This is a genomic window from Acetomicrobium hydrogeniformans ATCC BAA-1850 (genome assembly GCF_000160455.2).
Classification (GTDB): Bacteria; Synergistota; Synergistia; order Synergistales; family Acetomicrobiaceae; genus Acetomicrobium; species Acetomicrobium thermoterrenum.
In genome coordinates, this window is the sequence record NZ_ACJX03000001.1 from 557,501 (window position 1) to 615,171 (window position 57,671).

Below are 57,671 nucleotides of genomic sequence, written 5' to 3' on the forward strand. Positions count from 1 at the left end.
ATCCCAATCTCTCTCAAATATGGCCACTTTTTCCGCTCCGGCTTCTTTGGCTCCTACGCCGGCCGCTATCCCGGCAGGACCTGCACCAATAACAGCTACGTCAACGATAATATCGCTCATCACATACCCTCCCTAAACCAATACCCCTTGGTCTTGCCTACCAGCATTCGAGAATGACCTCCGTGCCTGGTGACTTCCTCCATGGGAATGTTAAGCTCCCTAGACAAGATTTCGATGACCCTTGGCCCGCAAAATCCTCCCTGACATCTGCCAGCTCCCGCACGCGTCCAAATTTTCACCGCAGCTACTGTTCTGGCACCCCTTCTTATAGCCTCTACTACCTGGCCTTCCGTAACGCTTTCACACCTGCAGACTATTTGTGCATATCTGGGATCTTTTTTTGCCAGGGCAGATCTTTCTTCCATGGAAAGATACGCGAATCGAGGAATATGTTTTCGTTCCGGAACAAAATTTTTGTCAGGTTTGAAATCCACCAAGTCCTTTAGCTCGTCTTTCATTCTCTCGACAATATGCTGGGCAATAGCGGGAGCAGAGGTAAAACCGGGAGATTTGATACCTGCCACGTTAACAAATCCATGGGGCCTTTTTAAGATGTCTATTACAAAATCTCCTGTGTCAGGATCAGCTCTTAGCCCTGCAAATGTCGTTATCGCCATATTCATAGGAATGGACGGTATAAGCCTTCTCGCACCTTCTATGACCTGTTCCAATCCCTCTCTGGTAGTTGCCGTTTTGTCCCGATCGAGTTGAAATATAGATGTGGGCCCCATCAAAAGATTGTGATCAGCGGTAGGTGCCACCGTTATCCCCTTTCCCGCTTGGGAAGGACAGGGGAAGAAAAAACTTTTTACGAGATTCCCCACATATTTGTCGGTGATGAAGTAATCCCCCCTCCTTGGATGGATCACGAAGCTTTCGTCGCCTACCTTTTTTGCTATCTCATCGGAATGAACTCCTGCTGCGTTGATAACAATAGGAGAAAGGAAAAGCCCTTTATTCGTATTAATTCCAACGACCTGCCCTTTATCCTGAGACAGAAGGACATCCGAAACTTCCGTCTCCAAAAAGAGCTCCACCCCGTTTTGTTGCGCGTTATCCATAAAAGCTAAAACCGCTTCGAAGTTATTTATGATGCAACCTGTTGGAGCCCACAGGGCAGCGATAATATCTTTTGATGCATTCGGCTCACGAGATCTCAATTCGTCCCCGCTTATAATCTCCAGCGAAGGTACGCCGTTTTTTTTGCCCTGCTCTAAAAGCAAATTAAGATGGGATATTTCATTTTCGGCTAAGGCGCAAACATAGGATCCTACTTTGTTGAGAGTGAAATCGAGCTCTTCATAGAGATTCCTGTACATCTCATTGCCCTTTGGGCAAAAATGGGCTTTGACGGTTCCTGGTTTATCGTCGTAGCCCGCATGAACCATACCGCTATTTGCCTTAGAAGCTCCGGATGGCAATTCTGCGGCTTTATCAAGCACGGCTACCCTAACATCGTAACGGGACAGTTCCCGTGCGATCGTAGATCCCACTATCCCTCCGCCAATTACAATAATGTCGTAATATCGCGTACTCACAAAAACACCTCCTGAGGTTCTAATTACATTCCTCAAAAAATTAAAGAGGGAGAAAGGCACATTCTTATGTGCACCTCTCTCCCTCTCATGCACCATCTCCAAATTTACCTAATCATTTCAAGTTGGTCGAAGATAGTTAAATTAGTCAATCCATCCCTTAGCTTTCTCTATCGCCTTTTTCCAGCCTCCGTACATTTCCTCTCTTTTTTCTGCACTCATAACAGGCTCAAATTTCTTGTCCACCTTCCAGTGTTTTCTAAGCTCATCCAGGCTCGTCCAGAATCCTGTAGCCAGTCCGGCAGCATAAGCAGCCCCCAATGCTGTCGTTTCATTGACCTTTGGCCTGACGACGGGAACGCCCAAAAGATCTGCTTGCAACTGCATTAAAAGATTGTTACGCACAGCACCACCGTCTACCTTAAGTTCCGTTAGAGGAACGCCGGAATCGGCCTCCATCGCCTTTTGCACGTCCAATGTTTGATAGCATATAGATTCTAGGGTTGCTCTGATTATATGTTCCTTACGAATATATCGGGTCAATCCGACGATACACCCTCTTGCTCTCATATCCCAGTAAGGAGCGAAAAGGCCAGAGAAGGCAGGAACAAAGTATATACCACCTGTATCCTTAACTTTGCTGGCAAACCATTCGGAGTCCGCTGCATCGTCAAACAGCCTCAAATTATCACGCAACCATTGAATGGCAGCTCCGGTAATGGCCATTGAGCCCTCTAAAGCGTAAATCGCTTCTCCTTCCTTGAGGCTATAAGCAACAGTCGTAAGCAATCCGCTTTTAGAAAGAGTGGGCGTTTTCCCTATGTTCAGCAACATAAAGTTTCCCGTGCCGTAAGTATTCTTTGCTTCCCCGACATCGTAACATACCTGTCCAAAGACAGCTCCCTGCTGGTCACCTAAATCTCCTGCTACAGGAATGCTCGCATTAAAAGCCCCGTTTGGAGTGGTATTTCCGTATACGCAGCTGCTTGGCTTAATTTGCGGCAACATTGATTTGGGAATTCCAAGAAAATCCAGCATTTCGTCGTCCCATTGCAATGTCTTGATATTCATAAGCATAGTCCTTGACGCATTAGTCATATCCGTAACGTGGACACCGCCATTAGGACCGCCGGTCAAATTCCATATTAACCAAGTATCGATATTACCAAACAGAAGTTCACCCCTCTGGGCTTTCTCTTTAGCACCTGGTACATTGTCCAGAATCCATTTGATCTTCGGTCCGGAGAAATAGGTGCTTATAACAAGACCCGTCTTTTGGTTGACTTTCTCGTTAGCACCTGCCTCTTTTTCCCACTCTAGACAGAAGTCCTGAGTCCTCATACACTGCCACACTATAGCGTTATAAATGGGCTTGCCGGTGTTTTTGTCCCACACCACAGTTGTTTCCCTTTGGTTTGTGATGCCGACAGCTGCTATTTCCTTAGGATCGATATTGCCCTTCTCCAAGGCCCCTCTAATAACGTCCTGAGTACGAGACCAAATTTCCATAGCATCGTGTTCAACCCAGCCGGGTTGCGGATATATCTGCTCGTGCTCCATCTGGCTACTCGATACAGGATTGCCCTCCTGATCGAATATCATACACCTCGTGCTGGTAGTCCCCTGATCGATAGCGGCCACATACTTCTTAGTCATCCCGATCTCCTCCTTTTGTTTTTATTGCTCTTTTAAACCCTTAATTTTTTTAATGAATGGGCCTCTTCGGCAACCTGCTTGACCTTCTCCAAAGAAGAACCTGTACTCGCCTCCACAACAGCCATTACAGCGCCCTCTAAAACAGGGGCATCGGCAATCAATACCCTGCCTTTTTGTTCCTCCTCTAAGAAATCTAACGCTGCCTTAGTAGATAAAACGGCGCTCCCCAAATCAGGCAGGACGACAATGCCATCGCATTCGTTCAAAAGGTCAAGGAGTGCTTCGTATATCCTTCCTGTGGAAGTACCGATACCCCCTTCCTCATTGCCTCCAACTCCCACTACTCTTGCCTTTTCTCCAGCCATTTGAAGAGCTGTTTCCGCAATCCCGCTAGAGGCTTTAAAGCTATGACAAACGACGAGAATGCCAATCATATACTAATCCTCCAGAGCATCGCAAAAGGCCTTTAATATCAAATAACTCGACGTAGCTCCCGGGTCCTGGTGTCCGGCTGACCTTTCGCCCAAATAGCTTGCTCGCCCCTTTCTGGCGACCATCGGTATCGTGTCCTTCATGCCTTTTTCTGCCATTGCCAGGGCTTTTTCCAATCCCTGTTTTAACGACAATCCGTCCTTCGCAGCGGATTCCAACGCTTCTACGGCTGGAGTAAGGGCATCCACCATGGTCTTGTCGGCAAGTTGAGCTTTGCCCAAGGACACTACACCCTGCAAACCCTCTCGAAAGGCCTGTGCCAACAACGGTAGATCCGCTTCCTTTTGGCCGGCAAGTTTCATCGACGCCTTCATAAAAAATGTGCCATAAAGGGGCCCTGCCGCTCCTCCTACGGTACTCATCAGTGTCATGGCCACGTCCTTAAATACCGAGCCTATATCGTTATATTCGTTGCTTTTTACTTTCTCCAGAGCTTTAGCAAAGCCTCTGCTCATGTTTATACCATGGTCGGCATCACCTATCGCCGAATCAAGTTCTGTCAGGTATTCCTTATTGACGTCTACGATATCTTTTATTCTTTTTACCGTCTCTATAGCCTTTGTTACGTCAAGTTTCCCGTTATCCAACTTCTTACATCCCCCATCTGAGCCCTGGCGTACAAACGGGAGCGTCCCACAGTCTTTTCATTTCCTCGTCAAGACGTAATAGGGTTATTGAGCACCCTTGCATTTCAAGGCTTGTTATATAATTTCCCACCAAATTTCTCACTATTTTGATGCCCTTCTTTTCAAGAAAATCACTTAAATCGTTATAGACTATATAAAGCTCCGAAAGAGGAGTACCACCCATGCCATTTACAAAGGCTAAAACTTCGTCTCCGGCTTTGAAGGGCAAATCCTCAACTACTGTAGTAGCAAGCATTTCCACTATTTCTCTGGCAGTCTTTACTTTCATGCGCTGCCTGCCGGGCTCGCCATGAATGCCAATACCTATTTCCATCTCGTCCGGACCAAGTTCAAATGTTGGCTTGCCCGCAGCAGGAACTGTACATGATGTCAAAGCCATTCCCATGGAACGTACATTGGCATTGACCCTTTCGCACAACTTTTTCACTTCTTCCAGAGAAGCACCTTCCTCTGCTTTTGCGCCAACAATTTTCTCGGCCAGAACCGTTCCGCCCACGCCACGTCTGCCAGCAGTATACAAAGAATCCTCTACGGCTACATCATCGTTAATGATAACCTGCTCTACCGGTATTCCTTCACCGGCAAGCATGTCGGCAGCCATTTGAAAATTCATTATATCTCCGCTGTAATTTTTGACGATATACAGCACACCCTTTCCTCCATTTACTGCTTTGGCAGCCTCATACATCTGATCTGGAGTCGGAGAAGTAAAGATCTCTCCCGGACAGGCCGCGTCGAGCATGCCAAATCCTACAAATCCTGTGTGCATCGGCTCATGTCCGCTGCCGCCGCCAGATATTACAGCCACTTTTTCTTTGGGAGAGTCAACCCTCAAAACCGCCCTGACGGAAGGATGCAGCTTGACCAAATCTGGATGAGCTTTCGCCAAGCCTTGAAGAGATTCCTCTACAACTTTCTCAACTTCATTAATTAATTTTTTCATAAGCTACTACACCTCCTTTATATTTGTAATAATATAAAAAATACCAACACTTGGGCATAACAAAAGAGAAAGCGCACAATAAAAAATCCATTTTACTGGGGCTTTCTCTTTTATCCTCTGGCCCAGGAAATACCGAAGAAATGATTTGTCTGCAAACCTCATTGCCACAAACTTTTTTCGCTCGTCGAAACCGCCAAAACTCCCCTCGATAATATTTTATTGACCTGCTCCTTCGTCTTTATTAATCCGCCGGCAATTAAAGGAAAGGGTATTTCCTTTAAAATAGCCTCCTCCACCGAAATGACCGAAATACCCGGAAGAATTTCGACGAAGTCAGGATTCATGCTGTAAGCCAAATGCTTGCCCTTTTTAAAAGCCTGGGAATCGAGCAAAAATATGCGTAGTATGGTTAAAATATTTAAATCCCTTGCAATTTCCAGAACATTTTTATGTGTGCTTATAATGCCATCGGGGCTTATATGACGCACTAAAAATTTAATGCCCGACGGATCGGTTTTCAATCCCTCCACTAAATCGGCGTGAACAAATACAAAATGCCCCTTTGTCCTCAATCTATCAACTACATCCTTTAACGAATCTATAGAAGATTCGAGGATAAACACACATCTAGGCGATGCGTTTAAAATGACATCGATATCCTGATACGACCTCAACGCCGGTATCATGGGATGTTTTTGCATCAAACTTCTCAAGTCGCCAAGCCTTGACATCAACATATATAACCCCTTTTTATCTTTTATGGTAAACGTATCATGTACAATCTATTCTACCAAGCAAAACAATGGTGTGCAACTAAAAAGCAGGTCAATTTCAGAATTGAATTGTCATTGAGTGATTACAATTAAATTTCCCATCTCTCGGGCACTTTTGCCATAAAGCATCATTTCATCCGTTGCTTCAACTGCTTCTCGAAATCCCCAGCAAGCCAGGAGGACTTCGGATAACGAAAGCAGGCATTTAGTTCGAAGATCTTCCCAAAGAGGCATGTTCAGAATAAGCCATGTATACAGAGGTTGAGCTTCAAAGACATCCTTAAAACGATAAATATATCGCAGAAGGTACATATCTGAACCCTTAATGACTGTGGGATTGCTGTCGCTAAGCTCGAAGTGCCTGAGTTGGTCTGCTACGAAGCCGTTCTCTTCCCATTCGCGCAATACCTGGTCGTCGGGAAGTTTGGAAAGAGAAAACCACATTGGGGGAGGAGACAAAAAAGAAGGGTCTAAAACATCTATAGCTCGGGATAGCCAGATTTTCATGCGCGTCAACGATTCCGACAAGTTCCAGTGCAAAGCCCATCTTAATCCCCAATAGGCCGTCTCTACCGTCACATCTTTAACGTTTCCTTCCAGATTATTGCCGTAGGGCCTCAAAAGAACGCTCTTTTTTTCGCTCCCAGCCGTTCGTTTCCGCATGATGCTCTGTAATACAGAAATGGTAGTCTCGTGATCGCCAATGGGCTCGAGAAGCTCGAGCAGGCCTTTGCGCAATGCATTTACGGATTCCTTGGTCAGAAACACTTTTCCAAGCAACCCTAAATCAAAGACCTTTGGTTCATTACGACAAAACGCTACTTCGCTCCATTGAGCACTGCCAATCTTACCCCAACGCCACACTTCATAGCTTTCTCGAAAAGAACTACCGATTAAAACTCTGTTGAAAGGCATCAAAAGTGCAACGAGGGGGGAAAACTCCAAAGGAATGCCCGGCAACACATCGCTGTCCGGCAACCTGACTATCTCTCCAGAAGACATAAGCTCAAATAGGCGCATGGGCTAATCACCCCCTCTATATGCCCAATATAAGTTTACATTTATATTGGCTTTAGAACAAGTCTTGGGGCAAAATAAAACAATTTACATTATGAAAAATTTCACGCCCTCCAACGCCTGTGAAACCATAACCATTGTTCAGGATGTAATTTTATAAAGCCCTCTAGTATCTCGTTAAATCTTTGTGTCATTTTCATGATAGCATCATCTCGTGGCATTGTTGCATATGGTTCTATAGGAGGCAAAACCAATACCTCATGTTTGAAGGGGGCCACCCTGTAGGAGGTTATGGGCACGACAGGCACTCCGGCAATTAAGCTCAAAGCAGCAGGACCGCCAACAGTGCTCGCCTCTTTTCCCATAAAGGATAGTTTTAACCCCTCCTTTCCTCCGTCCTGATCGGCTAACACGCCTATAAATTTGCCTTGCCTCAATAATTTAACGCCCTTTAATAAGATCTTTTTTTTTGGTATGGTATCGACGCCCAATTTCTTTCGGTAACTTGATAGCAATTCGGAAACATGGACATCATTTGGATTCCTAACGCCCGCTACCAACGGATACCCCCTATGGGCCAACCAAGCTGCCAAAAGCTCCCAATTGCCAATGTGGCCCGTAAGGAGTACGAGGCCCCTCCCCTTTTTTGCTATATCTGTTAAATATTCTTCTCCCTCCACCCTCGTTACGCACTTTGCTACTAAAGAAGGATTTTTAGTCAAAGAGAGAAATTCTACGATCGATAAGGAAAGATGAAAATATAGTTTTTTTAAAATCTCCTTTCTCCAACGATCATCCTTGTCCGGATAGGCAATTTTCAAATTCATCAAGGCAACGTTTTTCCGCACCCTAATAGATCGTGCTGTAATATACAGCATATAACTTAGGGTATCTGCCACTATGCCCGGATTTACCACAAAATGGACACCCTTTATTACATTAGCCGTTAAACTCATCTATTATTTCTCCCTGCCTAAGGTTCTTAATATTTTAATATTACTATAAAAATAAGGCGGTATTAATACCGCCTTATTTTTATATTTGAGATCTCGCGAAACATCAATTGTTTATTTTTCAGTCCGTAGCTATCATTACCTCCGATGCCTTGATCACAGCATAGGCATCTACGCCTTCCTTGAGGCCCAACCTTTCGGCTGAAGCTTTAGTGATGATCGATACTATTTGCTGGCCTCCCGGTAACTCCAAAGTAATTTCCGAATTGACGGCTCCATGGATTACTTTGACTACCTTACCCTTTAATACATTTCTTGCGCTTATCTTCATCGCCCATCGCCCCCCTTTATTTAAATTTATCCGCGCTCAACCAAATAATATCTCTTCTTCCCAAGTTTTAACAACATGTATTTTCCATACAAGAAGTTGTCGCTGTCAACTTCGTAATTTTCCTCATCCACTCTCTCGCCATTCAGCGACACGCCGCCACTGCGAATCAGTCGACGAGCCTCGCTTTTACTAGCACAGGCTCCGACGTGGACTAAGACATCCACCAAGCTCGAAGGTATCACCTTTGCATTGCCGCTTGGCACTTCCTGGCGTATTTCTTCAAGCAACTCAAGGGTAAGATCTTCGAGGGTATAGGCCTCTCCAAATAGAATCTCGCTAACTTTTTTTACTCTCTTCGCAGCATTATCGCCATGAACTACCCTTGTAATTTCGCCAGCCAAGATCTTCTGCGCCTCCCGACGCTCCGGATGCCTGGCGTGATTTGACATGACTTCCTTGATATCATCGATGGGAAGGAAGGTAAAGAGCTTCAGGAACTTCTCCACATCTCTGTCATCGGCGTTTATCCAAAATTGATAAAATTTATATGGCGTTGTGCGCACAGGCGACAACCAAACCGTTCCCTCTTCAGTCTTGCCAAACTTTTGTCCCGATGCCGTCAAAAGCAATGGATAGGTCAAGCCATATGCCTTTGCTCCCAATTTCTTACGGATTAGATCTATGCCTGCTATTATATTAACCTGTTGGTCATTTCCTCCCATTTGCAGGGCGCAGTTCTCGTGCTGATATAGGTGATAAAAATCATAGGCTTGAAGAAGTATGTAAGAAAACTCCGTATATGTAATGGACTTTTCAGGATCTTCTATCCTACTTCTTACATAATCGCGAGCTATCATGAAATTTACGGTAAAATATTTTCCAAAATCCCTCAAAAACTCAATAAGCCCTAATTTAGAGAGCCAAGAATAATTATTTACTATTTTAGCTGAAGAAGCACCACAATCGAAATCCAAAAAATGCTCTATCTGTTTCTTTATTTCAGACAAATTGCGTTCTACCTGCTCCAATGTTAGAAGCTGTCTTTCCTTAGTTTTGCCTGAAGGGTCTCCAATTAGCCCTGTGCCTCCTCCGGCTACAGCAATTGGCTGATGTCCGGCACGTTGCAACCATGCCAACCCCATAATGGGGACAAGATGCCCAACGTGAAGGCTGTCGGCTGTTGGATCAAAACCTATATATCCTGAGGTAACTCTGGATTGAAAAACTTGGGATAACTCATCAGGATCACTGCACCACTCTACAAATCCTCGTTCTTGAAGTATCTTTAAAACATTCTCCGGCATCGATCTTCCTCCCGAAATGTATTTGATATTTTATCATAGTAGCATAATGTAATAATGTTATTGTGAAATATAATTCTCAAGCTCCCAAATTAGTTCTCCATGGTATATATCATTAAGTCCCACGAACAATCGCCCGGCATTTCTCAAATTATTTACAAATTCGTATAATTTGTCGTATTTTTGCTTAAAAGCCTCCTCGGTAGGAACGCTTACGTCGAAGAAATGTTCCATCGACAAAACTTGTTTAAGATCATCAAAAGTAGAAGCAAAGTTTATATCGACCCACATAAGATACTCGCGATCCACAACATTTGGAAAGGCATCTTTTAAAGAAATCCCGCTAAGAAGGCTGTCGGAAGAAATGAATCCCACAATGGCCATTTGATCATTGGCCACCGCGATAATTGTCGCCGGAATATTTATCGCTCCTCCGCTCTCGTAGCCTGCGACAGAATTGCTGTTGATCCTCAAACTTGCTAATTTATTTTGCCAAATTCCGCTTATTATAGTTTTTCCCATATCCCCTCTATCCGGAAATTGAAAGAGCACTCCAGGCATAGGGATGGAAAATATATTTGCCCTGCCGCCAACAGTTAAAACCATCTGCCCCTTTAAAAACTCCAATATACTCTCCGAACTTTGACCAAGCGCATCTGCCAACATCGAAACTCCCCTGGCCAATTCCGGGGTATCTAGAATCGTCATACCCAACGTGATAGAACGTTGTTCTGGCAAAAGATAGTTACCGCTCCACTTTTGAGGAGTCAGCAAGGCCAATTCCTCATCCGAAAAGACCCTTTCTATTCCTTCCAATCTCCATTTGGCCTGCAATTTGCCACTCTCAAACAACCAAGCCAACTCTACATCGAAAGGCACATCGCCAAAGCTGTCAAAGGGTATAAGATTTGTCGGTATATGACACCACAGGTGTCCGGGCCATTCTTCATACATAGACCACTTAATGCTAAAGGAATCGTCTTTAACTTTATCTCTTTTATCGAAGTTTTGTTCCATGAGGATTAAATCTTCTTCCGATGAGGAAACAAGCAAGACCTTTCCCCGCAGAGACATCCACATACTCCTTTTATCGCTGGGATATATAACCATACGATCGCCATTTAACTCAAACTTTAAATCGGGATAATCCTCTTTCCATTTCAAAGGCAATCTATTCAGTTCAATAGAAGACGCAACCACTTCATCGGGTTCTATAGCCAGGTAGAGCTTTCCCTCCGCAGGGTACATCATTAATGCGGCGCTATTCGAATCTTTCAAGAGGGTTAATGCCAGTGTTGCTAGTTTAACATCTGCTTCCCTGAGATTTAGATTTGAAAGAAAGCTTTTACCGAAGGCAACGTAATCTGCAAGATGCGACAGAGTAGAATTTTGATCTATGTATACTATATACAACGAATTTTTGTCCGGGCTTGGAAGGGCGGAGGTGAGGTCCACCTTTGCTACGGGTTTGCCCAAAAAAACCAAACCGGATATCAATATTCCTAAAGCGACAAAACAAGAGAGCCAAAAAACTATCGCGCGTTTTACTCTAGAACCACCCAAGGAAATCCCTCCAGATTAACTAAGTTTGTTATGATACAACCTGTTCAAGCAGAAACAATAAGGAATACAATAAATTAGAAAAAATTATGCTTGCTAGAGTTAACGAAATTTACAATAATAAATACAGCAAGACGCAAAATCCCTTACAATAACTTAATATAATATATCATCTTGCCTGCATTATAACTACCATATCTTTAAAACATAGGGAGCGATAAATTGTGACTACCATCTTGGGTCTATTTTTCATCTTTTTCGCACGGATAGCCGATGTCTCGATAGGAACTATGCGCATTCTGTTGTTAGTCCGCGGCATGAGGTTAAAAGCGGCTATGATTGGTTTCTGCGAAGTGTGCATATATATGATTGCCCTGTCGATAGTTCTGGGAGGCGGACAATTGAGCATGATCGAGCTCGTCTTCTATGCTGGGGGTTTTGCCGCCGGTAACTATATAGGATCTATGTTGGAAGAGAAAATGCTCTCCGGATATGCACTGGTCGAAGTTATAGCTGAAAGCAGTCCCCTGATTGCCGAGAAGGTAGAAAACCTGAGGGAGGCCGGATATGGAACAACAGTGCTTCAGGGGGAAGGAAAATACGGTAAAAGAATGATTCTTAAAATAGTCTGCGAGAGAAAAAAAATCAACATCGTCTTGAATATGGTCAAAGGGTTGGGTTTCATATACATATCAGACGTCAAAAGCGTCACTGGAGGCTTCTTCGCCAACAAAGGGAAGTGAGACCGTACAAACTACCTTCGTGCCCTTGCCGCGCGAGGTAGTGATATCTATACTGCCTCCAACCAGGCGCATTCTCTCTATCATATTCGCAATCCCTCTGTGCCCTTTCACCCTTAAGGCTTCTGTATCCCCTTCAAAATCAAAACCGCATCCGTCGTCTTCAATACAAAGAATTAAGGATTTACCCTCATAAAAGAGCTTTATCCAGACATTATCTGCATGACCGTGTTTGACTGCATTGTTGATTGCCTCTTGAGTTATCCTGAAGAAAGCAAGAATTGTATCTGTATCCACTTCCGGAAGCTCAGAAGTCTCTATATGTATCTTAACTCCGTAAACTCGCTCTAGTCGATCGGTAAGCTCCGTCAATGCCTGCGACAATCCCAAGTCCAACCACGGAGGCGAGAGACTATCGCATAATCCCCTCAACTCTTTAACTGCCTCTGTCGCACTCTCCTCGGCTATTTCTATGTACTTTTTAGCCTTATCACTCCAATTTTCACGCTTCAAAAGCAATATCCTTTGTAATAATGCTGTGACATCCTGGAGTGGACCGTCATGTATTTCCCTCGCAAGCTTGGTCCTTTCCTCCTCCTGAACCCTTACCAAATCAGATACATATCTTTGAGTAAGCTCTTCCCTTTCCCTTGCCGTCTGGGCCAGCTGATACAACACTTTTCTGAGCCTTCGGATCTCCTTGACTGCAACTGGATCGTCTTTTTTGGGAAGGTCCTTCCCCCATTTCAAGGAACTAACCTCGGATTCGAGAGAAAGCAAAGGCATTATCAACCATCTCCAGAAAGCCCATGCCGCACACACCCCAGCAATAGCCAGCAATCCCACGGCTACCGGCCAGAGGTGAGAAAAGCGAACCATTGGCCCTAAAAGCTGAGACCATGCCACAGCTGCAATCACATACCACCCCTGAGAAGTGGGAATGGCTGCTATAGTGTAATTATCTCCAAAAGGTCCCTTGACAAGTATTGCCCTGCCAACTGGTATCCCCCCCTGCCACAGCTGAGGCAGCACATCCTGCGCCCGAGAAGATGCCGCCAATAAATTGCCGTTTTCATCCACTAAGGCTACCCAACCGGGCAAAGATATATCCAACGCAAAGGATTCAAGAGATCGCGATATCATTAAATTACGGCGCATGAAGCGGGGCCTGTCCACCTGCACAGCGACCGATTGTGCTAAATCCAAAACATATGACTCGGCAATGTTTTTCATTGCCTTTTCATGCTCAACAACACCCCAACCGGTTACGACTAAGATGGCTACAGAGGGAATTAATATCAACAAAGTTAGGATCAAGAGCAGGTGCTTTTTCATTATTCCAACAGTTCCTCCAAGGTAACAACGCCATATTTCAAGGCCAACAACAAAGCTTCGGTTTTATTACGCGCACCAAGTTTGTCGTATATTGAGGCCAAGTGGGTCTGAACCGTTCGTTCACTTATATATAGTTTTGAGGCTATTTCTTTACTGGATTCACCTCTGCCAGCCAGCAGCAAAACTTCCCTCTCCCTGGGAGAAAGCGATTCCGGAGTAAAACCGGGTTCTTCGACGGCAGCAGCCACCTCTTTATCCAGATAAACCCCTTGAGATGCCACGATCTCGATAGCTCTCAGAAGCTCTTCGGGTGACGCCGTTTTCAAAATGTACCCCTTTGCACCAGCCCTCAAGGACGCCAGCACGTATTGCTGGGCATCGTAGGAAGTGAGCATTAAGCAGGCAACCTTCAGCTCTTCCTGTCTTATTTGTCTGACCAAAGTAACTCCGTCGATCCCGGGCATCCGTATGTCTATGAGAGCAACATCTGGAAGTTGGTCTTTTATCACGTTCAAGGCGCTTTCACCATCGGAAGCTTCTCCTACAAGTTTTATATTCTCTCTGTTCTCCAAATAAGATTTAAAACCCTCTCTTGTTAACGGGTGATCATCTGCCAATACAACTTTTATGACCACTCTGTTTCACCTCCATTTAGACTTTCGTAATATATAACCTACATGTTTATTTTATACAACTATAACCACATGGGATTACGTAAAGATGCTTATCGTTGTCTCCATGTAATTTTCTGGTGTATCATACGAAGGGGGTGAATTTGTTGAATTCAAAAAAACTGTTGGCATGTCTTTTAATGGTAATGGTGGTTTTAACTGTCTATTTGGGAGTGGAACTTCATCGAACGAAACAAAACCTCGCAACTTTAGAGAAAAGCTACAATATAATGATTGCCATGGTCCCTCCTGCCGCCTCGTGGCCTGAGGGCATCTCCAAAGAGGCAGTAATAGACGAACTGGCTAAAAGAAAGGAACTTTTCCCATGGCAGGGCGTGCTGGGAGGAACATTTGGACTTTATGACAAAAGTCGGGTTTGGTTTGTCGGGCCAAAGTGGTGTTTAGCCTACATCGAAGATGGGCATATCGGCGGTTATATATTGCTGCGCTACCATATTACTCCCAAGGGCATTGAGTGGCAGTTACTGGATAGCGAAGAGATTTAATTTTCGAATTCTTTAACTTCTAATTCTTTGGGAGATGTCTTCAGTTAGACGTTAGCGCTTTATCATAGAAACAACCCCTTTTTCCACCTCAATGCGCCTTGAAAAGAGGGAGGCAAAATCCATATCGTGAGTTATTACACCGACAAAGGCTTCTTTGCCTAAATTGTCGAAGAGTTCCATCATCATCTCTAAATTCCCATCATCTAACATAGCAAGGCCTTCGTCTATGAATAAGATTTGTTTGAAACCTACCCTGTTCGCAAGATGTCTCAACATCATCAATGAGACCATGGCCCTTTCCCCGCCGGACAAACTGGCGGCATCGCGCCTGTAACCTCCGCTTGTTACGTAAAGGTTCCCCCTTTCTGCGACTAAAGAAAATCCTTTAAAAGAAAGGTTTTTGTTTACAGCGCTGAGTAATTCCTCAAGTATGGTGTCGCTCAAAAAACGCACAAAATTTCTGCCATCTGTATATTTTTGCAGTTTGATGGCAACATCGAAAGCTTGGCTTATTACATTGTATTTTTCCTTCATCTGCCCTTTTTCTTTTTCGAGTCCTTCTTTCTGTCTGAGATTGTATTGCAGTTCGTTCAAAACGCTCTTCAGCCTTTCTTCCTCTTCTTCCAGCTCCTGCTTACGATTTGTTAACGTTTCCAACGCCGGAAGGGTCGTTTCGAATTTAAGCTTAAAGTCTCGAAATTCAACTTTAGCACGGGACAGGAGATCGCGCGATAAATCTAGGCGGCGTCTGGCGTCTTCCACTTCTTCTTTACTACAATGAGTCATACCGTCGCGGTACATTAACTTAGTTTTGTCTTTTTGAGTCAATCCGTGTTTACGGCATAACTCTCTGAAGTTCTCAGCAGCATCCCGCAGTGCATTTTTCGCATTCTCCCGTAGCCATTCTGCTTGTGCCAATTCTCCTTCTAATTTTCTTTTTTTCTCTTTTAATTCCTCGATCTCCGAGTTGAGAGAATCGCCTTTGTTGCGGATTTCTTCCAACTCCTTTAAAAACCTTTCCCTCTCTTTTGCAGCTTTTACTACATCTTCCGGCAAAAGTCCGCCAAGAACTTCCTCGAGGTTTTTTGCAACTTGGCACATTTTCTTCATGTCCTTCAAATTTTTCTCCAGGGATCCCATGAGCTGGTGTTTTTTTAACTCTTGCTTTCTAATATTGTCTTCCAATTCACCAAGAAGGGCATCTATTTCTCTAACGGACAATTCAGATCGAGGCGCCTCGAAACCGAGAGACCTGATCTCTTCCCTCAACCTCCTGCCCTCTTGTAAAAGAGTCAAAGTTCGATTCTTGGCCTTTCCCCACTCAGACAAAGCCTCTCCCAGATCGGAAAAAACCAGCGACCTGGCAACCTCGATAGCTCCAACACCCTTAAAGCGCTCGAAATCTACAGCTCCATCCGGCGCTAGCTGCTTTACCCAATCTATTAACCGGCTTCTAATCGCCTCGAGAGTACGCACCATAGTATGGGCTATATTTTTATGTTCTTGAATAACGTCGCACAGGCTTCTCTCAAGCTTTTGTCTATATAATTTTCGCCTTCTTTTCGAAAGTTCGTCCAGGCTTTTATTGTTCTTTGCGATATCCGCTTCGATAAGCTCAATTTCTGTCTTGCAAAATTTTATACCTTCGGCCAAATCCAATAATTTTAACGCTTCATCTTTATGTTGTGCATACTTATTGATATTTTGCATCTTTGAATAAATATTTTTATAGGCAACTCTTAGTTTGTTTACTTCCGTGATTTTAGGCTCAATTTTTTTATTGATGTATTGAATATTAGATTCCAAAGAATTAATTTTTTCATATAACTCTCTATAGTGCTTTGACACTGAAATCAAGCCTTTCAAAGCTTGATTAGCCTCATAAAGTCTGTATTCATCGTAAATATTTTTATACAGAGCAGATGCCTCTTCATGTTCGGATGAAAGGCGTTTTATTTGCTCTTCAAGCTCAACTAATTTATTTTTTATATCGATAGACTTTTTAATGGCAACCAACCTGTCTTGCACACTTTTCAGATTTCGACCCACGCTCTTTAAATCGCGACGTATCTCTTCCTCGGGTGGCAGCTTATTTAAAAAATCTTCGACCTTTTGAAGAGACCCTTTTACATTTTCAATTTCGGCCGTAGCAATCTGAACGATTCTTCTAACCTTTTCCTGTAGCTTGCTTTCGCTCTCCAATCCCAAAGAGGCAGTTAAAATCTGCCACCTCTCGCCTGGCGATACATCCACGAATTTTGTAACCATCCCTTGAGGCACAAATACGGTGGATATAAAGGCATCGCGCAATTTACTTAAATTGGCATCACCCATGCTATCAGCAAAGGGCGATAGGACTTTTGCAATACATCCATTAACTTCTTTAACGTTAGATGCTATAACATCCCACTTTCCACCATCATCGCCACCTTTTTCCAGCAGCGCCTCTTGTTGTCCCTTTGGGCCTTTAAACTTCCTCGTTATCCTGTAAACATCCCCATTTTTAACAAAAGTACAGATAACGCGACCTTCAGAGGAGCCCATCCTGATGACATTAAGGTTGTTTACCACTCTAACCGGAGTAGGAGAACCAAATAAAGCCAAAACAAGGGAATCCAATATTGAACTTTTGCCCGCTCCATTTGGCCCGACTATTGCAACCGCTCCCGGGTCGAAGTTAATGCCGGCTTCCCTCAACCCCAAGATGTTTCTTACTTTCAACTCCAAAAGTCTCAATACTTTTCACCCGCTTCAAAATAGGACTTGATCTCACTCCACATCGTCGAAGGATCTTTGCCCGAAAGAAGTTTTTCTCCAAGTTTTTTTAAAATCAACAAAGTCGATTCATTTTCTTCTTGGCTCTCGATGTAATGTTTCCATAACCGAATTATATCGAAGGGGTCTTGAGGCGAGCTGATTTCAGAAATCATGCCCTCATTTACGGCGACCACGACTATCTGTTCTCCTCCCAGGTTTCTACATTTATCCAGAAGTTGCGATATAGGCAAAGAGGATCTATTAACGATAACCCTGACATAGGCATCACGCGGGATCAATCGCGATGAAGTCGATAGGGATTTAAAGGCTTCTTCTTCGTCGTCGTAGCGCAAAGTTATTAGTTCTTTGCTGTTTATCGGAATATCTTCGATATTTCCTTTCTCGTCAATGATGTAAAGGCCCGTACAATGCCCTTCCTCAGAAAAGTCCAACCGCAAGGGAGAGCCCGCATAATAGATCGGAGGGGTGTCTTCAGAAACCTTTCCGTGACGATGTATATGTCCGCATATTGTCAAATCTATTTCCAGGTCTTTTAAGACATCTTTTGGAAGGGTTAACTCGGAGAGGTTTGGAACAGTATCTTCTACGGCCATATGGGCAAAACATATACGCATATTTGCCTTTGGTGCACCTTTCCAACGGGACTTTAAGAACTCATCCAATTCTTCCTCTTTGGGACAATCATGTTTTCGTAAATAAGGCAATAAAAATATAAGGAAATCACCTATATTCGCATAAGTCACCTCATCGACAAAAACAAACCGCCCATCGCCTTGAAAGAGCTCCCATATTTTGATTCCGCTCCAATCGTGATTTCCCTTCAATAAATAAATCGTGGGTTTCCACGGAAGCGACAAAACGCTGGAGAAAAAATTGGCAACAGGCATTACCACTTCTTCTCCCGGATATCTGAAGCTATGAAAGATATCGCCAAGCACAAATAAGGCGTCTACTTTGAAATCCCGGGCTGCTTCATACATTTGAGATAGGGCAGATATGGTTTCTTCCAGCCTGTCAACGCCCCAAGTGCGAGCGCCGGCATGCCAGTCGGCACAAACCAAAATTCTCAAACTAGCCCAACCCCAGTTCCCTTCCGATCGGGCGCAATGCCTTTATGACATGATCTATTAACTCGTTCAATGGCATATCGAGGAGATCGGCCCCTTTTTGAATAACTTCTCTGTTTACCCCCTTAGCAAAAGCCTTATCTTTCCATTTTTTCATAACCGACTTGGTCGTCAAATCCGAAAGGGAACGGCTCGGCCTGACCAATGCAACGGCAATAACGAACCCCGTAAGCTCGTCGACGGCATAGATGACCTTTTCCATCAGATTGTTAGGTTCAACTCCCGTTATCTCCCATGCATGGGCCAACACGCCTCGCACGACATAATCGGGATATCCGGCTTCCCTGAGCCATTCTGCTCCCCTTTTTGGATGTTCTTCGGGACATTCCTCCCAATCCAAATCGTGAAGCAGTCCAATAATACCCCATAAATTTTCGTCTTCTCCGAAAAGCCTTGCAAAATATTTCATAGCTGCCTCAACCGCTATGGCATGCTTAATATGGCTTTCGTCCCGATTGTGCATTGCGAGAAGATCGTATGCCGCCTCTCTCGTCAATTCAACCATAGCAAACTCTCCTTTCCAAATTAAGCTTAGCATGCAATAAACTTCGCCCTTTTAACGGAATTGCCGATGGTCAACAGAACCTAACATGGACTCAGTCTCTGCTATTTCGAAATTGTTAAATATGCCGGATATGGCAAGATCAGTGATATTATCCGTCTCGTAGGGAATGAAAAACCTTCTATAGCCGAACTTTTCTGCAAAGAACGTCATTGATGAAGGAGTCTTGTTCTCGACACCCTTAGACAGCTCCCGGACAAAGTTCTCCAAAAATTCCCCATCGTCAAAAAAGGGATTGTTGCTCATTATGGCAATTGCCTTATATCCTCCCAAACGCATCTGTCTATCCAATAGATCGCAAAAACATATGCCTGCTTCAATATCTTCGTCGTCCTTCAGGAAAGAGGAAATTAATTTTTCCATCGCCCTGGAATAAGAAAAAATCATAATAAACCCGAGGGGAGGAAAGACCATATCTCTACCGGGATCTATGGTTTTATCGTATGTAACAACCCCGGCTTCTCCAAATCTGATTCCTTTCAAATATATAAATTCGCTCTCAAGTTCCATGGCGAAAAAAGCTATGTCCTTCAAAAAACGGTCTGCACCACCAATAAAGGACACCGGCCTGTAATCGAGCCCGTAGGGGGTCCACATGGGCACTTCAAAGCTGACAATTTTATCCCATTGAGGCAACAACTTCATGCTCTCTCCGTTTTAACCTCCCTTCTTTTCAATAACTTACCGACACTGACTATTAATTGGTCGATCTCGGGTTTCGTGATTTGACCGTCTGCTCCTACGCTTTGAGCTTTCCTTTTAATGTCTTCGGCCATGATAGAAGAGAAAACAATTACAGGTATATGTCGCAAACGCTCGTCTTCTTTAATTTTTTTCGTCAACGTCAAACCATCCATCTTTGGCATCTCTATATCGGTTATGACTAGATCGAAGTTCTCTCCTTCATCGGACAGTCTGTCCCAAGCAGCTTTGCCGTGAGATACGGCCTCAACGTTATGAAAACCGCCTTTAGCTAATACATCCTGGATCATTCTTCTAATTAGAGGCGAATCCTCTACTACCAAAATTTTGAATTTATCCAAATCCCCCAATTCGGAAACCATGTTATGCATTTTAGAAGAATCCACAGCATATTGTCCCGCAAGCTCCGGATTTACAACTTGTACTATTCTTTCATAATCCAACAGAAGTATATTTCTGTCCTCCCTTTTAATGACGTACAATACGTTTTCTCCTAAAAAGGTCCCAGTTAAAGTTGAATCCAACTCTTCGGAATGGATCCTATAGATTCTCTCCACTCCGTCTACAACAAACCCAAGCTTCATCAGATTAAATTCCGTCACTATGACCTTGCTCTGCTCTTGAGAAACTGCGGGCGTAATGTTTAAATAAATCCTCAAGTCGATCAGGGGAATTACCTCGCCTCTGACAGTTGTAATTCCAAGCATTGCAGGGTGCGACTTGGGGACTGGCCGAACACCTGTCCATCGCAAAATTTCCCTGGTCTTGTCGACATTTATCGCGAAACTTTGATCACCTAAAGAAAACACCACCACCTGCCATTCGTTGGTTCCTACATCGGTCATGATGCGATCCTCTCGCATTATCTCACCTCCATTTGTCAATTGGCTAATGCCTGCCAGCAAACTCCGTGATCTCTTTAAACCATTTTAACACCGGAAGACTCATCATTTTTTCATTCATTCGCCATTGCCAATTTCCATCGCTGCTTGCAGGCTTATTTATTCGAGCAAAAGAACCTAAACCCAGTATATCTTGATAGGGAATTATAACCAACTCTGCTACTGAGAGTTCAATCAACCTGATCAGGTCCCGGGCAACCGAACCGGCGCCGGTCTTACGCCCCAAAAGCAGGATCAAATTCCTAATTTCCCGGTTAGACGCTTCTTCTAAATACCACCCCAAAGATGTATTGTTATCCTGAGTTCCCGTATAGGCAACACAACGTTTTACATAATGATATGGAGTATGAATGTTCTCTTGCGGATTGTCTAATCCAAAAAGCAAAACCCTCATGCCGGGTATGTCGTGAGCCGCCATAAAATCTCGAACGTCATCAGTTATATCTCCAAGATCCTCTGCAATTATTGGGAGCTCCCCCAGACTATTGCCCAAGGCAGATATAAGTTTCTCCGCAGGCCCTTTAAGCCACTTCCCGTTGACTGCGTTAGGCTGACCAAAGGGAATTGCCCAATAGCTTATCAATCCCCTGAAATGATCGATTCTTACTATATCGTATAAATCCAAAGCATGTTTGACTCTCTTTATCCACCAGTCAAATCCATTGCTTTCGATGACGTTCCACCTATAAAGAGGGTTCCCCCAATACTGGCCTGTCGAACTGAAATAATCGGGGGGAACGCCTGCAACTTCAATGGGCATCCCGTCTTCTCCCAGGCAAAATATATCCTGATTGGCCCACACGTCTGCGCTGTCGTGAGCTACGTACAAAGGCATGTCGCCAAATATCTCAATGCCTTTGGAGTTGGCATATTCATGAAGCCTCTTCCATTGTTTGAAAAATATATATTGAACGAACTTTTCTCTGTATATCTTTTCGGCTAATTCTTTTTTTGATTTTTCAATCTCCTCAGGCTCCCGTCTCTTTAATTGTTCTGGCCAGAAATACCATGGTAGTCTAAATTTGGATTTAATGGCCTTGTATAAACTAAAGTCTTCGAGCCACCATACATTGTCATCGCAAAATTTTTGAAAATCGTCGTCCGGAAGAAACTTCTCCAATGCCTTGTCAAACATATTATCACGAACGGCAAAAGCTTCTTCGAATTTTGCCCCCGAGTCCGCAAATTTATGGGAAAGCTCCCACTCGTCCAAAAATTTATCCTGAACTAACATCTCTGGACTTACAAGCATGGGGTTACCCGCAAAGGCCGAAATGGAGCTGTAGGGCGAATAACCGTAAATACCGTCTGTGGGATTCAATGGTAAAATTTGCCAAAGGGATTGGCCAAGTTTTTCAAGCAAATCTACGAAGCTATACGCCATTGGCCCCATATCGCCAGTTCCCCAACCGGAGGGCAGAGATGTCAAATGAAGCAATATTCCGCTTTTCCTGCGATCAAAAAGAATCACATTTCACTCCTCTTCCAAAATATATATTTGCGGTCATTTTTGGTTTGCGACATTTCATGTCGTTTGGTAAAATGATATATCAAAATGACTGAATTGTGTGTATAATATTTTTGAGATAAAAATATCAATTTGATCTATACTCTAGGGCAATTTACTTCATAATCAAGGAGGTTCATGTAATGTCTGTAAAGTATGTTACTATCGATGGTAACGAAGCAGCCGCATCAACAGCTTACAGGCTGTCCGAAATTGCCGCCATATATCCCATTACGCCCTCTTCTCCAATGGGCGAACATGCCGATGAATGGGCGGCCAAGGGAGAGCCTAACGTATGGGGCTTCGTTCCCAGGGTTATTGAGTTGCAAAGCGAGGGCGGCGCTTCGGGTTCACTCCACGGAGCGCTTCAAGGGGGAGCCTTATCCACGACCTTCACGGCTTCCCAGGGATTGTTACTCATGATCCCTAATATGTACAAAATTGCCGGAGAACTGACATCGGCAACCATGCACGTCTCAGCAAGGACTATAGCCACCCACGCTTTATCCATATTCGGGGATCATAGCGATGTTATGGCAGTCAGACAAACGGGATGGGCTCTTTTGGCTTCAAATTCGGTACAGGAGGCTCACGATTTCGCTGCTATCGCTACCGCATCAACCCTAAAAAGCAGGGTACCCTTTCTTCATTTCTTCGACGGCTTCAGAACTTCACACGAGGTAAACAAAATCGAATATCTAAGCGACGATACTTTGCGACAAATGGTAGATTACGATATGGTTCTTGAGCACAGAAAACGTGCACTCTCTCCAGACAATCCTTTTATTCGCGGAACTGCACAAAATCCCGACGCCTTCTTCCAGTCAAGAGAGGGATGTAATCCCTATTACTCCGCCTGCCCCAAGATAGTGCAAGAAACGATGGACGAATTCGCTAAGCTGACGGGAAGGCAGTATCACCTCTTCGATTACGTGGGCGATCCTGACGCCGAACGCGTGATAATATTGATGGGTTCCGGTGCCGAAACGGCTCACGAAACAGTAGAATACTTGATTAAACGTGGAGAGAAAGTGGGTATCATCAAAGTTCACCTCTACAGACCTTTCTCGATAGAACACTTCGTAAAAGCATTACCTGAAACGGTGAAAGCGATTGCGGTACTCGACAGGACTAAAGAATCCGGTAGCGCAGGAGAACCGCTATATCTTGACATAGTAAATGGCATATATGAAGCAAAACGTGGCGGTCTTTTGGACTCCGATTTCAATCCTACCGTTATCGGAGGACGATACGGCCTATCCTCAAAGGAGTTTACTCCAGCCATGGTCAAAGCGGTCTTCGACGAACTAAAAAAAACCGATCCCAAAAACCATTTCACCGTTGGCATTGAAGATGACGTTGCCAATACCAGCTTAAAAGTAGACGAAGGCTTTTCGATAGCAGACCCGCAATCGACTCGTGCCGTATTTTTTGGTCTCGGTTCCGATGGCACGGTAGGAGCCAACAAAAATTCGATAAAAATAATAGGCGAAGAAACCGAGCTTTACGCTCAAGGCTACTTCGTTTACGATTCGAAAAAGGCAGGAGGATATACCATCTCCCACTTGCGCTTTGGACCCAATCCAATTCGGTCCACTTATCAAATTGACAAGGCAAACTTTGTAGCATGTCACCAATTTGCTTTCACGGAAAAATTAAACGTTCTTGATATAGCCGAGGAAGGTGCCATCTTCCTTCTAAACAGCCCCCACCCGGCTGAAGAAGTTTGGAACTATTTGCCGCGGACAGTGCAACGACAAATAATTGATAAAAAATTGCGCTTCTATGTAATAGATGCCTACAGCGTCGCAAAGGAAAAAGGACTTGGCCCGCGCATAAACACGATAATGCAAACCTGTTTCTTCTATTTGAGCAAGGTCATCCCATTCGATCTTGCAGTGGAAAAGATAAAGAACGCTATCGTACAAACATATGGCAAGCGCGGCGAAGCAGTTGTAAACAAAAATATTGCTGCCGTCGATGCTGCTTTAGAACACCTGCAGGAAGTAAAGGTTCCCGGAGAGGTAACAAGCGATTTCGATGTGAAACCGGCTGTATCCGACAAGGCGCCGGAATTCGTAAAAGAGGTGCTTGGTCCCATGTTGGTCCTACAAGGGGACAAACTACCCGTTAGCAAGCTGCCGAACGATGGAACCTTCCCCTCCGGTACCTCTAAGTGGGAAAAACGCAATATAGCCGTCGAAATACCCAAGTGGAATCCGAGTGCATGTATCCAGTGCGGTCGATGCACCTTCATATGCCCCCATGCCACGATAAGGGCAAAAGTATACGACAAGTCCTATCTGAAGGACGCACCGGAAGGATGGCAATATGCTGAAGCGAAATGGCCTCAATATAAGGAGCAGGCCTTTACCATCCAAATAGCTCCGGAAGATTGCACCGGGTGCGGCAGTTGCGTCGCAAATTGCCCTGTAAGCAAAAACGAAGACCCCACTAAAAACGCTCTTTCCATGGTCAGTCAGATCGACGTTCGCGAGGAAGAAATTCCAAAATGGGATTATTTCCTCTCCTTGCCGGAGATCGAGAAGGAAAAATTAAACACTCAATCTCTAAAGGATTTGATGTTGGTTCAGCCTCTCTTCGAATTTTGTGGAGCCTGCGCCGGTTGCGGAGAAGCTCCTTACCTTAAGCTGCTCAGCCAACTTTACGGAGACAGAATTACGATAGCAAACGCAACTGGTTGCTCATCAATTTATTGTGGTAATTTGCCTACCACTCCCTGGACAACTAACAGTGAAAACAGAGGTCCGGCTTGGTCCAATTCGTTGTTCGAAGATAACGCCGAGTTTGGACTCGGCATGAGGCTGGCTCTAAATGCACGAAACGCGAGGGCAAAACAACTTCTAACCGAATTAGCGGGAGAAATTGGAGACAGGCTCGTAAGCGAGATTTTAAACGCTGATCAAAGCACCGAAGAAGGAATCAAAAAGCAACGCGCCAGAATCGATGAACTCAAGAAGACTTTGCGAAATATATCCGACATTAAAGCGAAAGAGCTTCTCCAAATTGCCGACGATCTCGTCAAAAAGAGCATTTGGATAGTTGGCGGAGACGGATGGGCATATGACATAGGTTACGGCGGACTGGATCATGTGCTCGCAACCGGCGAAAATGTCAATGTCCTCGTGCTGGACACCGAGGTCTACTCTAATACAGGAGGCCAGGCTTCCAAAGCTACGCCTTTGGGAGCTGCCGCCAGATTTGCAGCTGCCGGCAAACCGACAGGCAAGAAGGATCTTGCCCTGATGGCCGTTACATATGGGAACATCTATGTAGCCAGAATCGCAATGGGCGCCAATCCGACTCAAGCAATAAAGGCTTTCCATGAAGCAGAATCCTATGAAGGAGCTTCTCTGATCATCGCTTACTCCCATTGCATATCCCATGGATTCGATCTCAAGCGAGGAGCAGAGCACCAAAAAATGGCTGTCGATTCCGGGCAATGGATACTGTTTAGATATGACCCAAGGTTAAAAGGCGAAGGAAAGGCTTTCCAACTGGATTGCAAGGAACCTTCTCTACCGTTAAAAGACTACCTGTTGTCAGAAACCAGATTCGCCATGCTCCACAGGGACTTCCCCGAGAGAGCAGAAGAACTTCTGAAAGAGGCCGAGGCGTTCAATAAGGAACGTTGGGCTCTTTACAAGGGCTTGGCCGAGGTCTTAAACAGAAAGTAGCCGCTCCTTTGCACTGACGCACATAAAAAAAGAGGGGGGTCACCCCCCTCTTTTTTTATGTCTTAATTCAATAGACACGCCTTTATAATTCATTCCACAATATGGTATATTAATACTCGAGACAAAAAGAGATCTGCAAAGGGGAGTGACGAAGATATGGCAAAGGGCACCTTTAGCTACATAAAATGGTTTGACGAACTTACAAAGGAAGACATACCCCTGGTGGGCGGCAAAGGAGCAAACCTGGGGGAAATGACAAATCACAGCATCCCTGTACCGCCCGGTTTTTGCATAGTGTCAAAAGCATATAAGGACTTTGTAACATTATCAAACATCAATAAAGTAATTCAAGACATACTCTCAAAAATTAATTTCGACGATGCAGGAGATTTAGAAGAAAAGACCGCAAAAATAAGGAATTTAATGATTGAGACTGATATTCCTCTACAAGTTGAACGTGATATACTGCGGGCATACGCTGTCTTAGCAGAGCAAATCAACTTAAATGAACCGGAGGTAGCGGTACGAAGCTCAGCCACTGCAGAGGACCTTCCAGATGCATCCTTTGCGGGTCAACAAGATACTTACCTTCACATTAAAGGCAAAGATGAACTTCTTAAACACGTCAAAAAATGCTGGGCATCTCTATGGACCTCCAGAGCCACTTATTATCGTCACATAAAGGGTTTCGATCATATGAGCGTGCTTTTGAGCGTAGTTGTACAAAAGATGGTAAACGCTTCTAAATCAGGGGTAATGTTCACAATAAACCCCATTAGCAACAATTCCGACGAAATTATGATAAACGCAAGTTGGGGCCTGGGCGAAGCTATCGTGTCAGGATCGGTCACCCCCGATGAATATATCATAGACAAGAAAACACTTGACATCAAAGAAGAAAGGATTTCCCAAAAGACCGTCATGGTTATAAGAGAAGCATCGGGAGGAGGCACCACCACCGTAAATGTGAAAGACATTCTCGGACCGGGTGCCATTTCCCAACCCTGCCTAAGCGAAGACGAGGTAAAAAAAATAGCATCCATGGGAAAGCGAATTGAAAACGTTTATGGATTCCCCCAGGATATAGAGTGGGCTATCGATAGAGATACAGGAGAGCTTTACATCCTTCAGTCAAGACCTGTAACCACCTTTAAACCCCAAAAATCGGAAGAGCCGATCCAATTTGACACAAAAACAGAGCCAGAAGTTCTGGTAAAAGGTCTTGCCGCTTCTCCGGGCATCGCCGTCGGCAAGGTAAAAAAGATACAAAGTATCGATGAGATAGGCAAAATCCAAGAAGGCGACATATTGGTCACTGCCATGACAAATCCCGACATGGTTCCTGCAATGAAAAAAGCAGTAGCAGTCGTGACCGATGAAGGAGGAAGGACTTGTCATGCAGCAATCGTTTCAAGGGAATTTGGAATTCCCTGCATCGTCGGCACACAAAATGCGACCGAAGTCCTGGAAGATGGGATGACAGTCACGGTAGATGCAACAAGAGGTGTAGTATATAAAGGCGATAGACTGCTCCAGCTGCAAGGGGAAAAACCAAAGACTTCAACCCCAACCGTAGGAATATCGGAACAAAAGGTCAAAGAAATCGTCGAACAATGGGCCCCGATAACCGGCACAAAGATATACATGAACCTTGGCGAGCCTGGTTTAATTGACAAATACAAAGAATTGCCTTTTGACGGAATTGGCTTGATGAGGACGGAGTTTATCTTCACAGATATGGTTGGCATACACCCCATGTACTTGGTAAAGCAAAATAAAGGAGACATATTGATCAGCAGAATGGCAGAGGGAATAGCTGCAGTAGCCCAAGCCATATACCCAAGACCAGTAGTTGTTCGATTTAGCGATTTTAGGACCAACGAATTCAGGGGCTTAGAGGGCGGAGATGAGGTCGAACCGATCGAAAACAACCCAATGATAGGTTGGAGAGGGGTTTCAAGATATATTTCGCCCGAATACGAAGAAGGGTTTAGGTTGGAATGCAGGGCCATTCGTAAGGTTAGGGAAGAATACGGACTTACAAACGCATGGGTAATGCTCCCCTTCGTCAGAAACCTTTGGGAGCTGGACAAGGTGAAGGCCATCATGGCCTCTGAAGGATTAGAACAAGGCGGATCGCTCAAAGTTTGGATAATGGCTGAAGTTCCTTCCGTGGTGATGCTTGCCGAAGAATTTGCTAAAAAAGTGGACGGCATAAGCATCGGCAGCAATGACTTAACGCAGTTGACCCTTGGCGTCGACAGGGACTCGGGAATACTTAATCGCATGGGCTACTTCGACGAGCAAGATCCGGCAGTACTAAAAGCGATTGAAATACTCATTGACGCAGCTCACAAATACGGCAAGACCTGTTCCATTTGCGGACAGGCACCATCGCTTTATCCAGGATTTGCGGAATTCCTTGTTCGGAAGGGCATCGACAGCATGTCCGTAAATCCTGATACCGTAGCCTACACTAAAAGGCTCGTAGCCTCCGTAGAGCAAAGACTGCTGCTTGAAAGAGCTTTTGGCAAACAATAGGGAGTGAAAATGATGGCGATATTAAAACAGTCTAATGAAGTTGTGGTACGCGAGAATATGAGGGGCGGATCGGGCAAAGCGTCTTTCTATTACGTTCCGATTCCGGACGATGAAGGAGCTGTAAAAATGGCATCGCGGATCGAATTAGAACCCGGAGCTTCAATAGGGTTTCATCAGCATGTCGACGATGAGGAAGTCTACGCGATATTATCGGGTAGAGGCATATTTACAGACGGCACAACTGAGGTCGAAGCCAATCCGGGCGATGTTTTCCTCACTCGCAAAGGAGAATCCCACAGCATTAAAAATAACAGCGACGTACCTTTGATTTTTTTCGCTGTGATAGCAAAGAAACAACAATAATAAATCTATTAAAAGGGACCAAACTTGAAGTTTTGGTCCCTTTTAATTTGCCTTTCTATCAATTGGAGCGATATTTCTCAGACAAAGCGTTACATTTCGGAACCCCGATAAAATCAGTAAATTGCTTAAATGTCCACATGTGATCAAAAGCATCTCTATTGGTCCCTTTTTCTTTAATCTCTTGAGATAACCTGTACATTGCTTGAGAGGCAGCAAACAGAAGGCCTACAGGAAATATTACGATCTTATACCCCATTTGTTGTAGCTCGTTGGCGGATAGCATTGGAGATTTCCCACCCTCCGCCATGTTGGCTAATAACGGAATGCCGTGAAGTTCTTTTGCGATGTATTTGAATTCATCTACTGTATAGGGGGATTCTACAAATATGATGTCAGCACCAGCCTTATAATATTTTCTAGCTCTTGCAATTGCATCATCTAATCCCATGACAGCCCTAGCATCAGTTCTCGCTATTATTTTAAAGTCATCATCTGTCCTGGCATCACAAGCAGCTTTAATTTTTTGAACCATTTCCTCTGGATCGACCACTTCTTTTCCCTCTAAGTGGCCACAGCGCTTTGGGAAAGTCTGGTCTTCGATATGTATGGCTGCTACCCCGCTTCGTTCGTACTCCTTTACCGTTCTATATACGTTCAAAGGATTGCCATACCCTGTATCTGCATCTGCTATAACGGGGATATTAACCGCTCCAGCTATACGCCTTGCGTTGTCAATGATTTCGGGCATGGTAATAAAACCCATATCAGGAAGGCCCAACAGACTCGCAGAAGTTCCAAAACCCGTCATATACACACAATTATGTCCCGTTGCCTCAACTATGCGCGCAGATAACGCGTCATAACAACCAGGGGCTATGATTATATCTTCCTTTTTCAACATAGCAGAAAATTGTTTTCTAATAGCCGATATCCTATCCATTGCTTATTCACTTCCTTTAACGCTTTTAACATATTCTATTAAACCGCCTAAATCCAGTATGTTTTTAATTGACTCCGGAAGGGGGGTAATTTTATATCTTTTACCCTTGGTTATGTTTTTAAGCTCTCCAAGCTCCATGTCGATCTCTATTTCGTCATTTTCGTCTATTTCGTCAACGGCATCCGAACACTCTACAAGGGGCAATCCAATGTTTATAGCATTGCGATAAAATATGGCAGCGAAGGTCTTTGCTACTACTGCTCCAACACCACACTCCTTTAGAGCTATGGGAGCGTGCTCTCGAGACGATCCGCATCCAAAGTTAATTCCCGCAACTAATATATCGCCCTTTTTGACTTTTTTCGGAAAATCGGGGTCTACACCCTCCATGCAGTGCTTAGCCAATTCTCTGGGATCGGTTATACTCAAATAAACTCCAGGGATAATTACATCGGTATCAACGTGATCTCCGTATTTCAATGCTTTACCTCTTATAAGCATTTAAATCACCTCCGAAGGATGGGACAGCTTCCCTGTTATCGCCGATGCTGCTGCCACAGCCGGATTTGCCAGATAGACTTCACTGCCTTTATCACCCATACGACCGATAAAATTCCTGTTGGTTGTCGAGACGCACCGCTCTCCCTTGGCGAGTATGCCCATATGTCCGCCAAAACAAGGCCCACAACCTGGCGGCAAAATCGTAAACCCGCTTTCAGTGAAAATTTCTATTAACCCCTCCTTTAAAGCTTGAGCAAAGACCTTTCTGCTGCCTGGCGCAATTAAACCTCTGACGCGAGGATGTATTTTTTTTCCCTTGACAATTTCTGATGCAATGCGCAAGTCGGTAATGCGCCCATTGGTGCAGGAGCCGATGAAGGACTGGTCGATTTCAATATCCTTTACCTCCGATACAGGTACACCCCTGGAAGGCAAATGCGGCATAGCTACAATCGGTTCAAGTTCGCCCAAATCTACGTCTATAACTTTTTTGTAAACAGCATCGGAATCGCTTCTATACTCACAGAAATCCTTCAGACCCAGACTTTCTATATATTCTTTTGTTACATCGTCAAAGTTAAATATCCCATTGATCGCACCGCACTCTACGGCCATATTGCAAATCGAAAAACGCGAATCCATATTTAAATGTTTAGCGCCGGGACCATCAAATTCCAGAGATTTCCCCAATGCTCCGTCGGTACCCAGCAGGGATATTACGTACAATATTACATCTTTACCCGAAACCCATTTATTGGGTAGGCCCACCAACAAGACCTTAATTTGCTCTGGCACCTTAAGCCAAGTTTTGCCTAAAGCCATAATTCCCGCGACATCTGTACTTCCCATTCCCGTAGAAAAGGCACCCAGAGCACCGTAGGTAACCGTATGAGAGTCCCCTCCTATGATCAAATCGCCTGGCTTTACTATTCCATCTTCCGGCAAGACGACATGTTCAATTCCATAACCTGCATCGTAAAAGTGCTTGATCCCTTTTACAGCAGCAAAATCGCGCATTGTTTTGCACTGTTTAGCAGACGTCACGTCTTTATTGGGAGTAAAATGGTCTAAAACTATAGCTATCTTGTTCTTATCGAAAACCTCTCCATCGCCCATTTTATCAAAGACCTCAACCGCCACCGGTCCGGTAATATCGTTCATCAGTAACATATCCACAGTTACATCAATGATATCCCCCGGTTTAAAGTCTCCTTGCTCGCTATGAGCGGCAAGTATTTTTTCGGTGATGCTATGACCCATTAGTTATTACCTCCTTATTAAACGTTAAAATCCATATATACTCTTATTTAATCTTAATTTTATATAAAGTATTATAATATTAAAAGAAATATATTTTGAATATTATTGGTTCAGTTTAAATAAATTAACAAATTTTTCGCCGAATGATTGTATTTCATCTTCCTTGGACGAAGTCATTAAGCTAATTGTAATTGCAACAAAGAAGTTTAAAAGCATGCCCAAAACACCACCATGTATACCTAGGAATCTAGGATTACCCGACAAACTCATACCTACAGCCACAACTCCACCTACAAGCATACCGGTAATTATTGCAGGTTTAGTTGCTCGAGACCAATATAGACCCAACAGGACTGCAGGAACTGCTTGTAAAAGTCCTTCAAACTTAATCTCCGTTAGTCGCCATATAGTAGTCTTTGGTTCCAAAACCAATATCATACTTACGATTAGTATTACAAAGTTAAACCAACGAGCAACCCTTGTTGCTTTTAGGTCCGTAACATTAGGATTGATAAACCGTCGATAGAAATCTCTAATGATTATGGTGGTTAATGAAATCAGAACTCCGCTTGCGGTTGAAAGTGTAGCCATAAGAATAGCAGTAAACACTATAGACATAGCCCAATAAGCAAATGTCGACCTTTGCATAATTTGTGTCAACATCATTGGTATTACTTTTTCTGTGTCCATTCCCGAAAGTCCCAATATATTTGCCGCGGCTATAATACCGATGAAAACAAGTATTGTAGGAGTTACAAAAGTTAAGACGGCCATTCTAGCTAATGAATGCTTCAAAACGTTTTCATTACGTGACGCAAAAAGCTGTTGGATAGAATGTGCATACATTGCACCACCTAAACCAACCAGCGCCATGGTACTTGCCCAATTCAGTATTCCTCCCGACGATTGGGGCGGAAGAACCTTCGATGGAGAAATTTCCAGCAACTTCTGAACCGATGAGCCGAGCCCACCAAAATGAATCCAACTGTATATAATTAAAAACAAAATTCCCAAAAACATTATTCCACCCTGAATCGCTTGAGCTAGCATCGCCCCCCTCATTCCACCTATTGCAACATATACGGCAATAATCGATCCTAAAACCACTACTCCACTCCAATAAGGTATATGGGAACCCAAACCAGCAAAAAGGGTGCCGCTAGCCTGAAGTTGCTCGATAAATTGTACATATATTCCCCAGAATAGAAAAATACCAGCTATAAAACAAAGAGTTTTTGATCTAAACCTATCCTCCAAGAAATCGAGTAACGTTATATATTTTCTTCTATGGGCTAGCACATATAATTTAGGTATAAACAGCATATAAGCAACGGGAATCATGACCATAAAAACAGGAAAAACGAGTTGCTGAAAGCCAATCCTGTAAGCTCTTGCCGTATATCCGATCATGCTGTTACCGCTATACTGTGTGGCAAATAGGCTTAAGGCCACAACCAATGTGCCTACGGTACGACTAGCAAGGAAATAATCCTCCATTGACTCAGCCTGTCTCTTTTTAAATGAATACCAACCAATGTAAAGCATTACAATCAGAGAAATAATCAATGTAACAATTGGACCAACCATGCTAACCATTTATCTTCCCCTCCTTAACTCTCTAACTCTTATCTTCATTAGAAATAAAAGCTTCCAAATTCCAATGATTCCTTGTAACGTCAATGATTGATAACACCAAACATACGAGAAAGACGATAATTAATAGAGCCCAAAGAGGTATGCCGAGGACCAATTTTTCTCCCATGCCCTTCGGGAAATACCACGGTACAAGTAAGATGTATAGCAATATAAACCTACCCCATACCTTCCAATTCATAGGATCTTTAATCTGCTCCATTATCAATATACCTCCTTCACTATATATTGTTAGTGCTTAAATGCTACATTAATCCCTTCCTGTAGCATATTCCTTTTCTTTCTCTCTAATAATATTCAACCCAACAAGCTCATTAAATTCGTTAAAGGGAATCATTTCGTCGATCATGCCAGCAGTGGTCCCCGTAGTTTTAAGTTCCTTCATCAATTTAGTAACCGCCTTTGCGATAACGTATGTAGAGGCTACACAGAAGATCACTAAGTCATACCCCAGGTCCTCGAGTTCTTTTGCCGTTAATAACGGAGTCCTCCCATGTTCAAGCATATTGGCCAACACGGGCACATTAAAACTTGATGTTACTTTCTGCATTTCTTCAATAGATTCTGGAGATTCTATAAAAATAATATCTGCACCTGCTGCTTCGTAAGCTAAGCCTCTTTCTATGGCCGCATCTATTCCAAAATTAGTGCGGGCATCTGTTCTTGCCATTATCATAAGGTCGTCATCAACTCTGGCATCACAGGCCGCTTTAATCTTTCCAACCATCTCTTCCTGCGAAATGATTTCCCTGCCCAGCATGTGACCACACTTTTTTGGAGCTACTTGATCCTCAAGTTGAATACAGGCAACCCCAGCTTTTTCGTATAAGCGTACGGTCCGTTGAACATTAATGGCATTTCCATATCCAGTATCTGCATCGGCAATTACAGGGATACTTACGGCCTCAACTAAGTTTGCAGCTCTAATTGCCATTTCTGTTTGCGTCAAGAGTCCTACATCTGGTTGCCCTAACACACTTGCCGAGGTCCCATAACCAGTCATATACACTGCCTCAAAACCTTCCTTTTCGATTATCCTCGCCACAAGAGGATCGTGAGCTCCTGGCGCAACAAGTATTTGGTCCCTAGAAAGAAGTTTACGTAATCTGCTCGTCATTTTATCCATTTAATAAACCCCCTTTAATCACTAGTGCATCTTCTTAAAGCATAATAGCTTTCTGACCTATCTTTCTTGAATTTTTCAATATCCTTGGCCTTTATGTAATCTATAATCCTAAAGTGATATTCTGCTGTTTCAGTTAAGTTAGCATCCAGTAAAAATTTATATATTCCCAAAATGAGCAAAAGATATATATCTAAAAGCATTTTTATTGTCCATTTGAGGTCCGCTTTAAGCCAAAGATATTTGTGAAATTCAAGGTCTTTCTCGAGAAAATTACCCAATATTAACTCCTTAGGCTTATCACTCATAGCGATCATCTTCATCTTTTGAGCAATCCCATTAAGGTGATTAATATCATCCTCTGTTACTGCATCCCGAACGATAATATCCTTAAAAATGCATTCCTCTAACATATATCTAATGGTATAGATTTCTTCCATGTCTCGTTTTGTAAATTCTGTTACACGAGCTCCCTTGTGAGGTACTATCTGCACTAATCCAATAGCTGCTAACTCCCTTAAGGCTTCCCTAATAGGCGCTTTGCTTATGTTTAGTTCATTGACTATAACCGATTCATTAATCCATTCGCCCGGCTCATATTTGTTAGAAAACAAAAGCTCCATCATCAAGCGTTCTCGTACTGCCATAGTAATGTTTTTATATGGCAGTCTATTTGGTAATGAGAACCGCTCTTGCATACTCCTTGCATTATCCAACGTTTTCACTTAACCCCCTTTTTCATAAGAGCATACTTTTTATAATCGAAGGTCGAATTCGGATGTATTCAATTATTGACACTCAATTTATCATCGCTGCATTGTTTTTGCAATAGGCATTAATAAAAAAATACAAAATACATGTATGTAACTTTTGCCACTAGTATTGATATAATTCTTCTCGTAATTGACGACGGTAAAAATCCGAACACACTAATCGATGCCTGTTTAAAAATACAAAAAGAGGCAAGTTAGCAACTTGCCTCTTTTTGTATAGAAACAGCAGTTGACTTGTATTTAGCCCAGTATGGCTTTTAAATCCTCTGCCGGAGTGGTGATAGGTTTGAGACCCAAATTTTCGCTCAAGTAGGAAATCACTTTGGGCTTTAAAAAGGCAGGAAGGGTTGGGCCAAGGCGCATATTTTTGATTCCAAGGGCAATAAGGGACAACAAAATACAAACGGCCTTTTGCTCGTACCACGATAAGATAAGCGATAAAGGAAGGCTGTTGACATCCGTCTCAAAGGCATCGGCTAGGGCTTTTGCAACGACGATCGCAGAGTAAGCATCGTTACACTGCCCCATGTCGAGCAACCTCGGGATGCCCTCAATATCGCCAAACTCCAACTTATTGAAGCGATATTTGCCGCATGCTAAGGTCAAGATAAGACAGTCTTTTGGTACGCTAGTTGCAAATTCAGTGTAATAATTACGCCCCGGCTTTGCCCCATCGCAACCACCTATGAGAAAGAAGTGTCGGATCTTCCCCTGCTTGACCAAATCAATGACCTTATCAGCTACGGAGAGCACGGTATTTCTGGCAAAACCTATGGTAATGTAATGTTCTGGTCCATCTTCGGAGAAACCGGACTGGGCAAGCGCCGCCTCAATAAGGGGAGAAAAGTCCTTATCGGGACCAATGTGGCGTACCCCCGGCCAAGCCACTAGACCTGTGGTAAAAATTCGATCCTTGTAAGAATCCTTTGGTTTTTGAATGCAGTTGGTCGTCATCAAAATTGCACCCGGAAATTCATCGAATTCACTTCGCTGATTCTGCCAGGCACTTCCATAGTTTCCTACAAGATGGGAATATTTTTTAAGTTTCGGATAGGCTAAGCAAGGAAGCATCTCTCCGTGAGTATATACGCTTATGCCCTTGCCCTCCGTTTGTTTTAAGAGAAGATCCAAATCCCTCAAGTCATGACCGGAAACAAGTATTGCCTTTCCCTTTACAGGGGTTACCCTTACTTTGGTAGGTTCGGGATGGCCATAAGCTTCGGTATTGGCCTCATCCAGAAGCTCCATTACCTTTAAATTAAAGTTCCCAAATTCGATAGCCTTTTGCAATAATTCCTCTTCCGTAAAACTATCTTTGGAGAGGTAGTCCATGAAAGCATGAAATCCCCCATAAATCTCATTGCTTTTTTTGCCCAAAATCTGGGCATGATCTGCATAGGCTGCGCTCCCCTTTAGGCCAAACAAGATAAGGTCGTGTAGTCCCCCTATCACATCTCCCCATCGCTGAGCTCGCGATTCGGGATTGACCTTTTCTCCTTGAGTTAATAGTCCCGATCGGTCTTTTGCCAGCTCAAATGTCGCCGGCCCGTTTAGCTCATCTGGCGTTATTCCCTTTTCCTTTGCTGCATTGAGGTAAAGATTTCGAGCCTTTTCCCTTATCTTTTCCGCCTTACGGATCATTTGTTCCATGCTATCCTCGTCGAAGTTAACATTTGTCACCGTAGTAAATAAAGATTCTATTACGAATGAATCGATTTCTTCGTCGGACGCACCTAAAGCTCGCGCCCTGTGAGCGTACATGGAAATACCTTTAGCGACGTGTATGAGCAGGTCCTGAAGATCCGCTACCTCGGGACTTTTGCCACATACGCCAAAATTAGTACAACCACTCCCTTGAGCTGTCTGTTCGCATTGATAACAAAACATGCCTACTCCCCCTTTTTAATTTGCTTTATATCTATATTTAATTGTTTCTTTATCTTTAATGTTACCATCGATTCCAATCACTATTTTATTTAAAACTATATCCCGATTAACTTCGCTTGCAACGGATTCCGCTATTCTCCATAATCCCCCACAGCAAGGCACTTCCATGATTATTACAGTTATTTCGGGCGTCTGATTTACCTTAAAAATTTGAGCTAATTTCTGCCTATAAAGCTCGGCATCATCAAGTTTGGGACAACCTATGAGCAAAACTCTTTCATCGTCTTTCAATATCGTCTTTTGAAAACTGTATAACGAAAATCCCGTGCAATCCGCAGCCAACACGATAGAAGATCCTTTCAAATACGGTGCATTTACCGGTAACAACTTAAGCTGAATTGGCCAGTTCAAAAGCCTAGAATTGTCATCGGCGACGCCCTGTTCCAAGCTTTCTGACATTCCTTTATTGCTATTATGACGAATATCCATAACCTTGCTTCCTGGGCACCCGCAGGGAAGGAGGTTTTCTCCATGGCTCGGTTCTTCTGCAGCTCTTGTGTATTCTTCAGCTTCCCTCAACTCAAAGGATATGGCCCCCTTCGGGCACTCACCGATACAGTCTCCCAAGCCATCGCAGTAAGACTCGTTTCTGAGCTTGGCCTTCCCCTCTTCTATGACTATTGCGCCCTCATGACAGGCTTCGGCACATAGGCCACATCCGTCACACTTATCCTCGTCAATTTTTATTACTCGTCGCAATACCCTTTGTTTCATCGAAAAGATCACTCCTTACTAAGTCAGCTAAAGTCCTGCTGGATAGATATTTTATAAACTCTTCGTTAATTCTTTTGAGCATTCCTCCAAAAATACAGCTCCCAAAGGGACAATGCTGTTTGTTTATCAAGCAGTAGTCTGACGAAGGCTTCCCCTCTATGGCTTCATAAACTTCGTAGAGGGTTATTTTTGAAGCGGGAACAGCGAGTTCGACACCCCCGCTTGGACCACGCAGGGAATTTACCAGTCCAGCCTTGGTCAACCTTTGAAAGACCTTCGCTGCATGTTGTTCGGATACGGATATCATCTCCGAAAGCTTTCTTACGCTTATTCTTCTTTCATGTAGTGCAAGTATTCCCATTCCGTGCAGTGCAATCGATGCAGCTTGTGAGATTTGTACAACTCCACCCTTCATCCTTCGACCTCCCTTCCTATTTAAGGATTATGGTACTTCAATTCCTATTTGTCAAGAAAAAAAATTTGGTCTTTCAAAACTCCATCTGAGATCATCAGAGATACGTCAGCTTCGATAAAAATTTTTCGTTAAAATTTTCTTTTTCTATATCGATGAATTCAATTTTAGATAAGATACGATCCAATACCTTGAAAGACTCTCTGCCACCCAATACAAACCTGACTCCCCCGCTCAATGCAGCGTTTCCGAGACACTTGACCTCACCCGTAAGATCCTTTGGCAACAGGCCTATACCAATAACATCTTCGGGGTTTAGGTAGTTTCCAAAGGCCCCCGCTAGGTAAACAGCGCTTAATGATTCGCTGCTCAAGCAGGCCTTTTCCAATATCAAATCTATGGCGGCAGAGATCGCCCCCTTCGCCAGCTGAACCTGTCTAATATCAGATTGGGTCAGGGCTATGCCATCGGCGATCATTATTTTTCGCCTGCCTTCTTCTCTCACTATCAGCGAGGCTATCGCTTTTTCTCCTATCTCGTCTGGGTCTTTGATCCTTCCTGTATCATCTATCAATCCCATTCTTTTAAATAGGGCAACTGCGCTTATAACTCCGCTCCCACATAGTCCTTTGGCAATCCCTTCTCCTATTGTCAGTGCCTTTATGCCATGTTCGCCATCTTCCTCGAGAGAATAAATCGCTCCATCGGTTGCAACCATTCCACAGGAGATCGCACCACCCTCAAAGGCAGGCCCGGCCGCTGCGGAAGTGATAAATATTTTCTCATCCAAAATCAGCCCTATTTCCCCATTCGTTCCAAGGTCTATCACGAGGCATGGAATTTTTGGACCTAGGGAAAGCAACTCAAAAAGCACGGAGATCATATCTCCGCCCACGAACTTATCGACTATAGGCATCGACCAAATCCGACCTGAAGGATGCATTGGCAGTGCCGAAAACTTGAAACCTTCGGAGCTTAAAATGTTCTTAAAGACCGGCACATAGGGAGTCCTGGACAGAGGTTTAGGGGATATCCCCCAAAAGAGATGTTCCATAACAGTGTTGCCCAAAATCAGAATCTCAAATACCCTTTCCTTAGATATATTTGTCTCTTCTAAACACTGTCGCATCGACATTGCGATGGAGTCGATCAACATTGTTTGCATCTTTAATAAATCTTTTGGGTTTGTCGCTTTAGAGATGCGAGAAATAACATCCGCTCCAAAACTCCTCTGAGGATTCGCAATAGTGCGACGCGAAAGCATCTTACCGATCTTCAAATCTAACAGAACGATAGAAATAGCCGTAGTGCCGACATCACAGACGAAGGCACAAAGGGGTTTTTCCTCATGCCCAGAAAAAATCGCCACATACTCTTCGTCAATTTTAACAATACTGCCCCTCCAGCTCTCCCCTTCCTCCCAATATATTGACAGCTCCTGCAATGCTTCCGGCCTTATCTTCAATTCGTCCTTTCCCAATGCTTTAGCAAGGGCTTCACTCACACTCCCTGCCACTAGATCATCCCAGCGAAGGTTCACTTTTTCTTCCATTACGGAAGGATGTTGTAAAATGAAATTTTTCTCGAAAAAGGCGGAATCGATGAGTTTGCTACGTGAGTCAGTTTTAAAATCGTCTACAATAACCTCAACATTGCCTTTAACAAAAGCCTGGCAGGCAAGACGCCAGCCCAGACCCAAGATCTCGGGCCCTAATTTATCAACCTCTTCATCAGACGGCTCTGTCAAAGCCCCTCTGACCAAGACGCGACATTGCCCGCATTTTCCCTGCCCTCCGCAAGCTGCGTCTAAAACGATGCCGGCGGAGATCAAAGCATCGAGCAGTGACGTATCCGGTTTTACAGTAACCTTTCTAGTGATTCCTTGATATGCATATATGACATCGCACAACTTGGGAAACTTTTTGTCCATTTCGTTAAAGACCCCTTTGCAGCTTATAATTTAACGACTAGTTCTTGCCTTCGCAATCGTAGGTCTTACTCAATTTCTTAACGGCAGAAATGACTTTACGATAATCCTTGGCCTCCATTCCCAGATGGGATAGGGCAAAATCATACCTCAAGGGATCATCGGGACGAAAAAGCCTGAAGGCTTGCGTAAGTTCTATTGCAGCTTTTGCATCAGGAGAAGCCCTCTTGATCCATCCCAATTCCTTTCCGAATTTCCACATGTGCACATCTAAAGGAACTACCAAGTTGGCAGGTGTCTCGACTGTCCAACCCCCCGGATCTACATTATCCTTTCTAACCATCCACTTTAAAAAAAGCCTAAGCCTCTTACACGGGCTATTTTTCCATGGATCGGGGATTAGAACGCTTATATCCTCAGGCGATGCATTTCTAAGGGCAACAGCAAAACCAACAGCAGGGTCCGAATCCCCAGCTTTGCAATGCTCATAGAGAGACTCTAGCGAGTCATATCGTGCAATCAAAATTTTGCAGGCATACAAAAGGCTAACAATATCGCTTCCCTTGACCCACCTATGTTTAAATCCCTTGAGCTTCGCCATTAAATAATCCACAGGCACTTTCAAAAGGAAATCTCTAGGATTATCTTCCATTATAGCGACGACTTTCTCAATAGATTTTATGATCTGAGAAACTCGCCCGAAAGCCAAGGAGGCAGCAACAATCCCAATTATCTCCCTTGCACGAATATCATCGAAACTATGCAAAAAATAGACCGGGTCTTCTCTTGCCTTCTCTTTATCGTTATATTTGGCGTAAAGCATTTCCAAAAACTCGACCAAAGACAAACTCATTTCACCCTTAAGCAAAAGGGCGCTCTTCGAGCGCCCCACTTATTTCATAATTAAGCTTTGTTGAAGACAAAGGTCGGCGCATTCTTGGGTGACTTTCCGCCCTTTATCAAACGATAATTGGCATACGTTAGGGGCGTACCGCTTTTTATGGTCTCAGCTAAAACAACCTCTGCAACGAACAGCTTATGAGTATATACTGGAATTATATCTATGACCTTTGCCTCAATAACGGCAAGGGCGTGGTCCAATACCAAGGGCGCGCCTGTTTCGCCAATCTTGTATTGACATTGAGTCATTTTATTTATATCTCTCCCGCATTTAAACCCAAAAGTCCCTATGAATGGCATTGGCGTATCCTCTTCCAGAACCGACACTCCAAAGGCCTTGTTCTTTTCGACCAGCTCTGTAGTCAAGTTATCTTTGTGCAAAGCTACAACCACACATATGGGATCTGCAGTAACCTGCATCAACGCATTTGCTATCTGACCGTTCAACCTTCCTTCGCTGGCCCCCGTCACTATATATAGCCCGTAACTTAGGGTAAAGAGAGCCTGCAAATCCACCTTATCGACACCCATAGACCTGCCTCCTTTAGAAGACTCAGCTAATCCTCACGAGATCCGAGCGCCTGATCCAACATTAATATAACGCTTGGGGAATCTCCGGCGAAGCGCAGCTTTTGGACTATCTCTTCGGCATTGGCCTCTTCTTCGACCTGTTCCTTGACAAACCATTGAAGGAATTCGAAAGTTGCATGGTCGTTAGCTTCCCTCGCTGCATCTACCAAACTGTTGATCATTTCAGTTACTTTTTGTTCGTGGGCGAAGGTGTCTTCAAAGACCTCCAAAGGCGAACTCCACGAGGACTTTGGAGCTTCAACAGGCAACATCTCGACCTTTTCACGCCTGTCGTTTATATATTCATAGAATTTCTTTGCATGATCTATCTCTTCCTCGGCCTGTTTTTTCATCCAGTGGGCAAAACCCTTTAAATTGTTGGCATCAAACCAGGAAGCCATTGACCAGTACAAATAACCTGAATATATCTCTCTGTTTAGTTGTTCGTTAAGCATTTTGAGCAATTTGCGATCCAACATAATTATCACCCCTGTATTCATATTTAACATATATTATTATACAGCAATTTCGCTAGTTTTTTGAAATCGTTTCATGAATCTCTTCAAGCATACTCCTGGCGGAGATCAAACCGCTGGCCGCAGCCTGTATGACCCCCCTGGTAACACCCGCTCCGTCCCCAGCCGCATACAAGCCTTTTATCGAGGTTTGCAATTTCTCGTTTAAGGAAAGCTTCAAACTATAGAATTTGACCTCAATACCGTATAACAAGGTATATTTATCGTTCACATGGGGTATGATCGACTCCAAAGCCTCAAGCATTTCTAAAATGTCCTTTAGATGTCTGTATGGAAGGGCAAAGGATAAATCACCCGGCTCGGCTTCCGCTAATGTCGGTTTCACCAAGCCCCGTTCAATTCTCGAACGAGTCGATCGTCTGCCTAGTTTAAGATCGCCCAATCGCTGCACCAACACAGAACCGCCAAGCATGTTCGCCAGTCTTGCAATATGAACACCATAACCGTTGGGATCGTGGAAGGGTTCTGTGAAATTAGTGCTCACAAGTATGGCAAAGTTAGTGTTGTCTGTGCTTTTGCTTCTGAAGCTGTGGCCATTCACGGTAACGACGCCGCCATCGGACTGAAACTCCGTAACGACTTCTCCGTGGGGACACATACAAAAGGTCCTAACCTGATCATCAAAAGTCGGGGAATTGTAGATTGCCTTAACTTCGTAGAACTGTTCCGTCAACTCCTCGGCCAACTCGGCAGGAATTTCTACCCTCACGCCTACGTCGACGGGAAGGGAGTCTACTTGAAGGCCAAGCTCTTTGCTCGTCCGTTCCATCCAGGGAGCTCCCTCCCTTCCGGGGGCCAGCAAGACGAGTTTTGCGTTCAGCTTTTCGCCGCTTGAAAGTTCAACGCCAGCTACTCCTCCGTCAGCAATCAGTACCCTCTTTACTTCGGTGTTCATCAATATGTGAACTTTATCGCACAATTTGCAATATATATTGCGCAACACTTCCTTCGTGCGATCTGTGCCTATGTGCCGTATCTTCGCAGGAATGACATGCAAACCAGCTACACGGGCTTTTTTGATAACCTTAGAAGCAAATTCCGGATCCGGTTCGAACAAAGGTGCGGAATCTGCTCCATATTCCCTCCAAATGGAATCCACTTCGTCGAGCAAGGCAAGAAGCCTTTCCTTACCGATGTATTTCTCTAAATTTCCTCCAAAGTGAGGGGTCAACGTTAATTTACCATCGCTAAAGGCTCCTGCGCCTCCCCACCCGCACATCAGGCTACAGGAATTGCAATGAGCACAGGTTCGAACTATGCCCATTTTCAACGGACACGTTCTCTCGTCAAGCGTCTTTCCTTTGTCTATTAAAGCCACACTTATTCCTCTGTTCGCCAACTCAAGGGCAGCAAAAAGTCCGGCCGGACCTGCTCCCACCACAATAACATCGTAATAATTTCCCACACTCATCCCTCCATCATAACTTTAAGACGGCTATTTGATATTTTAAAAAACTTACCAGAAGTGGAGGATGAAAATATCCTCTGATAATGATAAAGTATATAAGGGATTTATGCGAGTCAAAAAGTTACAGGAGGTGAAGTTGATGCATGACCTGACAGCAAAGTGCGCAGACATGATAAAAAAGGCACAAAAAATATGTCTGCTTAGCGGAGCAGGCATATCCACAAATGCCGGAATCCCCGATTTCCGTGGGCCAAAGGGGTTGTATCGCACGGCCGGTGTAGATAACCCGGAGAGGATATTTGACATATCCTATTTTTATCGTGACCCCTCGCTTTTTTATAAATTTCACAAGGAGTTCTTGAAAGCCCTTCAACAGATAAAACCGACTTTCTCGCATTATTTCTTCGCAAAGTTAGAGGAAAAAGGGAAATTAATAGGCATAATTACCCAAAACATCGATTCCCTCCATCAAAGGGCCGGGGCAAAAAAAGTTTACGAAATACACGGAGGCGTATGGGAAAGTTATTGTCTCAAATGTGGTAAAAAATTTAATTACGAAGAAAGTTTTAAGAAAACCATGGAAGAAGAAACCCCCCACTGTGATAGTTGTGGAGGAGTAATAAAACCGGACATCGTCTTTTTCGGCGAGCCCGTTAAATACCTTGACAAATGCATTGAGCTCGCGAGGGAAAGCGACCTATTCTTCGTTGTCGGCTCGTCCCTTGTGGTTACCCCCGCGGCTCTGATTCCAGCCGAATGCAAGGGGACTATAGTAATAGTAAACAAGGGTGATTTTTCCACCACCTATCTTCCAATGGACAGGGTAGACCTGGTAGCCGACGAGGACATTGATGCATTCTTCAAATCTATTGACGAACATCTAAAACACGATTAGGAAGTGTCTAACATGACGAAAGTGCAAATTATGTCACTGTTTACGGTTCTCCTTTTCTTTCTTTCTCCTAGCCATATCGAAGCAAACGTTCTTCCCGTCAAGATATATGTCGATGAAGTCAAAAATGAAACAGAGCTTAAAATATATGAGAATCGGTTTGCAATAGCCCAAGACATTCTTCCGGAAAAAATTAAAAACGAATTTATCAGATTACTCAAGCATTCGCCCTTAATCGATGTCGTACCTGTTGATTCATCCGACTCAACAATGGCAAAACTTTCTCTAAGCAGTTTTGTGCCCAAACGAAGTAATAATTTGGGCACCACTACAAAGGCCAAAATACACCTAAGAGCTGAATATTACGAACCGGGAAGTACCCAACCTAGAAGATGCGAATACTTCGTTACAGATTCAAGATGGAAACCACTTTATGAGGAGGATGTTTTCAAAACACCCTGGTGGGATCGTTTTGAAAAAACCGTCTACTGGCAAGGGATCAAAAAGGCGCTCAGGGAAGCAAAAGATGACCTTTATGCCGCTCTTGCAGGTCAAGGTGTTAGGGGACGAATAATAGAAGCATCCGACCAGAGAGGACAATTTGGTCAAAAGAGGTTCTTTTGCAATTTGGGCTTTAGGGATTCTATCGGCAAAGGCGATACTTTATTGGTAATCAATCAGCGCAGATTAAATTCAGGATACGACTATTACGAAATAAAAGGAAGATTAAAGGTCATCACTGCATATGAAAATTTATCACTCGTAGAAGCGATCGAGGAAAACCCCAAAGACCCCATCTTGTCGGGAGACGCTGTGTTGCTTTCTATCAATTAAACTCTTTAGTTTCCTTAAAACATTTCTCACATATCCCGTAAACTAAAAGTTGCTTTCCTTCGACATGACACCCCGGAGGAACTTCCACAAAGGGAAGCTTGTCTCCTCGTAAACATTTCATGTTCCCGCACTTTAGGCAATAAAAATGGGGGTGGCCTCCTGGGCACCCCGGTTCGTCAAGTTCGTGAATGCAAAAGTACCATCGACCATCTATGCCAAGCACCTTATGCACTATACCCGCTTCAACCAAAATGTATAAAGATCTGTACAATGTAACCCTGTTAATCTCACTTAAAAGAACGTTTGTCTGTAGATCACCATGCGATACGGGTTGCCCTGCCATCATTAGCGCTTCGCAAATGAGAATTCTCGCTTTTGTGGGCCTTATGCCAAAAGTTTTTAACGTTTTCTTTACATATTCTCGATTCAACATTTCAACATTTGACCCCAAAAGAACAGTTAGGAAAAGAACATGTCGAGCAACGCCTGCACAGGCCACCTATGCCAAACCTCGAGATCTCCTCGAAGGTTGGAATCAGTCCGGCAAATATCCTAGGCAAAACCAGGTCTAGACTGGTCCATTCATCGTGGACGACACACGCAGGCGCTCCAATGATGACCTTTTCTCCCTTCATTCCCACCATAAGCATTGAGCCTGGCAATACAGGTATACCCTTGAATTTTACCTCGTCGCAGGTCTGTGCAATGGCTCGCGGAGTATTATCATCGGCATCGACGCTCATTCCCCCTGTGCAGATGATCAAATCTGCTCCACTATTTAAAAAGTTGCGTATTGCTTCTGAAATCTCGTATTGGTCATCCCCTGCGATGTTTTGTCCCAGTAAACTCCCTCCGAAATAAGCTACTTTTCTTTCAAGCTTAGACCTGAAGGCATCCTTTATTATTCCGCTTTTTATTTCCCCTCCAGTCGTTACCAATCCGACCTTGAGAGGGTTGTAGGCCCTAACCTCAAATGTAGCCCCTACACGCAGAGCCCTTTCAAGCTGCGCTCTCTTAACGGCAAGTGGCAAAATCCTAAAACCCGCCACCATGTCTCCCGGTTCCACCATCGTGTAGGGATATAAAGTGACTACCACCCAGTCGGGATCGCTATTTATCATATTTACTTTATCGGGATCGAAGTAAAGAAGCCCTCTGAAGTCGGCTATTAAATTACACCTTCCCTCACTTGGGGCTGTTAATTTCAATCCTTTTCCACATATTGCCGACCCTAAAGCTAAAGCAGCATCGTCTTCATGCACTTCATCTTCTTCTAATTCCAGAATAGTTAAATGTTCTCTGCCCATAGACCTTAAAATCTCTATGTCCTCTTCTTTGATGACATGTCCTTTCTTGAAACGAGGCCCCTTATAACCCATCTCCACATCTATTTTTGTCAAGTCATGAGATAAAATATGATTTATTGCCTGGTTCAAATCTACAATTTTTTTGCGCACTTTCAAAATCCTCCCTATCGACCGTTTTCCCTTCACAATCCCGCCTTTGCCTATAGTCAGACTATGTGTATATTTTATAATAAAACGAAACACAACTGGAGGAGGTAATCAAAATGGATCTGACAATCATCGAATCTCTTAAGAAATCCCTTGAAACGGGGGAAAAATGTGTATTATGCACAATAATAGACGAAGAAGGTTCGACGCCAAGAAGCGTCGGATCAAAGATGCTGATATGGGAAAACGGGTCGATAGTTGGGACAATAGGCGGAGGCGTATTGGAATATCACGTTATACAGGAAGCATTGAGGTTGTTCCGTGAGGACAAAACAACTGCTCTTTACAGCGAAGAATTTACGGCCACAGAGGTAGATGACCCAAAAGCCGCCTGTGGCGGTAAAACGACAGTATTTCTTGAACTTATCGGGAGAAAAAAAGAACTCATTATTTTTGGAGCCGGACATGTAGGAAAAGCCATAGCCCGGGTAGCTAGCTTTCTAAATTATTCAGTAACCTTGTGGGACGAAAGAGAGGAATTCGCAAATCCAAATAACGTCCCTTGGGCACAAACAATTGCCTGCCCGCTCGATGATGCTTTCGAAAGATATCTGTCATTTCACAAACTAACACATGTCGTCGTTGTAACCAGAGGGCACTCTCTTGACACAGAGGTCGTCCGCAAACTCGACGGAAAGACCGCTTGCTACATAGGAGTGATAGGCTCCAAGCGCAAGATAGCCGTGATGAAAGAAAACCTGCTAAAAATGGGGGTTTCCAAAGAGCTGGTTGACAGATTATATGCACCCATTGGACTTCCCATCAAGGCAGAAACGCCTGAAGAAATCGCTATATCTGTTATGGCTGAAATCATTGCTGTCGATAACGGAGCAAACGTTAAGGGTCTGCGTCAGCCTCTTGATGTCTGATCTTTAAGATGCTCTCCGCCAATTTAAGGTCCTCGAAGGTGTCTATGTCAATGCATACTCCCTCGTCATCCACGGGCACTAAGATTCTTTCTTCCGGCGGCGGCATGAGATCCTTTAATGTGTGATCAAAAGAGGCTGAGTGTATTGTTTCAACTATGGGCTTTGGGATCAGAATCGGATGACTCCTTTTTCCGTTAAAAACAGGCTGAACCACCTTTAAGGGGTGCCTTTCGGATAAAATGGCCTTTATCGTAGCGGGCTTGACTAAAGGTTGATCGCCTAAGACTATCAGGACATTTTCTATATCTTTTGACAAAGACAATATGCCGGTTTTTATCGAAGAGAACATCTCTTTTCTGAAATCGGGATTTTCGACAATATTCAATCGAACGCCATACTTCGATAATTCCTTCTTCAGCTTATCTCCGTCATAGCCTATTACGACCACTATATCTTTTGGATCAAAACCAGAGGCGCGGATTAAATCTAATGTCCAAAATATGATTGGTTTGCCCAAAATAGGTCTTGACATCTTCTCGTAACCCAAACGCCGTCCTTCGCCGGCAGCCAAAAGGATTGCCTTGATCAAATAAATTACACCTCACATACAAAAGAGGCGGGTTATAACCCGCCTCTTTTGTCATTTATCATATTTTTACGCCTATGCCCCGCTCCTCGTCGGTACCGGGAATCAAGCTATCGCATACGGCTGCACAAATGCCCGCTACAGCCATCGGTGTCTTCAATATAGCCCATATTACTTCTCCAAGAACTCCTATGGTCGAAAAAATAGCGTGGTTTTGCTCTATCCATCCAGGAAGTCCAAGGGCCATTAAGAAGGCAAAACCAACTATTAAAACATTCCTCTGGCTTCCCATATCAGCCCTCATCAAAACCTGGATTCCAAGAGCACCTATTACGCCAAAAAGCGATATATAAGCTCCACCAATTATCGGACTGGGAATGGTGGCAACAAGAGCACCGAGCTTTCCTATTGTGCTCATCAATATTAATATAACGGCTCCTGTCCTTACAACCCAGCGAGAGGCAACGCCCGTCAAACCGATTAGTCCGATATTTTCCGTATATGATGTCGTTGCAACACCACCCAGCATTCCCGAAATTGCACAGTTTACCCCTTCGGCACCAATACCTCTGCTAATGGTCTCAGAGGATGGATCGTCCAGCCCTGCAGCATAGGAACAGGAGTGATAATCTCCGATTGACTCGATCATAACCGCGAAGAAACCGGCCAAAGCTGTACCAAATGTTACAACGCTAAACTTTGGCGCACCCCAGGGCATAATTCCAGTAAACCTAAACCACGGAGCCTTGATAACTTCAGTGAGATCTATATATGCCGGATGCCCCGCAGCGAATAAACCGGTCACTGACAGGATTAAACAAATAAGATAAGTAATTACTATTGAAGTCAACACAGAAAATATATTGAGGTATTGTTTTTTCGTCACGAGGCTGAAAAAAAAGATCAAAAACACAACCAATAACGACACCGGCCAATAGTTGGCAGCATTGAACTGTACAGCAGTGGGAGCAAGGGAAAAGCCTATAGCCATAATTGTGGGTCCGATAACTACGGGAGTTATAACTTTCCTAATATATCCAACTATTTTGCTGTATCCCAAAAAAGACAGGAGCAATCCGCCGCTTATCAGGGCACCGCCAATATATTGCATGATCACGTTAGGCCCCATTGCCTTATAAATGCCAATTATAGTCATTATGGGAGGGATAAAGCTAAAACTTGACCCCTGAACGATCGGAAGGCCGGAGCCAAGCTTTGGATGCGTTTGGATCAGCGTAGCTATCCCCATGGCCAGATATACGCACGAAATAAAAAATCCTATCTCCGCTCTTGTCATTCCCATCTCAGGACCAAAAATGAGCGGAACGAGCGTAGTGGCTCCAAAAAGTGTCAAAACATGCTGAGCACCCGCCAGTACCAATATAGCTGGCGGAGGAACATCGTTTATGCCATAAACAACTTTCTTTCTAGCCATAAAAATTACCTCCTTCTAAGTTTTATTTTTAACTTAGAAAACATTTCGAATTGTACACAATAATTTTAAAAGACGCTGCATTACCCCCTTTTATCTTTTGCTGATTTTAATTGCTTCTATCCCCCGCAAGGCCGCTTCTGCAGCTGCCCTACGGGGGTAAATAAAGGTTAATCCCAGGATTTAATTGCTTGCTTGTAATCCTGTTCCCTGGCAAAGGGATATTCCCAAAAATCTACATTGCCTTTTTCATCGAATTGCTTTATTGCCTTGTATACTCTTTCTCTCGTAAAAGGATAGCTGTGTATGCGGACCTTTAAGGCGTTAAATAAAGCATTTCCAATTGCTGGTGCCGGTGAGATCATGGAGTGCTCCCCAACCCCCCTGTTGCCATAGGGAGATATCTCCTCAGGGGTCTCTTCCCAGAAATATTGAATTTCATCGGGTATGTCCTTTATTGTAGCTATCTTGTAATCAGTGAACGAAGGAGTGAGCAGTAAGCCTTTATCGTCGTAATACATTCCTTCCATTATGCCAGCAGATATGCCTTGGACGGTTCCACCTTCTATTTGTCCTCTTACGTTCAATGGCGAAATAGCCTTGCCGAGATCATAGCCGCATACAACTTTATTGACAACTATTTCTCCGGTATGAGGATCAACTTCAAGGTCAACTCCAACAGCACCTACTGTAAAATGAACAACGCTTTTGGGAGACTGCCCTGTTTCGATATCAGGATATATTACATCAGGTGGTACAAAATGTCCTCTTCCTATTATGGGTCCACCTTTATATTTACCGTCGGGCATCTTGAAGCCGTTTTGAATCTTCGTATCAATCGGCTCAGCCTTGCCAAGCTTTCTGCACTTGACCACTCCGTGTTCAATGGTTATTTCCGACTGGTCACACTGCCAATATTCACTATAAAGCTGAATCAATTGATTCCTTGCATCCTCGCACGCAAGTTTCAGAGCCATACCCATGGACCAACAAGAACGGCTTGCCACAGTCTGCCAATCGTAAGGATGGCTTTGCGTGTCTGGATAATAACATTTTATCTTTTCAATAGGAATGCCCAATTCCTCTGAGGCGATTTGGGCAAATGATGTGTAAACTCCTTGCCCCATATCCATCGAGGCAGCCAAGACCTTAACGCTCCCATCCCCCAAAATTTCTACTGTAGCTGAAGACGCAGCATCGGCTGGCATGGCAGGTGCTTTTATGGCAAGGGCAATGCCCTTCCCTCTTTTCCAACCATTACGCTTGGCCGGTTCCTCTTTATTAATGCTTATACCTTCGGCCACCTTTTTGACTATAGTTTCCAAGGCATGGTTATGCATAGGCATTCCGGTACAGGTCGGCAAACCAGGCTTTAGCAAGTTTTTGAGCCTAAATTCCACGGGATCCATACCCATTTTATGCGCCACTATATCCATGGCCATCTCAAGAGCGCTCATGAACTCTGGCATCCCAAAACCCCTATAAGCTCCACCAAAGGGTTTATTGGTATAAACTGCATAGCTATCAGTCCAAACATTAGGTATGTAGTAGCACCCCGTCGATGTATATCCAGCACTTCTTACCGGGTTTGCACCATATTCAGCCGAAATCCCTGTATCGAAGTAAAAGGTATTTTTAATTCCCAGTATTTTCCCTTCTTTGTTGACTGCCATCCTTATCCGGGCCACATAACCTTGTCTAACCCACGAAGAAAGCATTACCTCTTCCCTAGATATAAATAACTTGATGGGCCGCCCCTTTAAGTTTGGGTGCGTCGCCGCAGCAAGACACAAGGCCTCTATGGTCATCCCTGCCTTACCGCCGAAACCCCCTCCAATGGGCGGGGCTATTACCCTTATCTTGCTTAGCGGCAATCCCAATGCATCAGCTATGATATCTCTGGTTGTGAAGACGGACTGTCCTGCCGTCCATATAGTTATTTCCTGAGATACAGGATCTTGAACGCACACGCAACAATGAGGCTCGAGAAAGCCGTGCGCTATCTGCGGATACGTTACTGCTTCCTCGAAAATGTAATCTGCCTCCTTGAAGGCCTTATCGATATCGCCTCGTCTAACTCTAAACCAGTTAGCTATATTAGTACCTGGTTGAGGAGTAATGAAATCTACGTGCTCGTAACTTCCCAATTCAGGATGCACCAGCACCGAGTTATCGGTGGCAGCTTTGACTGGATCAAAGACAGCCTCTAGCTCCTTATACTTAACAGACACCTTGAGAGCCCCTTCTTCAGCAGCTTCCTCGCTTTCTGCAACGACCAACGCCACTGGCTCACCGATATATCTGACCTTTTTTATGGCCATTGGGCTTCTATCCTTCAGATAGAGGCCGAACCTATATGGGAAGTCCTCGCCAACGATGACCTCTTTAACTCCGGACACCTTCAAGGCCTCAGCTTTATCGATGGAAATAATTTCACCATGAGGAACAGCGGAACGCACAGCCTTTGCATAGAGCAGAGAAGGCCCAAACTCAAGGTCATCCACAAATTTCAAGGTGCCAGCAGCTTTTTCGGCGTCGTACATTCTCGTTACCCATTTACCTACGCCACTATTAGTCACAGTCTGCTTCATATGTACTCCTCCTCACTATTCCCTCATCATGGCTGCTGCCTTTTTAACAGCCCTGATGATAGAAACATAGCCAGTGCACCGACATAAGTTACCGCTTAAGGCTTCCTTAATGTCTTCATCCGAAGGGTCTGGATTTTCATTTAAAAGGGCATAAACGCTCATGATCATGCCTGGAGTACAAAAACCACATTGGATGGCCCCTTCCTCAATAAAAGCCTTTTGTATCGGATGCAGCTCCCCATTGGGGCCTACTAATCCTTCGGAGGTAATAACCGATTTACCCTCTACTTCCGGCAATAACATCATACACGACTTCATGGGAACGCCGTCGACTAAAACAGTACACGTGCCACACTCGCCTTCTTCGCAGCCTCTTTTGACGCTTGTTACGCCATGAGCTCTTAAAGCCCTAAGAAGCGTGGTCCTAGGCTCGCCAACGTATGTGGTTGCTCTTCCGTTTAATATGAAGTTTACCTTTATCTCGCTCATGACATCCTACCTCCCCGAAGCCCTTCGATGCACGTCGCTAAGGCCTTGATGGTCAACTCTCTGATCATATCGAGCCTGTATTCCCTAGTGGCACGAACATCGGTGATGGGGTTTACGCTCTCTGCTACCTTGTCAGCTGCATTACGTATAGCTGTTTCATCTAAAGTCTTTGTTCCTTTCAAGTACTTCTCTGCCTCTAAAGCACGTATAGGTTTGGGTGCAACGGCCCCGCAAGAGATTCTGAAATCCTTGCCATTTTGTTTATCGACTACAACACAGGCAACGCTAGCTTGTGCCAGGTCCAACGCATTGCGCCTAGCAAGTTTCACATAACAGCCAGCGGCTTGTGCCTCGATGTGAGGAACGTAAATATGGGTAACTAGCTCTTCCTTTGATAGTACAGTACGCCTAGGACCAGTTATAAATTCTAAAATTGGAACATCTCTTTCTCCATCGGGACCAGCAATATGCACCACCGCATCGTAACAACATAGCGATGGCACTAAATCGGCTGACGGAACTCCACCGGTGACGTTGCCTACAAAAGTAGCTTTATTCCTTATTAATCGATCCGAATGGGAAAGGCAAGCCTCGTAGATAGCAGGAAAAGATCTTTTTACCTCGCGATTTGCCAATACCTGATTGATAGTTGCATTGGCACCTATTCGAAGGCCCTTATGCGGGTAAAAGGAAACGCCGCTCAACTCAGCAATTCCCGTGATATCGATCACTATTTCAGGTTTTATCAAATGCTTTTTCATCCAAACTATCAAATCTGTGCCCCCAGCTTTAATGACACTACTCGAGCCATATTGAACGAGGAGTCCTATTGTCTCTGCTATGCTTTTGGGTTTAACGTAATCAAACTGAAGCAACATTACACACCCCCTCACATTTACACTAATAGGGCGCAGATGCTTTGCGCCCTATTAGATGCAAGACCTATTCTTCGGTAAAGGCTACAATTCGACTGATACAAGACTCTCCGCCCTGAAACTTCCATGGGAAGCAGCCCACAATAACCCTCTTTCCTAAAAGCTTATCGATATCTCCGCCCAAGCATTCGGCATGAATTATATTATCTGGGAATAAAGCAATGTGCATTATCTGATAGTCCTCGGCAGGAAACATTTCGTCCAGGGTCTTGTTGTATTTCTTTCGCATATACTCGTCAGCTAATTTTGCGTACTGCGGCATCCACTCTCTTATCTTGGTGTTCATTGGATGATCAGCGGATCCGCAATCTACACCGATCCATTTGATCTTCTTCTTCTTGCACCACTCAGCAAACTCCTTGGTTGGGCCCGGATGCATGACCATGTAACGCACTTCGTCCGCTTCAGGCTGATCGAAGCCATAGCGATGATATCCTGTATTGATTATCAATATGTCGCCTTCATGGACATCCGCTCTTTCCTCTATATCCTTAGATGTATAGACGCCAAAGTCCTCAGCAATATCGGAAAGATCTACCACTACGCCGGGCCCCACCAAGAACCCCTGCAGGGGAAGGCTGGCTATATCGTCACCATGGGTGCAAAAATGAAGTGGTCCATCCAAGTGGGTACCGACATGATTTGAATGGGTAAGCAGCTGCCCGTTGGCACCATTAGGAGCGAGGCGCTTGAAGAACTTTACCTGAAGCGGTTCATAGGTCGGCCATGGTGGAGTGAGCTGACTGATGGGTATTGAAAGATCATAAATTTTAACCCTATCCCAATTCTTGGGTATTAAGTTTTGAGACAACATCTAAATCCCTCCTTCTTGTATTTTACTCTGCTAAATATTTTTCAACATAATTTTCCGCTGCTTTAACGAAAGCTTCAATGGGAGTCCTAACTATACCAGCCCCAACCTGGCCCACACCAGGTTGCTTGTGAGCAACGCCAGTGTCCAAGACAGGGGATATACCAGTTTCCGCAACCTTCAAAACATCGATTCCCGTGGGTGTGCCGCGAAAGTTGAGATAGGGGATATTAAACATGTTATTTTCGCTTACAGTGATCTCGTACATCTCCAGCGTGTAGTTAACGGCATCCTGCGGGGTACCTCCTATAAACTGTACTATTGCAGGCGCCGCCGCTAAGGCAAAGGCTCCAACCCCCAGGGTCTCCATTATTGCGCTATCCCCTATATCAGGGTTCACGTCCTCCGGCTTGAAGCCCGGAAATAGCAACACCTTAGGCACCGCTGCAGGGGCAGTAAACCATTTATCCCCCAGGCCTGATACCTTTATCCCGAAGTCAGTTCCGTTTCGTGCCATAATCGTTACGTAGCTTGATCCTTCTATCCCATGAGCCGGTTCAACTGAGGCCTTAGCTGCTGCCATCCCTAGGTTAAGGAAGAAATGATCGTTGCTATCCAAGAATCTGACAACTTCGGCTAGAGCCTTGTTGTCGATGCTGCTCTCAACCAAGTATGGAAAAAGGGTGCGCAAAAACAGCGATGTGGCTGCCTTGTTACGATTGTGCAGCTCATCCCCCATGTGCAGTGCTTGAGCTATCAAATTTTTCAGGTCTATGGTATTGTCAGAATCGTACGCCCTCTTGATACCTGCATTTAGGATAGGATACAATACCTTTTCCATCCAGCGTAGGCGATCTATTACCTCCTGAGAATAAGCTCCATACCTAAGCACTTTTCCTAGGCCTTCGTTTTGCGTGACGTAAGCCTCATTATTGAATGTCTTATTCTCCACAATAAATACAGGCATGCTTGGGGAAATGACTCCAGCCATCGGGCCTACAGCGTGATGGTGATGGCACGGATCAAATTCTACCTCTCCCTTAGAAGCTATTTTTTCTGCCTCTTCCGGGGTGCTTGCCCATCCTTCATACAACATGGCACCGATAATTGCGCCCTTTAACGGGCCTGACATGCGCTCCCATTCTATGGGAGGTCCAGCATGCAACAGCATTCTTTCACCCATTTCGGGAATAACCTCTCCTGCCAGGCCCATACCCACAAGCATGGGCCTGGCTGATAGCACACGTTCCAGCGCTTCTTTATTAGCTTTATTAACATCGACCATAACTAATTTGCACCTCCTTCACGCAATTTTCTGAGCTTCGACAAAAGATCTGATTTCAAAGCCGATGGCCGCCAATCCACGTGAACGACCTTCGCATCCTGCTTTTTCAAGTCGTGATAAAATTGCTCAATTCCTATGTTAACAACTATAGGCCCATTTGCTAGCAAATCCTTCATTGCCAATCCCATCATCTCCTTTACTGCAATAGCATACAAGCAAGGCGCGCAGCTTGAGCGTTGCTGTCGGCTAGGACGACTCCTACGTCTTCTAATATCTTTCTTTGACTTGAAGCGATTTGCGGATCAGCTTCCACTCCGCAGACATACCCGACAAAAATAACTCTATCGCCAACTTCCCTTTTCACTTGCGATATAGCAGAGGCCAGTTGCTCAGCTGGACTTTCATGACATCCATAGCCAAGCACACAATCAAACAAGATAACACCAACCTCATTTTCTTTCGCCTCTTCAATCATCCTCTTAGCCCTAAAACTACTGTCCATCATCGGATGAAGGCGTCCTTGAGTAAATTCATCTTCGCCGTAATCAACCATGCAGTTGCCGATGCTTTTCAGGCTATCTGGCAACTTGTATCGTTCGTCCAGAGGGGCGTTGCTATATATGGGACCTAACAACTTACTTGCGACCAGCTGAGCCTCATAGCATAAAGTCCCTCCAGAGTACAGGCCACGCAAATACCCTTTTCTTTTGCCAAAATGCGATGCCAATTCTTTCAAATGTTCATACTTCAGATTTAAATCCTTCCTTGCAAGATCAGGATCTGTGCCATTGACTACGGCAGCAGTCACAGCAGCGGTCTCTTCAAGTTCCTTGCAGAAATATATAGGAGGACGGTCACCTTCTAGTTCTCCTCCAATATAACCCAAAACGGCAGGCTTATTTCCTGAAGCTAATCGTTGGAATATCTTTTTTTCCACTTCGGCCGCTGGTGGCTTACCAACCATCACTATGACCTTGACATCATCGCTTTCCAAAAGAGCTTCAATGCCCATAAGCGATGTTATGCCACCTACCGCTTCTTTTACATCTCTTCCGCCAGTTCCGATAGCATGCAACACCCCAATACCGCGATGAGCCAGCTGAACATGCACCTCCTGCAAACCAGTACCTGCAGCCGCAACCATACCCACAGGCCCAACGGGGCAGGCATTGGCAAAACCCAATCCAATGCCTTTGATAACAGCCGTACCACAATCAGGCCCCATGACCAATAAGCCCTTCTCCTTGGCTATATTCTTTAGTTCGATTTCCTTTTCCAACGACACGTTATCAGAATACAACATCACGTGCAAACCCTTGTTGAGGCATTCCATTGCTTCATCGCCGGCATACTGACCAGCGATCGATATCAAGGCAAGGTTTGCTTCCGGTAACATCGAAAGGGCACCGTTTAAGCTCTTTGGGAAATATTGCTGACTTATCTCAGTGGTCTTCCATGGCGGATTGCTCAAATATTCCTTAGCTTTTGCGATAATCTCATCGATAATTTCTTCGTTCGCTTTCACAGCAATCACTAAATCTGACGGGCGTAAATCCAGCCCTGATAGGTCAAAACCGGCAGCAGACATTATTTTTATATTAGCCTCTGTGGCCATGTTCAGAGTAGCATCAATAACGCCATCGATCTTCGTCAATTCCTGAGCCACGCGCATTAAACTGACGCTATCATAATATACACCGCGCACTACTTCCACCCGTTGCATCTATTTTTCGCCTCCTAAGAAAAGCTGTTACATATTGAAACAGCATGAAAAAAACCAGATATCCAAGCTCTGCCAGACGTATGCCCCGTGGACATAAGTTCATTCAAAGCATCCTCTACTTCGCCATCAGCCCCCCTTGACAATGCCTCCAGCAATTTCCTCGACCTATACCAGGTGAGACCACAGGCCGCATCGTACAACATACAACTTGAAAACCAAGTTGTCCTGCTTTCGAGGTTTCGGAATGATATAACATTCTCAAAATTATGCCCCATCCACCTCAATGCTATATGCATTCCTGTCAAAAAATCATCCCCTGCCGGAGTGCTGCCGGGCCCAAGGCCCA

55 protein-coding genes (2 of these 55 running past the window's edge) are annotated in these 57,671 nt (G+C 44.3%); 8 read left to right on the forward strand and 47 right to left on the reverse strand.

Going from position 1 to position 57,671, the window contains the following annotated elements:
* The 12 genes from HMPREF1705_RS02740 to HMPREF1705_RS02795 all read right to left on the reverse strand — a co-directional run.
* Positions 1–120: the start of an NAD(P)/FAD-dependent oxidoreductase gene (locus tag HMPREF1705_RS02740; RefSeq protein WP_009201944.1), read on the reverse strand. The gene continues 1,134 nt to the left of window position 1, outside the view; the window shows 120 of its 1,254 coding nt (coding positions 1–120); its start codon is at positions 118–120; its stop codon lies beyond the left edge, outside the window.
* Positions 120–1,598 carry an NAD(P)/FAD-dependent oxidoreductase gene (locus HMPREF1705_RS02745; protein WP_057940654.1) on the reverse strand — a complete coding sequence of 493 codons (1,479 nt, stop codon included), beginning with the start codon at positions 1,596–1,598 and terminating at the stop codon, positions 120–122. Before HMPREF1705_RS02745 ends, HMPREF1705_RS02740 begins: the two co-directional genes overlap by 1 nt.
* A 141-nt stretch (positions 1,599–1,739) precedes the next feature.
* Entirely contained in the window at positions 1,740–3,251 is a 1,512-nt protein-coding gene (gene glpK / locus HMPREF1705_RS02750) for a glycerol kinase GlpK (RefSeq protein ID WP_057940655.1), read from the reverse strand.
* A gap of 32 nt (positions 3,252–3,283) precedes the next feature.
* A complete protein-coding gene (dhaM, locus tag HMPREF1705_RS02755) occupies positions 3,284–3,685 on the reverse strand; it encodes a dihydroxyacetone kinase phosphoryl donor subunit DhaM (protein WP_009201941.1) in 402 nt (133 codons plus the stop codon).
* A 3-nt stretch (positions 3,686–3,688) separates the two neighbouring features.
* The gene (gene dhaL / locus HMPREF1705_RS02760; protein WP_009201940.1) at positions 3,689–4,330 is read right to left on the reverse strand and encodes a dihydroxyacetone kinase subunit DhaL; all 642 of its coding nucleotides are present in this window, start codon (positions 4,328–4,330) and stop codon (positions 3,689–3,691) included.
* 4 nt (positions 4,331–4,334) lie between these two features.
* Positions 4,335–5,333 (reverse strand): dihydroxyacetone kinase subunit DhaK, encoded by a 999-nt coding sequence (gene dhaK, locus HMPREF1705_RS02765; protein ID WP_009201939.1) that lies wholly within the window; start codon positions 5,331–5,333, stop codon positions 4,335–4,337.
* Positions 5,334–5,491: 158 nt separating this feature from the next.
* Positions 5,492–6,070, reverse strand: a complete 579-nt coding sequence (locus HMPREF1705_RS02770) for a glycerol-3-phosphate responsive antiterminator (protein WP_009201937.1) — start codon at positions 6,068–6,070, stop codon at positions 5,492–5,494.
* A gap of 108 nt (positions 6,071–6,178) precedes the next feature.
* A complete protein-coding gene (locus tag HMPREF1705_RS02775) occupies positions 6,179–7,126 on the reverse strand; it encodes a hypothetical protein (protein ID WP_009201936.1) in 948 nt (315 codons plus the stop codon).
* Between the two features lie 101 nt (positions 7,127–7,227).
* Positions 7,228–8,079 carry a lysophospholipid acyltransferase family protein gene (locus tag HMPREF1705_RS02780; protein ID WP_009201935.1) on the reverse strand — a complete coding sequence of 284 codons (852 nt, stop codon included), beginning with the start codon at positions 8,077–8,079 and terminating at the stop codon, positions 7,228–7,230.
* Between the two features lie 118 nt (positions 8,080–8,197).
* Positions 8,198–8,407 carry a TOBE domain-containing protein gene (locus HMPREF1705_RS02785; protein WP_009201934.1) on the reverse strand — a complete coding sequence of 70 codons (210 nt, stop codon included), beginning with the start codon at positions 8,405–8,407 and terminating at the stop codon, positions 8,198–8,200.
* Positions 8,408–8,433: 26 nt separating this feature from the next.
* On the reverse strand, positions 8,434–9,711 hold the full coding sequence (gene tyrS / locus HMPREF1705_RS02790) for a tyrosine--tRNA ligase (RefSeq protein WP_009201933.1): 1,278 nt from the start codon (positions 9,709–9,711) through the stop codon (positions 8,434–8,436).
* Between the two features lie 57 nt (positions 9,712–9,768).
* The gene (locus tag HMPREF1705_RS02795) at positions 9,769–11,271 is read right to left on the reverse strand and encodes a hypothetical protein (protein WP_009201932.1); all 1,503 of its coding nucleotides are present in this window, start codon (positions 11,269–11,271) and stop codon (positions 9,769–9,771) included.
* 221 nt (positions 11,272–11,492) lie between these two features.
* Between HMPREF1705_RS02795 and HMPREF1705_RS02800 the strand changes: the two genes are divergently transcribed.
* Positions 11,493–12,011 (forward strand): DUF2179 domain-containing protein, encoded by a 519-nt coding sequence (locus tag HMPREF1705_RS02800; protein WP_009201931.1) that lies wholly within the window; start codon positions 11,493–11,495, stop codon positions 12,009–12,011.
* Here the strand turns inward: HMPREF1705_RS02800 and HMPREF1705_RS02805 are convergent.
* Entirely contained in the window at positions 11,961–13,343 is a 1,383-nt protein-coding gene (locus HMPREF1705_RS02805) for a sensor histidine kinase (protein ID WP_009201930.1), read from the reverse strand. The genes HMPREF1705_RS02800 and HMPREF1705_RS02805 overlap by 51 nt on opposite strands.
* Positions 13,343–13,978 carry a response regulator transcription factor gene (locus HMPREF1705_RS02810; protein ID WP_009201929.1) on the reverse strand — a complete coding sequence of 212 codons (636 nt, stop codon included), beginning with the start codon at positions 13,976–13,978 and terminating at the stop codon, positions 13,343–13,345. The genes HMPREF1705_RS02805 and HMPREF1705_RS02810 overlap by 1 nt, the downstream gene beginning before the upstream one ends.
* 143 nt (positions 13,979–14,121) lie before the next feature.
* Between HMPREF1705_RS02810 and HMPREF1705_RS02815 the strand changes: the two genes are divergently transcribed.
* The gene (locus tag HMPREF1705_RS02815) at positions 14,122–14,520 is read left to right on the forward strand and encodes a hypothetical protein (protein ID WP_111089538.1); all 399 of its coding nucleotides are present in this window, start codon (positions 14,122–14,124) and stop codon (positions 14,518–14,520) included.
* A gap of 51 nt (positions 14,521–14,571) precedes the next feature.
* Here the strand turns inward: HMPREF1705_RS02815 and HMPREF1705_RS02820 are convergent, their stop codons facing one another.
* From HMPREF1705_RS02820 to malQ, 6 genes are read right to left on the reverse strand one after another with little or no spacing between them, the layout of a single operon-like run.
* On the reverse strand, positions 14,572–17,256 hold the full coding sequence (locus HMPREF1705_RS02820) for an AAA family ATPase (protein ID WP_009201927.1): 2,685 nt from the start codon (positions 17,254–17,256) through the stop codon (positions 14,572–14,574).
* Positions 17,253–18,368, reverse strand: a complete 1,116-nt coding sequence (locus HMPREF1705_RS02825; protein ID WP_242603505.1) for a metallophosphoesterase family protein — start codon at positions 18,366–18,368, stop codon at positions 17,253–17,255. Before HMPREF1705_RS02825 ends, HMPREF1705_RS02820 begins: the two co-directional genes overlap by 4 nt.
* A gap of 1 nt (position 18,369) precedes the next feature.
* Complete coding sequence (locus HMPREF1705_RS02830; RefSeq protein ID WP_057940656.1) at positions 18,370–18,930, reverse strand: HDIG domain-containing metalloprotein; 561 nt, start codon at positions 18,928–18,930, stop codon at positions 18,370–18,372.
* A gap of 51 nt (positions 18,931–18,981) precedes the next feature.
* A complete protein-coding gene (locus HMPREF1705_RS02835; protein ID WP_057940657.1) occupies positions 18,982–19,632 on the reverse strand; it encodes a hypothetical protein in 651 nt (216 codons plus the stop codon).
* On the reverse strand, positions 19,629–20,552 hold the full coding sequence (locus HMPREF1705_RS02840; RefSeq protein WP_057940658.1) for a chemotaxis protein CheV: 924 nt from the start codon (positions 20,550–20,552) through the stop codon (positions 19,629–19,631). The genes HMPREF1705_RS02835 and HMPREF1705_RS02840 overlap by 4 nt, the downstream gene beginning before the upstream one ends.
* A 25-nt stretch (positions 20,553–20,577) precedes the next feature.
* Positions 20,578–22,062, reverse strand: a complete 1,485-nt coding sequence (gene malQ / locus HMPREF1705_RS02845) for a 4-alpha-glucanotransferase (protein WP_057940659.1) — start codon at positions 22,060–22,062, stop codon at positions 20,578–20,580.
* A 179-nt stretch (positions 22,063–22,241) separates the two neighbouring features.
* On the opposite strand from malQ, the gene nifJ reads away from it, so the two are divergent.
* The 3 genes from nifJ (at position 22,242) to HMPREF1705_RS02860 (ending at position 28,700) form a co-directional block, all read left to right on the forward strand.
* Entirely contained in the window at positions 22,242–25,796 is a 3,555-nt protein-coding gene (nifJ, locus tag HMPREF1705_RS02850; protein WP_057940660.1) for a pyruvate:ferredoxin (flavodoxin) oxidoreductase, read from the forward strand.
* A 156-nt stretch (positions 25,797–25,952) separates the two neighbouring features.
* Positions 25,953–28,337 (forward strand): phosphoenolpyruvate synthase, encoded by a 2,385-nt coding sequence (ppsA, locus tag HMPREF1705_RS02855; RefSeq protein ID WP_057940661.1) that lies wholly within the window; start codon positions 25,953–25,955, stop codon positions 28,335–28,337.
* A gap of 12 nt (positions 28,338–28,349) precedes the next feature.
* On the forward strand, positions 28,350–28,700 hold the full coding sequence (locus HMPREF1705_RS02860; RefSeq protein ID WP_057940662.1) for a cupin domain-containing protein: 351 nt from the start codon (positions 28,350–28,352) through the stop codon (positions 28,698–28,700).
* A gap of 58 nt (positions 28,701–28,758) precedes the next feature.
* On the opposite strand, the gene HMPREF1705_RS02865 is transcribed toward HMPREF1705_RS02860, so the two are convergent.
* The 15 genes from HMPREF1705_RS02865 to HMPREF1705_RS02935 form a co-directional block, all read right to left on the reverse strand.
* Positions 28,759–29,640: an isocitrate lyase/PEP mutase family protein gene (locus tag HMPREF1705_RS02865; RefSeq protein WP_057940663.1), complete on the reverse strand. Its 882-nt coding sequence runs from the start codon at positions 29,638–29,640 to the stop codon at positions 28,759–28,761.
* Positions 29,641–29,643: 3 nt separating this feature from the next.
* Entirely contained in the window at positions 29,644–30,141 is a 498-nt protein-coding gene (locus HMPREF1705_RS02870) for a 3-isopropylmalate dehydratase small subunit (RefSeq protein WP_057940664.1), read from the reverse strand.
* A complete protein-coding gene (locus tag HMPREF1705_RS02875) occupies positions 30,142–31,401 on the reverse strand; it encodes a 3-isopropylmalate dehydratase large subunit (RefSeq protein WP_057940665.1) in 1,260 nt (419 codons plus the stop codon).
* A gap of 102 nt (positions 31,402–31,503) precedes the next feature.
* On the reverse strand, positions 31,504–32,997 hold the full coding sequence (locus tag HMPREF1705_RS02880) for a sodium:solute symporter family protein (protein ID WP_057940666.1): 1,494 nt from the start codon (positions 32,995–32,997) through the stop codon (positions 31,504–31,506).
* Positions 32,998–33,019: 22 nt separating this feature from the next.
* Complete coding sequence (locus HMPREF1705_RS02885) at positions 33,020–33,256, reverse strand: hypothetical protein (protein WP_057940667.1); 237 nt, start codon at positions 33,254–33,256, stop codon at positions 33,020–33,022.
* A gap of 48 nt (positions 33,257–33,304) precedes the next feature.
* Positions 33,305–34,180: an isocitrate lyase/PEP mutase family protein gene (locus HMPREF1705_RS02890; RefSeq protein ID WP_057940668.1), complete on the reverse strand. Its 876-nt coding sequence runs from the start codon at positions 34,178–34,180 to the stop codon at positions 33,305–33,307.
* Positions 34,181–34,194: 14 nt separating this feature from the next.
* Positions 34,195–34,893: a GntR family transcriptional regulator gene (locus HMPREF1705_RS02895; RefSeq protein ID WP_242603506.1), complete on the reverse strand. Its 699-nt coding sequence runs from the start codon at positions 34,891–34,893 to the stop codon at positions 34,195–34,197.
* Between the two features lie 297 nt (positions 34,894–35,190).
* Positions 35,191–36,837, reverse strand: coding sequence for a hydroxylamine reductase (gene hcp, locus HMPREF1705_RS02900; RefSeq protein WP_009202400.1), 1,647 nt, complete (start codon positions 36,835–36,837; stop codon positions 35,191–35,193).
* 15 nt (positions 36,838–36,852) lie between these two features.
* Complete coding sequence (locus HMPREF1705_RS02905) at positions 36,853–37,611, reverse strand: ATP-binding protein (RefSeq protein ID WP_057940669.1); 759 nt, start codon at positions 37,609–37,611, stop codon at positions 36,853–36,855.
* Complete coding sequence (locus HMPREF1705_RS02910; protein ID WP_009202402.1) at positions 37,574–38,026, reverse strand: RrF2 family transcriptional regulator; 453 nt, start codon at positions 38,024–38,026, stop codon at positions 37,574–37,576. The genes HMPREF1705_RS02905 and HMPREF1705_RS02910 overlap by 38 nt, the downstream gene beginning before the upstream one ends.
* A 94-nt stretch (positions 38,027–38,120) precedes the next feature.
* Positions 38,121–39,953, reverse strand: coding sequence for an ASKHA domain-containing protein (locus tag HMPREF1705_RS02915; protein ID WP_057940670.1), 1,833 nt, complete (start codon positions 39,951–39,953; stop codon positions 38,121–38,123).
* A 37-nt stretch (positions 39,954–39,990) separates the two neighbouring features.
* On the reverse strand, positions 39,991–40,803 hold the full coding sequence (locus HMPREF1705_RS02920) for a TIGR02757 family protein (protein WP_370739600.1): 813 nt from the start codon (positions 40,801–40,803) through the stop codon (positions 39,991–39,993).
* A 50-nt stretch (positions 40,804–40,853) separates the two neighbouring features.
* Positions 40,854–41,381, reverse strand: coding sequence for a flavin reductase family protein (locus HMPREF1705_RS02925; RefSeq protein WP_009202405.1), 528 nt, complete (start codon positions 41,379–41,381; stop codon positions 40,854–40,856).
* A 26-nt stretch (positions 41,382–41,407) separates the two neighbouring features.
* On the reverse strand, positions 41,408–41,899 hold the full coding sequence (locus HMPREF1705_RS02930; protein WP_040348957.1) for a ferritin: 492 nt from the start codon (positions 41,897–41,899) through the stop codon (positions 41,408–41,410).
* A gap of 52 nt (positions 41,900–41,951) precedes the next feature.
* Positions 41,952–43,367 (reverse strand): NAD(P)/FAD-dependent oxidoreductase, encoded by a 1,416-nt coding sequence (locus HMPREF1705_RS02935; RefSeq protein WP_057940671.1) that lies wholly within the window; start codon positions 43,365–43,367, stop codon positions 41,952–41,954.
* A gap of 136 nt (positions 43,368–43,503) precedes the next feature.
* On the opposite strand from HMPREF1705_RS02935, the gene HMPREF1705_RS02940 reads away from it, so the two are divergent.
* Positions 43,504–44,259: an SIR2 family NAD-dependent protein deacylase gene (locus HMPREF1705_RS02940; protein ID WP_040348958.1), complete on the forward strand. Its 756-nt coding sequence runs from the start codon at positions 43,504–43,506 to the stop codon at positions 44,257–44,259.
* A 12-nt stretch (positions 44,260–44,271) separates the two neighbouring features.
* Positions 44,272–45,090, forward strand: a complete 819-nt coding sequence (locus tag HMPREF1705_RS02945; protein ID WP_009202409.1) for a hypothetical protein — start codon at positions 44,272–44,274, stop codon at positions 45,088–45,090.
* On the opposite strand, the gene HMPREF1705_RS02950 is transcribed toward HMPREF1705_RS02945, so the two are convergent.
* Positions 45,083–45,523 (reverse strand): Fur family transcriptional regulator, encoded by a 441-nt coding sequence (locus HMPREF1705_RS02950; RefSeq protein WP_009202410.1) that lies wholly within the window; start codon positions 45,521–45,523, stop codon positions 45,083–45,085. The genes HMPREF1705_RS02945 and HMPREF1705_RS02950 overlap by 8 nt on opposite strands.
* A 1-nt stretch (position 45,524) precedes the next feature.
* Entirely contained in the window at positions 45,525–46,547 is a 1,023-nt protein-coding gene (locus tag HMPREF1705_RS02955; RefSeq protein WP_040348959.1) for a molybdopterin-binding protein, read from the reverse strand.
* A gap of 113 nt (positions 46,548–46,660) precedes the next feature.
* Between HMPREF1705_RS02955 and HMPREF1705_RS02960 the strand changes: the two genes are divergently transcribed.
* Positions 46,661–47,473 (forward strand): XdhC family protein, encoded by an 813-nt coding sequence (locus HMPREF1705_RS02960; protein WP_009202412.1) that lies wholly within the window; start codon positions 46,661–46,663, stop codon positions 47,471–47,473.
* Here the strand turns inward: HMPREF1705_RS02960 and HMPREF1705_RS02965 are convergent.
* From HMPREF1705_RS02965 to HMPREF1705_RS03010, 10 genes are all read right to left on the reverse strand, one after another.
* Positions 47,442–48,062: a nucleotidyltransferase family protein gene (locus HMPREF1705_RS02965; RefSeq protein ID WP_009202413.1), complete on the reverse strand. Its 621-nt coding sequence runs from the start codon at positions 48,060–48,062 to the stop codon at positions 47,442–47,444. The two genes, HMPREF1705_RS02960 and HMPREF1705_RS02965, sit on opposite strands and share 32 nt — an antisense overlap.
* A gap of 58 nt (positions 48,063–48,120) precedes the next feature.
* Entirely contained in the window at positions 48,121–49,494 is a 1,374-nt protein-coding gene (locus tag HMPREF1705_RS02970) for a uracil-xanthine permease family protein (RefSeq protein WP_009202414.1), read from the reverse strand.
* A gap of 167 nt (positions 49,495–49,661) precedes the next feature.
* On the reverse strand, positions 49,662–52,082 hold the full coding sequence (locus HMPREF1705_RS02975) for a xanthine dehydrogenase family protein molybdopterin-binding subunit (RefSeq protein WP_009202415.1): 2,421 nt from the start codon (positions 52,080–52,082) through the stop codon (positions 49,662–49,664).
* Between the two features lie 15 nt (positions 52,083–52,097).
* The gene (locus HMPREF1705_RS02980) at positions 52,098–52,571 is read right to left on the reverse strand and encodes a (2Fe-2S)-binding protein (protein WP_009202416.1); all 474 of its coding nucleotides are present in this window, start codon (positions 52,569–52,571) and stop codon (positions 52,098–52,100) included.
* Positions 52,568–53,449, reverse strand: a complete 882-nt coding sequence (locus tag HMPREF1705_RS02985) for an FAD binding domain-containing protein (RefSeq protein ID WP_009202417.1) — start codon at positions 53,447–53,449, stop codon at positions 52,568–52,570. Before HMPREF1705_RS02985 ends, HMPREF1705_RS02980 begins: the two co-directional genes overlap by 4 nt.
* Before the next feature lie 64 nt (positions 53,450–53,513).
* Positions 53,514–54,320, reverse strand: coding sequence for a cyclase family protein (locus HMPREF1705_RS02990; RefSeq protein ID WP_009202418.1), 807 nt, complete (start codon positions 54,318–54,320; stop codon positions 53,514–53,516).
* A gap of 22 nt (positions 54,321–54,342) precedes the next feature.
* Entirely contained in the window at positions 54,343–55,602 is a 1,260-nt protein-coding gene (locus HMPREF1705_RS02995; RefSeq protein ID WP_009202419.1) for a YlbE family protein, read from the reverse strand.
* Between the two features lie 2 nt (positions 55,603–55,604).
* Entirely contained in the window at positions 55,605–55,790 is a 186-nt protein-coding gene (locus HMPREF1705_RS03000; RefSeq protein WP_111089539.1) for a hypothetical protein, read from the reverse strand.
* An 8-nt stretch (positions 55,791–55,798) separates the two neighbouring features.
* Positions 55,799–57,325 carry a fatty-acid metabolism regulator protein gene (locus tag HMPREF1705_RS03005; protein ID WP_009202421.1) on the reverse strand — a complete coding sequence of 509 codons (1,527 nt, stop codon included), beginning with the start codon at positions 57,323–57,325 and terminating at the stop codon, positions 55,799–55,801.
* Positions 57,326–57,339: 14 nt separating this feature from the next.
* On the reverse strand, positions 57,340–57,671 hold the 3' portion of the coding sequence (locus HMPREF1705_RS03010; protein WP_131725246.1) for a DUF2877 domain-containing protein. It continues 244 nt past the right edge of the window; the window shows 332 of its 576 coding nt (coding positions 245–576); its start codon lies beyond the right edge, outside the window; its stop codon occupies positions 57,340–57,342.

Excerpts from the sequence above, each read along its gene's own strand:
- HMPREF1705_RS02985 (WP_009202417.1), bottom strand. The coding sequence starts at position 53,449 with ATGTTGCTTCAGTTTGATTACGTTAAACCCAAAAGCATAGCAGAGACA.
- HMPREF1705_RS02910 (WP_009202402.1), bottom strand. The coding sequence starts at position 38,026 with ATGAAGGGTGGAGTTGTACAAATCTCACAAGCTGCATCGATTGCACTG.
- HMPREF1705_RS02880 (WP_057940666.1), bottom strand. The coding sequence starts at position 32,997 with ATGGTTAGCATGGTTGGTCCAATTGTTACATTGATTATTTCTCTGATT.
- HMPREF1705_RS02940 (WP_040348958.1), top strand. The coding sequence starts at position 43,504 with ATGCATGACCTGACAGCAAAGTGCGCAGACATGATAAAAAAGGCACAA.
- HMPREF1705_RS02935 (WP_057940671.1), bottom strand. The coding sequence starts at position 43,367 with ATGAGTGTGGGAAATTATTACGATGTTATTGTGGTGGGAGCAGGTCCG.
- HMPREF1705_RS02920 (WP_370739600.1), bottom strand. The coding sequence starts at position 40,803 with ATGAGTTTGTCTTTGGTCGAGTTTTTGGAAATGCTTTACGCCAAATAT.
- HMPREF1705_RS02775 (WP_009201936.1), bottom strand. The coding sequence starts at position 7,126 with ATGCGCCTATTTGAGCTTATGTCTTCTGGAGAGATAGTCAGGTTGCCG.
- HMPREF1705_RS02990 (WP_009202418.1), bottom strand. The coding sequence starts at position 54,320 with ATGTTGTCTCAAAACTTAATACCCAAGAATTGGGATAGGGTTAAAATT.
- HMPREF1705_RS02975 (WP_009202415.1), bottom strand. The coding sequence starts at position 52,082 with ATGAAGCAGACTGTGACTAATAGTGGCGTAGGTAAATGGGTAACGAGA.
- HMPREF1705_RS02860 (WP_057940662.1), top strand. The coding sequence starts at position 28,350 with ATGGCGATATTAAAACAGTCTAATGAAGTTGTGGTACGCGAGAATATG.
- HMPREF1705_RS02995 (WP_009202419.1), bottom strand. The coding sequence starts at position 55,602 with ATGGTCGATGTTAATAAAGCTAATAAAGAAGCGCTGGAACGTGTGCTA.
- HMPREF1705_RS02905 (WP_057940669.1), bottom strand. The coding sequence starts at position 37,611 with ATGAAACAAAGGGTATTGCGACGAGTAATAAAAATTGACGAGGATAAG.
- HMPREF1705_RS02890 (WP_057940668.1), bottom strand. The coding sequence starts at position 34,180 with ATGGATAAAATGACGAGCAGATTACGTAAACTTCTTTCTAGGGACCAA.
- dhaK (WP_009201939.1), bottom strand. The coding sequence starts at position 5,333 with ATGAAAAAATTAATTAATGAAGTTGAGAAAGTTGTAGAGGAATCTCTT.
- glpK (WP_057940655.1), bottom strand. The coding sequence starts at position 3,251 with ATGACTAAGAAGTATGTGGCCGCTATCGATCAGGGGACTACCAGCACG.
- tyrS (WP_009201933.1), bottom strand. The coding sequence starts at position 9,711 with ATGCCGGAGAATGTTTTAAAGATACTTCAAGAACGAGGATTTGTAGAG.
- HMPREF1705_RS02785 (WP_009201934.1), bottom strand. The coding sequence starts at position 8,407 with ATGAAGATAAGCGCAAGAAATGTATTAAAGGGTAAGGTAGTCAAAGTA.
- HMPREF1705_RS02870 (WP_057940664.1), bottom strand. The coding sequence starts at position 30,141 with ATGCTTATAAGAGGTAAAGCATTGAAATACGGAGATCACGTTGATACC.
- HMPREF1705_RS02970 (WP_009202414.1), bottom strand. The coding sequence starts at position 49,494 with ATGGCTAGAAAGAAAGTTGTTTATGGCATAAACGATGTTCCTCCGCCA.
- HMPREF1705_RS02840 (WP_057940658.1), bottom strand. The coding sequence starts at position 20,552 with ATGCGAGAGGATCGCATCATGACCGATGTAGGAACCAACGAATGGCAG.
- dhaM (WP_009201941.1), bottom strand. The coding sequence starts at position 3,685 with ATGATTGGCATTCTCGTCGTTTGTCATAGCTTTAAAGCCTCTAGCGGG.
- HMPREF1705_RS02945 (WP_009202409.1), top strand. The coding sequence starts at position 44,272 with ATGACGAAAGTGCAAATTATGTCACTGTTTACGGTTCTCCTTTTCTTT.
- HMPREF1705_RS02960 (WP_009202412.1), top strand. The coding sequence starts at position 46,661 with ATGGATCTGACAATCATCGAATCTCTTAAGAAATCCCTTGAAACGGGG.
- HMPREF1705_RS02780 (WP_009201935.1), bottom strand. The coding sequence starts at position 8,079 with ATGAGTTTAACGGCTAATGTAATAAAGGGTGTCCATTTTGTGGTAAAT.
- HMPREF1705_RS02930 (WP_040348957.1), bottom strand. The coding sequence starts at position 41,899 with ATGTTGGATCGCAAATTGCTCAAAATGCTTAACGAACAACTAAACAGA.
- HMPREF1705_RS03005 (WP_009202421.1), bottom strand. The coding sequence starts at position 57,325 with ATGCAACGGGTGGAAGTAGTGCGCGGTGTATATTATGATAGCGTCAGT.
- nifJ (WP_057940660.1), top strand. The coding sequence starts at position 22,242 with ATGTCTGTAAAGTATGTTACTATCGATGGTAACGAAGCAGCCGCATCA.
- HMPREF1705_RS02770 (WP_009201937.1), bottom strand. The coding sequence starts at position 6,070 with ATGTTGATGTCAAGGCTTGGCGACTTGAGAAGTTTGATGCAAAAACAT.
- HMPREF1705_RS03000 (WP_111089539.1), bottom strand. The coding sequence starts at position 55,790 with ATGGGATTGGCAATGAAGGATTTGCTAGCAAATGGGCCTATAGTTGTT.
- HMPREF1705_RS02925 (WP_009202405.1), bottom strand. The coding sequence starts at position 41,381 with ATGGGTGTCGATAAGGTGGATTTGCAGGCTCTCTTTACCCTAAGTTAC.
- ppsA (WP_057940661.1), top strand. The coding sequence starts at position 25,953 with ATGGCAAAGGGCACCTTTAGCTACATAAAATGGTTTGACGAACTTACA.
- HMPREF1705_RS02835 (WP_057940657.1), bottom strand. The coding sequence starts at position 19,632 with ATGAAGTTGTTGCCTCAATGGGATAAAATTGTCAGCTTTGAAGTGCCC.
- HMPREF1705_RS02875 (WP_057940665.1), bottom strand. The coding sequence starts at position 31,401 with ATGGGTCATAGCATCACCGAAAAAATACTTGCCGCTCATAGCGAGCAA.
- HMPREF1705_RS02805 (WP_009201930.1), bottom strand. The coding sequence starts at position 13,343 with ATGAAAAAGCACCTGCTCTTGATCCTAACTTTGTTGATATTAATTCCC.
- HMPREF1705_RS02915 (WP_057940670.1), bottom strand. The coding sequence starts at position 39,953 with ATGGACAAAAAGTTTCCCAAGTTGTGCGATGTCATATATGCATATCAA.
- HMPREF1705_RS02980 (WP_009202416.1), bottom strand. The coding sequence starts at position 52,571 with ATGAGCGAGATAAAGGTAAACTTCATATTAAACGGAAGAGCAACCACA.
- HMPREF1705_RS02950 (WP_009202410.1), bottom strand. The coding sequence starts at position 45,523 with ATGTTGAATCGAGAATATGTAAAGAAAACGTTAAAAACTTTTGGCATA.
- HMPREF1705_RS02830 (WP_057940656.1), bottom strand. The coding sequence starts at position 18,930 with ATGGTTGAATTGACGAGAGAGGCGGCATACGATCTTCTCGCAATGCAC.
- hcp (WP_009202400.1), bottom strand. The coding sequence starts at position 36,837 with ATGTTTTGTTATCAATGCGAACAGACAGCTCAAGGGAGTGGTTGTACT.
- HMPREF1705_RS02885 (WP_057940667.1), bottom strand. The coding sequence starts at position 33,256 with ATGGAGCAGATTAAAGATCCTATGAATTGGAAGGTATGGGGTAGGTTT.
- HMPREF1705_RS02865 (WP_057940663.1), bottom strand. The coding sequence starts at position 29,640 with ATGGATAGGATATCGGCTATTAGAAAACAATTTTCTGCTATGTTGAAA.